Below are 57,671 nucleotides of genomic sequence, written 5' to 3'. Positions count from 1 at the left end.
TCTCCGCCTCCACCTGGTCCCGGGCCACGCCGTGCCGGGGGCAGTCGCTCCAGAGCGGACATCCGGCGGAGGTGCCGAGGAGGGCCGTCTCGGGCCGGTCGTCCGGCGGGGACTCGTTCCGCCCGCGGCGACCGGCCGGGTGGTACGAGGGCGCTCGGCCGGGATCCTTCCCGGACCCGCCGGGTTCACCGCCCCCGTCGTCCGCGCCCGGGTCCGGCGCCTTCGGATAGAGCCCGGTACACGGTCCGTCCGCGTAACGGAGCGGCTGCGCCTGCTCCTCGCGCAGGGCGTCCACGACACAGACGGTGCTGAGGAAGTCGAAGCCCGCGGCATCGTGCAGCAGCAGCCGGTGCTCACCCTGGGAGGCCAGCCGCCGGTGCAGCCGCTGGACGTGCGCCTCCCGAGTGGTCGGCCCGAGGAGCGGTACGGCGCGCAGTCCGAGGGCCCGGAAGGTGTCGACCAGCCGGAGCTGCTCGGCCACGTCACCGACGACCAGGGTGGTCCGCAGGGTCGGCGCACCGGGATTCCACCGGTCCCGGGTGGCGGCCCAGACGGCGATGAGGATCATCAGGGTCGATTTGCCGGCCCCCACCATGCCCACGAGGTGCACCAGCTCGTCCAGGCAGAGTTCGCCGCCGTCGCGGAATCCGTCCCCGTCCCGGACCGCCAGCTCCAGCTCGGCCAGCCGGTCGGACCAGTCGCCCTCGACGAGCCCGTCCATCCAGAGCGCCGCGGCGGCCAGCTCCTGACGGGGTACGGGCAACGCACCCGAGGCCCGCCGGTCGCCGCCGGACAGCGGATGGCCGGGAACCGGTCCGCCGATCAGCTCGGGGGGCAGGGTCACCGACCCCACCCGGCCACGGTCGACGAAGGAGTGCCGGCCTGCCCCGGCGAGCTTCAACGACCGGGTCGCGAAGCCCGGGACGCCGTCCAGCGCGGCGTCGTAGTGCTGGAACCGCCAGGGCGCGACTGCCGGAACGACCTGGCGGAACGCACCGTTCCCATCCGTCACCCGATAGCCGCGCAGCCGCTGCGGGAGCTGCCGGTAGATCTCCAGATACTGCTCCCACAGGCGGTGCCGGCGCAGTGTCCAGAGCCGATGCCGGGCCGCCGTGAGCATGATCTCCTCCTGCTCCCGTACCGGGATCCCGGCAGCGCGGGCGAAAGGGTAGCCGCCGAGCAGGACCCAGGCGTCCCGGGCAGGCCGGGAGGGATCCAGCCGCTGGAGGAGTCTGAGGGCCAGTTCCACCTGGGCCAGTTGCACCGGTTTCACATCGGGCTGCTCGGCCAGTACCTCGCTCCAGCCCGTGAGGTTCTTGGTGACCTCCCGGTGCCAGGCATCACGGTCACGCATCGGCCGGCCCTCCTCCGGATTCCCTGATGTGCCGCTCCGCACGGAGCAGTAGTTCGCCCTCCGGCAGCAGGCAGAACCCGCTCGCCGGACGGGGATGGTTGCGGTGGAAGACAGCGAGATAGTCCGGCCGGGCCAGAACCCGGTGCTCGGGCACCATCCAGAGCGTCTCGTGGTGCGAAGGCCCCGCCGGAGCCGGTGCGGGGGTACGGCCCAGCAGCGCGGGATGGGCCCGGTCCTTGATGTCGACGGCCCAGATACGGCCGTCGGGGAGTCCCACCCTCATGAGGTACGCCTCCGTGGTCGGCCACATCGTCACCGTTGCGCCGAGTCGGGTGAGGTGCTTCCGCAGTCCGCGCGCGATCCGGCCGGGCCAGGTCACGAACTGGCGCAGCGGCCGGTCCAGCTGCACCAGACCCGTGCACTGTTCGGGCGGGATGATCCGGTCGATCGGGGGTTCCCTGCTCTCACTGCGGCAGTAGTCGCGTTCGCACCACCAGTCGGCGTCGCCCACGGGTGTCAGGAGGGTGCCGCAGCGCCGGCACTGCGCACACCCCCGCCCGGGGCGCACAAAGCAGGAGGGAACGGGCTGGTAGATGCTTTCGAGCAGCTCCGGCAGCCCCACCAGCGCAGGGTTGCTGATCACCTTGAACCACTCCGTATGGGTGAGTACGGGGTGTTCGACCAGGAGTCTGCGGAATGCGCCGTACGACTCGGGCCCGAGGCTCCGGCACCTCTGCAGCGCCCAGCGCAGGACGTCCTGGTGATGCAGGTGTCCTGGGGCGTCGGTCCGGTGCGCCCACCACTCGCGTACGAGTTCCGTCGGCAGTCCGGTGTGTTCGTCCAGCAACCGGTCGGCAGGCCCCGCAGCGTCCGCCGGGAGGTCCAGAAGCCAGCCGGACAGCGGACGGTCCCGGCACCAGCTGAGCAGTTCAGGGACGGAGCGCGGCGGCTCGGCCCGGCGCAGCAGACAGACGAGAGCCGTGCGGTTCAGCGCCTGATGGACGACGGGCGGATAGGGGAGGCGGAAGGACGACAGTTCGGTGATGTCCTCCAGGGCCACGACGGCACGGGCCAGGAGCCGTACCAGCTCCGCACCGGGCTCGTTCTCCCAGTCGGTCGTTGTTTCCGAGGGGTGCAAGGACGAACACCTATTCCGAGGCCGGGCGCGCTGTCCCGCGTGCGGCGGAAGCTGCCCCCGGCGGCGGCACCGGGATACCGCCGGGCTGCCGTGGATCCGCCGCCGAATGCTCCCGTCCCGCCCGGCACCAGTCCAGCGCCTCGCAGTCCCGGCACGCCCGGCCCGGCACCGCCCGGTACTCCGTCTCCTCCAGCCAGGGGCCGGCCGCCCTGCGGACGATGTCTCGCGCGGAAGCGTGCACCGAGGGTTGCCAGGGGTCGATTTCCAGACGGCGAGCGAATGCGGAGCCAAGTAGCTCCAGTTCGATGCGGGACCGGCGGCGATCCCCGTCGGCCAACTCGCCTGTACGCATGAGCAGGACGGCCAGCGCGAGCTGTGGGTGGCGCTCCAGCACCGAACTTCCCTCGTAGGGGCGGCCGCCCACGGTCTTCGTCTCCCGCCAGACCCACCCGCCGCGCCGGGTGTGCAGCAGATCGGGTTGGGCGATGAGCACCAGGTCGAGTACCGGGTCGTAGGCGGTGACCTGCGCCTGGACCCGAACCTCCTCCTCCGGGGCCAGCCGGTCGAGAGGGCAAAGGGCCGCATGGCGTGCCAGCATCGCGGCCGCGGCGAGAGCGGTCTCCGGCGGCAGCCCGGACCACGCGGAATCATCCGGCGCCACCAGACCGCGGCAGCCGCGCGGCCGTCGTATCCCGTGCCGAGCGTTGAGTACGGCGTCGACGGCGCGCCCCCGTCCGATCGCGGGATTCTCCGGCCGGGCCGAGCGGAGTTTGAGTTCCCTGGTCAGGTGGTACTTCGCCGGACAGTCCGCATAGGCGCGCAGATCACTGGCCGACAGGCTGCGCCGGGTCCGGGGGCGGACCGGAGCCGGAAGCCCGATGAGACCCGGTGGCTCCCCGTGGCCCGTGGACGGCGGCAGTGCACCACAGCGCCCGGCCCCGGAGCACTCGACGCAGGACCGGCCCGGCCGTCGCTCGGATCCGTCGAGCATCCTCGTCAGGACGGGTTCCGTGTACCGCGCGAAGTCGCGCGCCGCTTCGGCGGGAGTGCAGTCCGCGATCGTTCGCGCGGTACCGTCGCCACAGCCGAAGTCGATGACGCGGATCCGCTGCGGTCCGGGGTCGGACCGGTGCTGATCGACCACGGTGTACGGCCCCGGACGATGCCGCTCCCGGTCGTATCCGGGGCGGGAGGCCCGGCCGAAGGCGGTCACGGAAGCGGCGGCCGCCACCTCGGCGTCGGACCGGCCCTTTTTCGCCGATCCGAAGGAGAGCAGCCACAGTTCCCGCCGGGTTCCGTCGGCGGAGGCGTAGCGTCGTCCCCACGCGGTGCGCTCGTACACACGAGCACCGCGTGCATCGGGCCGGGCATGCGCGGGCGGCACATCCCGGACCACCCACTCGTACGCCACCGGCTCGGTGGGCGGCTCGCCGGGGCCACGGTCGTCCAGCCGGATCCGTCGACGGCTCAGAAAGCGGTCGACGGCCTCGACGGTCCACTCCACCAGCCCGTCGTGCGCAGGGCGCCCCCGTCCGAACCGCCCCCGGGTACGGCGCAGTTCACCGATGGCCTCCGCCGGAGAACTGCCGTGGAACTCGATCAGGTCGAGGGCCGTCATCAAGGGCTTGAGGGTGAACGTCAGAAACGGATCGTAGGCGGGCAGCCGCCGCGCCGCCGTCAGCCAGGGCCTGGCCTTCACCGCCAGATGCGCCGGACAGTCGGCGGGATCCTCGCGGGAGAGCGGGAGGCCCGCGCGGACCAGGCCGAGTTCATCGGAAGCAGCCAGTGGACGAGGCCAGTCGGACATGGGCGGGCGAACCTCCTGGAACCGGGACGACGATGTCCGGTGCGGAATCAGGGAACCATGCGTTTGTGTACAGAGTCAACGAACGTAGTTCCTCGTAGCGTTGGGATCTGTACAGTAGTGGGCCACGCGGACAGGCGACCGATGTGCGCGCGGTGACGGGTTCCCGGGTGCGGACGGAACGCGGACCGCGGTAGTGGGAAGGCGCGAAGCACGCAGTGAAAAAAGAGCATCTGACGCTGAACGGGCGCTACCGGCTCGAAGAGAGCTTCTCGGGCGGCATGGCCATGCTGTGGAAGGCGTGGGACACCTACCGTGACACCTGGGTGGCCGTCAAAGTCCTTCATGAGCGCAATGAGCTGGTCCGGCTCCACGAAACCACCGACGGTCAGGCGCTGGAGAGCGACCTGGCGACCCGATTCCGTCGTGAGTGCGCCATCCTGCGGGAGATCCGGCACCCCGCCATCCCCGCCTGGCTGGACGAGGGGTTCCACGACGGCCGGCCCTATCTGGTGATGGGCTGGGTCGAGGGCATGACGCTGCATCAGTTCATCGAGAACTACGGGCAGTGCGAGACGTCGGTGGTCGCCTCCCTGGTGGTCCAGATGGCGGCGGCGCTCGACTACGCGCACCGTTGCGGGTTCATCCACCGCGACCTCAACCCCAAGAACGTGATGATCACGCGTGAAGGCGTCGTGCATCTCGTCGACTTCGGCATCGCCATGCCGCTGGACCCCACGGTGACGCGGTACACCGCCTACGGCACCCGAAGTCCGGGCACCCCCGGATACACCTCGCCCGAGCAGCACAACGGAGGCGCCGTCGGTGTTCCCTCCGACATCTACTCCCTCGGCTGTGTCGCCTTTGAACTGCACACGGGTCGATGGCCCTTCCACCCGGACTCGGAACGGGATCTGGAGCGCCAGCACGAATCGGACAAGCCCGCACCCCCGGTCGCCTGGTTCGCCCCCGGTCTGCCACCGGAGCTGGCGGAGACCGTCGACCGGATGCTGATCAAACCGATCCGCCACCGGCTCGACAGTGTCCCGAAGATCCTGGCCGTCTACCGCGCCTTTCTGCCCTCCACCGGCGATCCGGAGCCGAGCCCCCGGATGACCCACGACCCCACCCGGCCGTTCCGCAGGCCCGAGCCCGAGGCCCGGACACCCCGCGGCCGTTCGGCCGCTCCCCGGCGGGTCCGCCCCGCGCACCGGGACTCCTCCTGGCTCCAGCCGGCCGCCGCGGCGGCCGCACTGGAAGCCGCCCGCAACGAACTGCGCGACGGACACGCGGCCCCGGGGCCGCACTGCGAGGCCCTGGAGCGGATACGGAAGGACGCCCTGCGCTCCTGGGGGATCCGTGCGGAGGCCACCGCACGTATCCAACTCGTCTGCGCCGACGCACGGTTCGCGGGCGCCGAATCCTCGGCCGATACGGAGACCGCCCTCCGGCTCTACCGCGAACTCGTCGTCGAGTTGGCCCAGCACGCGGCGCCCGGCATCCGGGAGGTGTTCCTCAGCGCCCGAGCCGGGGCATCGAGCTGTCTGCTGGCTCTGGCGCGGGACCCGGCGCCGGCCTTCGACGGATGGGTGGCGGTCACCTCGGAAACGGCGGAACTGCCGGAGCCGCCCGAGGACACCCTGCGCCGCTGCCGGGTCCTCGGGGAGGAGTTCCTGCACCTCGGCTTCCGTGCCGACCGGGTCCGGGCACTGCTCGCGGGGCTGTCCACGACCTAGCCGCCCGGGGCGGCCCTGACGCCTAACGCAGTCTGCCCTCCGCCAGGGCGTCGCTCAGCGCCCCGGTCAGCTCCCGGCCCAGCCCGGTCGCCTGCCGGAGCATCCGCTCCAGCTCCACGATGCGGCGGAAGGCCTCCCCGTAGCGCCGCTGCTCGGCCAGGGGCAGCCGCGGGACCCTGAGTCTGCGCACATCCACCCGGGAGGCATGGGTGGAGTGGGAGCCGGCCTGGCGCGCGTTGCCCGGAGAGCGCAGACAGCCCGCGAGAAACCAGGGATCGATGAGTCCGGGATCGGACCGCAGGGCCAGTATCTGCGGTACGAGCGCCGTCGGCGCGCTCTGTTCGACCCATGCGTCGAACACCTGCGAGGCGCCCACCACGACGACGTCGAGCGGCGCCGTCAGCGTGATGTGTTCCTCGAAGGCGGTCACCTGATGGGGCCCCAGCCAGCCCGTGGGCTCCGTGTGACGGAGCAGGTCATGGACCGTGAGCACGGGTACGGCCCCTCTGGGGCGCGGGCCCTGGTGCACCGCGTCCCGGGGCAGGGTCTGACCACCGTGCAGTTCCACCGCTCCGGCACGGAGCAGTTCGTCGATGCTCGTGGTCGGCGGCTGGACACCGGACTCCTCCAGTTCCCGCAGCGCGGCCAGAGCGGACGAGACCTCCCCGAGCCGGGAGAGCGCGGAGGAGAATTCCTCCCACGAACGCCGCGCGCGCCGTGCCGCGGAGCCACGGACCGCCGGAACGTGACGTGCGGGGGTGAGGTCCACCTGCTCGTCCAGGAGGCCGACAACCGGAACCGCGGCGCTCCGGACCGGGCTCGCGTCCCGGCTCCCGTCTGCTTCGTGTGCTCGTACCACAGCAGGCAGCGAGTGCATCAAGGCATCCCAGTCCACCGGGTCGCGCCCGTCCTTCGTGCCCGTTCCCCCCTCGGCTTCGGCGGCATCGACCAGCAGCAGGGTCTTGGGCGGAGGGGCGCCGCCCAGGGGCTTCCGCAGGAGCCACAGGTGCAGCCCGACGGCATGGGGCGGCGCGGAGCCCGCGGGGAGCGCGATCACCGCCCGCAGCGCGCCGGTGCGCAGCAGACCGGCCCGGATCCTCCGGCCGGCCCGTCTCTTCGCCACCCCCGGAGGAAGCAGCAGGACGGCCGCCCCGCCGTCCGCCAGCCCGGCCAGCGCATGCTGCACCCAGGCCAGCTCCGATTCCGTACGCGGCGGAAGACCGAAGGTCCAGCGGGCGTCGGTGGCGAGTTCCCCGTGGCCCCAGTCCCGGGCGTTGTACGGCGGGTTGCACAGCACCACGTCAACCGGTTCGGCAGCCCAGGCGTTGTCACGGAGGGTGTCGGTCGTGGCAATGCGGGTACGAACGCTCCCCGGCAGACCCGATGTGGCGATCCGGCCCTTGGCCAACCGTGCCAGCACCGGGCTGATGTCCGAACCCATCAGCTCCAGCGCCCGCTCCGGCGACCAGCGATGCCCGGCCGCGAGCAGCAGCCCGCCTGTCCCGCAGGCGGGATCCAGCACCACGCGGGGCCGGTCGCCGAGTACCGCGGCCAAGGTGACCATCAGTTCCGCGAGCGGGGAGGGCGTCGTGGAAATCTGCCGTACGTGGGTACGGGACCAGCGCTCCAGCAGAAAGTCGTAGGTGGCTCCCACCCCACGGCTACGGGCAACCTTCAGCGCCTCGTCGACAGCCGCCAGTTGGGCACTTCCCAGCTTCCCCGCCGCTTCCGTCGCCCCCGCCGCCTCGGCTACCGCCGCAATGGCCTCACCGGCCGCGGCCCGCCCGGCCAGAGCGTCGAACTGCGGCCAGAGCCACCGGAGCAGGTCCTCCTCGCGCCGCAGCTTCCCGTTGTCACGGAGCCAGGACTCGACCTCCGCGAGATCGAACTGTGGCGTGGTGTCCGTTCCGCCGACGGGCGCGGGGAAAGTGCCGTACCGCCGCCGCCAGTTGCTCACTGCCGCCCGCCCCACTCCGGCCAGCCGGGCGATCTCCGCGAGTGCCACGGTGACGGGTGGGGTGGGGGGCATGGCGTGCTCCGGATCCTGGCAGGTGGGACCGCGCTAACGTACAACTTGCGGAAGCCGAGCACCATGATCCCGTGAACTGTTGATTGACTCAGTACACACACTGCCAGGTTCCGTATGCGGGGCGTTCGGCCGGTGTTGCGGGCGTGGCGCCTCGGGCCGGAATCCAGGTCGCTTTGCCCGGCTTCTTCCGCGTTCCTGGCTGGGCAGGCTGATCCCGGCCCGTCGGCGGTTGCACACGGCGAAGCGGGAAGGGCGGGCACAACAGAAAGATCCCGCTCGACGTATCCGTCGAACGGGATCTCTTGACGAAAGTGCCCCCGGCAGGATTCGAACCTGCGCACACGGCTCCGGAGGCCGTTGCTCTATCCCCTGAGCTACGGGGGCGCACTGTCTGCCTCGGTGTTGTTGCCGTCGGCGTGACGGGTAGAACACTACCAGCTCTTCGAGGGTGCCCGTGAACAGGTATTTCGACGGATCGGACGGGCCGCGGGAGCGGACCCGAGTCGCCCGGAGGGGGTGGAAGTGGGGAAAACCCGGACGCAGCCCCGGCCGCGGACCTACTCTCAAGTTGTGTCAGGTGCGTCCGGGCGGGTGCTCGTTGTCGATGACAACCGGGTCATCCGGCAGTTGATCAGGGTCAACCTTGAGCTTGAGGGCTTCGAGGTCGTGACCGCGGCCGATGGTGCCGAGTGCCTGGAGGTCGTGCAGGAGGTGCGGCCCGACGTGGTGACGCTCGATGTCGTCATGCCGCGGCTGGACGGGCTGCGGACCGCCGCGCGGCTGCGCGAGGATCCCGCGACGCGGCATCTGCCGGTGGCGATCATCAGTGCGTGCACGCAGTACGAGGTCGAGAGCGGCATGGAGGCGGGGGTGGACGCCTTTCTGGCGAAACCCTTCGAGCCGGTCGATCTGGTGAGACTCGTGCGGCGGTTGGTGGTCCGGGAAGGACCGCCGGCACCCGACGGGCGGTACGGGATCGGACAGCCCGGCACCGCGCACGGGATCGGACTCCCCGGCACCCCGCACGGGGCCGGACTCCCCGGCACCCCGCACGGCACCGGTCGGCCCGGTACCGCCCATGGAGTCGGGCAGCCCGGCACCGCGCGCGGCTGAGCCGTGGGTCGTCGGCCCGCCCCGTGGGGCGTCCCGCGGCCGAGGTGTGACCGCATCGCGAAACCGTTCGCATTCCGGGGGGCCTCCTCCCCTACGCTGGTCCCGTGACCCCCGCCGAGCTCTCCCGTACCGTCCGGCACGCCGTGTGCCGTGCGGTGGCGGACGGTGCGCTCGTGGTGGAGGTGCCCGAGAGCGTACGGATCGAGAGGCCCCGGCCCGGCGGCTGCGGGGACTGGGCGACCAGTGTCGCGCTGCGGCTGGCCGGACCCTCCGGGCGGCCCACGCGGGCGGTGGCCGAGGAACTGCGGGCGCGGATCGCGGCGGAGCCCGGGGTCCGCGGGGTGGAGATCACCGGGGCCGGGTTCCTCAACATCACCGTCGACGAGGATCCGCTGGAGCGGCAGCGGGCGGTGGTCGTACGGGCCCTCCGGCAGCCCCGCCGGCACGGGAATCCGGTCGGCGGGGACCGCGGAACCGTCTGGGCCGAGACCGTCGGCCTGCTGCGCGACGCACGGGGGTACGGGCCCGCAGCCGTACCCGTGCGCGAGTGCCGGGACCTGAGCGCGGAGCTGGGGACCGACGCGGTGCGGTGGGCGTTCCTGGCCGTCGCCGCGGGCGACCGGGCCCGGCCCGATGCCCGGCTGCTGCGGCAGCACGAGAGCAATCCCCTCTTCACCGTCCGGTACGCGTACTCCCGGTCCCGGGCCCTGGCCCGGGAAGCCGCCCGGCTCGGGTTCACCGGGGACACCGGGCAGTTCGTGGAGACGGAGCTGGAGCGGTGGCTCGCGGACTGGCCCGAGGCGCTCGACTCCGCCGCCCGGCTCTGCGCACCCGACCGGATCGCCCGGCATCTCGAAGGGACCGCCGACGCGCTGCTCGGTTTCCAGCACACGGTCCTCCCCGTCGGCGGGGAGAAACCCTCGGCCGCCCACCGCTCCCGGCTCGTGCTCGCCGAAGCCGCCGGGGCGGTGCTCTCCGGCGGCCTGTCCCTGCTCGGCATCAGCGCACCCGAACACCTGTGAGAGAGAACCGATCATGAGCCGTTCCGCACATCCCGCCGGGCCCCGCCACGCCGACGTCCTGCCCGAGGGGCACTACGCCGCCCCGCCCGCCGACCTCAACGCCCTCGACCGGAAGATCTGGTCCCGGACCGTGACCCGGGCGGCGGACGGGACCGTCGCCGTCGGCGGCATCCCGGTGACCCGGCTGGCCGAGGAGTTCGGCACCCCCGCGTACTTCCTCGACGAGGAGGACTTCCGGGCCCGCTGCCGCGCCTGGGCCGAGGCCTTCGGGCCCGGGGCCGACGTCTTCTATGCCGGGAAGGCCTTCCTCAGCCGCGCCGTCGTCCGCTGGCTGTACGAGGAGGGGCTCAACCTCGACGTCTGCTCCGGCGGTGAGCTGCGTACCGCACTGGACGCGGGCATGCCCGCCGAACGCATCGCCTTCCACGGCAACAACAAGTCCGCCGAGGAGATCGAACGGGCCGTCGAGGCCGGTGTCGGGCGGATCGTGCTCGACTCCTTCCAGGAGATCGTCAAGGTCGCGCACACCGCCCAGCGGCTCGGCCGGCGGCAGAAGGTCCTGATCCGGGTCACCGTCGGGGTCGAAGCCCACACCCACGAGTTCATCGCCACCGCGCACGAGGACCAGAAGTTCGGCATCCCGCTCGCCGGTGACCAGGCCGCCGAGGCGGTCCGCAGGGCCCTCGCCCTCGACGGTCTGGAACTGGTCGGCATCCACTCCCACATCGGTTCGCAGATCTTCGACACCTCCGGCTTCGAGGTCGCCGCCCACCGGGTCGTCGGGCTCCTCAAGCGGGTCCGCGACGAGCACGGCGTCGAACTGCCCGAGATCGACCTCGGCGGCGGGCTCGGTATCGCGTACGTCCCCGGCGACCACCCGCGTGAACCGCATCACATCGCCAAGGCCCTCCATGAGATCGTCGGCCGCGAGTGCGAGGCCGCCGGACTGCGCAGCCCCCGGATCTCGGTCGAGCCCGGCCGGGCCATCGTCGGCCCGACGGCGTTCACGCTGTACGAGGTCGGCACCGTCAAGCCGCTGGAAGGACTGCGTACCTATGTGAGCGTCGACGGCGGTATGTCGGACAACATCCGCACCGCGCTGTACGACGCCGAGTACAGCGTCGTGCTGGTCTCCCGTGCCTCCGACGCGGCCCCGATGCTCAGCCGGGTCGTCGGCAAGCACTGCGAGAGTGGTGACATCGTGGTGAAGGACGCCTTCCTCCCGGCCGACCTGGCGCCCGGCGATCTGATCGCGGTACCCGCCACCGGCGCCTACTGCCGTTCGATGGCCAGCAACTACAACCATGCGCTGCGACCGCCCGTGGTGGCGGTCTCCGCGGGGGCGGCGCGAGTGATCGTCCGGCGCGAGACGGAGGAAGATCTGCTGCGTCTCGATGTCGGTTAGTGGAGATAGATGTCTCGGATGCCGGACGGAGCATAGAAAATGCTGTCCGGTGAGTGAGACTGGACCAATCCCTGAATGTTGAGAAACGAGGTCGGATGATGCGTACGCGTCCGCTGAAGGTGGCGCTGCTGGGCTGTGGAGTGGTCGGCTCAGAGGTGGCGCGCATCATGACGACGCACGCCGACGACCTCGCGGCCCGGATCGGTGCCCCCGTGGAACTCGCGGGGGTCGCCGTGCGGCGGCCCTCCAAGGTCCGCGAGGGCATCGACCCGGCGCTGGTCACCACCGACGCCACGGCCCTGGTCAAACGCGGCGACATCGACGTCGCCATCGAGGTCATCGGCGGTATCGAGCCGGCCCGCACCCTGATCACCACCGCCTTCGAACACGGCGCCTCGGTGGTCTCGGCCAATAAGGCGCTGCTGGCCGAGGACGGTGCCACCCTCTACGCCGCCGCCGAGCGGCACGGCCGCGACCTCTACTTCGAGGCCGCCGTCGCCGGGGCGATCCCGCTGATCCGGCCGCTGCGCGAATCGCTGGCGGGCGACAAGGTCAACCGGGTCCTCGGCATCGTCAACGGCACCACGAACTTCATCCTCGACAAGATGGACACCTCCGGCGCCGGGTACACCGAGGCACTGGACGAGGCCACCGCCCTCGGCTACGCGGAGGCCGACCCGACCGCCGATGTCGAGGGCTTCGACGCCGCCGCCAAGGCCGCGATCCTCGCCTCCATCGCCTTCCACACCCGGGTCCGCCTCGACGACGTCCACCGCGAGGGCCTCACCGAGGTCACCGCCGCCGATATCGCCTCCGCCAAGCGCATGGGCTGCACGGTCAAGCTGCTGGCGATCTGCGAGCGGGCCGCCGACGGCCGGTCGGTCACCGCCCGGGTCCACCCCGCGATGATCCCGCTCAGCCACCCCCTCGCCTCCGTCCGCGAGGCGTACAACGCGGTCTTCGTCGAATCCGAGGCCGCCGGGCAGCTGATGTTCTACGGCCCCGGCGCGGGCGGCGCGCCCACCGCGTCCGCGGTCCTCGGCGATCTGGTCGCCGTCTGCCGCAACAAGCTCGCCGGGGCCACGGGCCCGGGGGAGTCCGCGTACACTCAGCTGCCCGTGAGCCCCATGGGCGAGGTCGTGACGCGGTACCACATCAGTCTCGACGTGGCCGACAAGCCGGGCGTCCTCGCCCAGGTCGCGACGGTCTTCGCCGAGCACGGGGTGTCGATCGACACCGTCCGCCAGCAGGGTAAGGACGGAGAGGCCTCCCTCGTCGTCGTCACCCACCGCGCGCCCGACGCCGCCCTCTCGGGGACCGTCGAGGCGCTGCGCAAGCTCGACACCGTGCGCGGTGTCGCCAGCATCATGCGTGTTGAAGGGGAGTAACCAGCAATGACCCACCAGTGGCGCGGCATCATCGAGGAGTACCGGGACCGTCTCCCGGTCACCGAAACCACTCCGATCGTCACGCTCCGTGAGGGTGGTACGCCGCTCGTACCCGCGCAGGTGCTCTCCGAGCGCACCGGCTGCGAGGTCCACCTCAAGGTCGAGGGCGCCAACCCCACCGGGTCCTTCAAGGACCGCGGGATGACGATGGCCATCACCCGCGCCAAGGAGGAGGGGGCCAAGGCCGTCATCTGCGCCTCCACCGGCAACACCTCCGCCTCGGCCGCCGCCTACGCGGTACGGGCCGGGATGGTCTGCGCGGTCCTGGTGCCCCAGGGGAAGATCGCGCTCGGCAAGATGGGCCAGGCGCTGGTCTACGGCTCGAAGATCCTCCAGGTCGACGGCAACTTCGACGACTGCCTGGATCTGGCCAGGAATCTGTCCGAGAACTATCCGGTGGCCCTGGTCAACTCGGTCAACCCCTACCGGATCGAAGGCCAGAAGACCGCCTCCTTCGAGATCGTCGACGCACTCGGCGACGCCCCCGACATCCATGTGCTGCCGGTCGGCAACGCGGGCAACATCACGGCCTACTGGAAGGGGTACCGGGAGTACGCGGCCGACGGCCCGGCCACCCGTACCCCCCGGATGTGGGGCTTCCAGGCGTCCGGCTCCGCGCCGATCGTCCGCGGTGAGGTCGTCAAGGACCCCTCGACCATCGCCACCGCCATCCGGATCGGCAACCCGGCGTCCTGGCAGCAGGCACTGGCCGCCCGTGACGAGTCCGGTGGCGCCATCGACGAGGTGACGGACCGTGAGATCCTGCGGGCCTACCGCCTGTTGGCCTCGCAGGAGGGCGTCTTCGTGGAGCCCGCGTCCGCCGCGTCCGTGGCCGGTCTGCTCAAGGCCGCCGAGGCGGGCAAGGTCGACCCCGGCCAGCGGATCGTCTGCACGGTCACCGGCAACGGCCTGAAGGACCCCGACTGGGCCGTGGCCGGCGCTCCGCAGCCCGTCACCGTCCCGGTCGACGCGCCGACCGCGGCCGCCAGGCTCGGTCTCGCCTAGAGAACGCAGCAGGGGGTTTCCGGCCGCCCGATCCGTGGACGCCGCTGCGTCCGCGGTACGGCGGCCGGAGGCCCGTACGGCAGGCCCGGGGGTGGGCTCGGGGCCGTAATACCCCGGTGGAAAGCATCCCAAGCCGGGCGGCCGCGGAGGCCGGGGCACAGGCGGCTCGCGACACGCATCGTGCGCCTCCTGTGCGCCCTATGTCGCCACAGAACCTTCCTTCGATAGGCTGTACCGAACCCACCCACCCCGAATGCCGGCCGGTGCGGTGGTGCGGCCGCCGTTCGCGGCCCCGGGAGCTGACCCCTCCCGATCGCGAATGCCGCCCTACCCCCAGCAATCCCCCCGCCTGATCCCCATCAGCAGAACCCGACACCACCGATCCCACTGACATCAATGTCACCGCCCGTCCCTTACGTAACAAGGGGCAGAGCCAAGGAGAGTCATCGAGCGATGGCCGGTCCAGCGTTCCGCGCCGCCGCCGTCCGGGTGCGCACCCCCGCCACCAGCGCCAATCTCGGTCCGGGCTTCGACGCCTTCGGGCTGTCGCTGGGGCTCTACGACGATGTCGTCGTCCGGGTCGCGGACTCCGGTCTGCACATCGACATCGCGGGTGAAGGCGCGTCGACGCTGCCCCGCGACGAGAGCCATCTGCTCGTACGCTCCCTGCGTACGGCCTTCGACCTGCTCGGCGGTCAGCCGCGCGGCCTCGAAATCGTCTGCGCCAACCGGATTCCGCACGGCCGCGGGCTCGGCTCCTCCTCCGCCGCCATCTGCGCCGGGATCGTCGCCGCCCGCGCGGTGACCATAGGGGGCGAATCCCGTCTCGACGACACCGCCCTGCTGGAGCTGGCGACCGAGATCGAGGGTCACCCGGACAATGTCGCCGCCTGTCTGCTCGGTGGTTTCACCCTTGCCTGGACCGAGTCCGGAGCCGCCCGGGCCATCAGGATGGATCCCGCAGATTCCGTCGTTCCGGTGGTTTTCGTCCCGGGGAAGCCGGTGCTCACGGAGACCGCGCGCGGACTGCTGCCGCGTTCCGTCCCCCATGTGGACGCCGCCGCGAACGCCGGCCGCGCCGCCCTGCTCGTCGAGGCGCTGACCAGGCGCCCCGAACTGCTGCTGCCCGCCACCGAGGACCGGCTCCACCAGGAGTACCGGGCCCCGGCGATGCCGCAGAGCGTCGACCTTGTCAACCGACTGCGCGCCGACGGCGTCCCTGCAGTCATCTCCGGTGCGGGCCCCACGGTGCTCGCGCTGGCCGAGGACAGTGCGGCCGACAAGGTCGCACAGCTCGCGGGCGAGGACTGGGCGGCCAACCGCCTGGCCTTCGACACCGCGGGTGCGAGTGTGCTGCCGCTCGTCGCCCCCGAGACCGCCGGTGATCCGTCGCGGGACGGATCCGGGCAGGTGTACGGGGTCGGCGGCGTACGGGAGCCCGGTGACGCGCCCCTCGGGTGAGCCGCCACGGCGGGGGCCCGCCCGGGAACGGGCCGGGCGCCGCGGCGAGCGCGCGGCGGGGCATTTCCGGGAAACCCCCCCGGGAAATGCCGCGGGAAATGTCCGGGCGCGCGCCCGGGGGCAGCCACGCGGTGATTCCCGGAGACACGAGATTGCCGGTGACGGAGAGGGGGAATGTTTGTTGGAGCCGGTAGTGTTAACCTCAAGTCAGCACCGAAAGCCTTCACGGCTCGGAGCTTCGTGTCCCGCATCGGGACCGCCAATTCTTCCGGGAGCCTCCCCGACTGCCTGAGCAGCCTGCCTGAGCAGTATCGAGCACGCTCCGGAACCGGCACGACACCTCCCGCTCCGCCGAGAAGTGGCCGAGCAGGGGGACCTCGGGCCGGATCGCAAGTACCTGCTTCTCCGCCGTATTCAGAACCGGCGGGGACCACCGCCCCGACACGGTCGCATCGCGACCGCGTTCGGACAGCACAACCGGTCGCCGAGCCAGATGGCCGACGTCCGCTCCAGGGAAGGACCCTTCGTGAGCGACACCACCGATCTGATGGGCGTGACTGCCGACACCAGCGTCGACACTTCCGCGCCCGCCGCAGGTGCTGCCTCCGGCACCACCTCCCGGCGCCGCCGCTCCGGCACCGGCCTTGAGGGCATGGTTCTGGCCGAGTTGCAGCAGGTCGCGTCCGGCCTCGGGATCAGGGGCACCGCGCGGATGCGCAAAAGCCAGTTGATCGAGGTCATCAAGGAGGCGCAGGCCGGCGGCGGAGCCGCGGCCAAGAAGGCCGCCGAGCCGGCGGCCAAGAGCGCCGAGGCCAAGCCGAAGCGCCGCGCCACCTCGAAGGCGCGCACGAGCGACGCCTCCGCCGAGGCCGCCCCGGCCGCCGAGGAGAAGGCCGCGCCCGCCGCTGCCAAGGCCGAGAAGGCCGTCGCCCAGCAGCAGATCGACATTCCGGGACAGCCGGTCAGCGACGACCAGCCGGTCGTCGAGCGCCGCCGCCGCCGTGCCACCGCGCAGGCGGGCAGCCCCGAGGTCCAGGCCGAGGGCGGCGTCGCGGTCAAGGAGGCCAAGGAGGTCTCCCGTACCGACCGTGCCGAATCGCAGGACGGCTCCGCCGGTGCGGCCGGGCAGGACGGCGACGGCCGCAAGGACCGCGGCGAGCGCGGTCAGCGCGGTGACCGCCGCGACCGTCAGCGCGGCCGCGGCAAGAGCGACGAGCAGCAGCAGGGCGGCCAGAGCCGGCAGCAGGGCGGCCAGCGCCAGCAGCAGCAGAGCACCGGCCCGCAGGACGACTTCGACGACGACGGCAGCCGCCGGGGCCGCCGGGGCCGCTACCGCGACCGCCGTGGCCGCCGCGGCCGTGAGGACTTCGCGGGCGAGCCGCAGGTCTCCGACGACGATGTGCTGATCCCCGTCGCGGGCATCCTCGACATCCTCGACAACTACGCCTTCATCCGCACCTCGGGCTATCTGCCCGGCCCGAACGACGTGTACGTCTCCCTGGCCCAGGTCCGCAAGAACGGCCTGCGCAAGGGCGACCACGTCACGGGCGCGGTCCGGCAGCCCAAGGACGGCGAGCGCCGCGAGAAGTTCAACGCGCTGGTCCGGCTGGACTCCGTCAACGGCATGGCCCCCGAATCGGGGCGCGGACGGCCGGAGTTCACCAAGCTGACCCCGCTCTACCCCCAGGACCGGCTCCGGCTGGAGACCGACCCGGGTGTGCTGACGACCCGGATCATCGACCTGGTGTCGCCGATCGGCAAGGGCCAGCGCGGTCTGATCGTGGCCCCGCCGAAGACCGGCAAGACCATGATCCTCCAGGCGATCGCCAACGCCATCACGGTCAACAGCCCCGAGTGCCATCTGATGGTCGTCCTCGTCGACGAGCGTCCCGAAGAGGTCACCGACATGCAGCGGTCGGTCAAGGGCGAGGTCATCTCCTCGACCTTCGACCGTCCCGCCGAGGACCACACCACCGTCGCCGAACTCGCCATCGAGCGCGCCAAGCGACTGGTGGAGCTGGGCCACGACGTGGTCGTCCTGCTGGACTCCATCACCCGTCTGGGCCGCGCCTACAACCTGGCCGCGCCCGCCTCCGGCCGCATCCTGTCCGGTGGTGTCGACTCGACCGCGCTCTACCCGCCGAAGCGCTTCTTCGGTGCCGCGCGCAATATCGAGGACGGCGGCTCGCTGACCATCCTGGCCACCGCGCTGGTCGACACCGGCTCCCGGATGGACGAGGTGATCTTCGAGGAGTTCAAGGGCACCGGCAATATGGAGCTGAAGCTCGACCGGAAGCTCTCCGACAAGCGCATCTTCCCGGCGGTGGACGTGGACGCGTCCAGCACCCGCAAGGAGGAGATCCTGCTCGGCAGCGAGGAGCTGGCCATCGTCTGGAAGCTGCGCCGGGTGCTGCACGCGCTCGACCAGCAGCAGGCGATCGAACTCCTGCTGGACAAGATGAAGCAGACGAAGTCGAACGCCGAGTTCCTGCTCCAGATCCAGAAGACGACGCCGTCGTCGTCCAACAACGACTGACGGTTCCGCCGGTTTGTCCGGTCCGCCGTGGGCCCCGCCGTCCGTAGGGACGGCGGGGCCCACGGCTGTGTGGAGCGGACCCGCGAAGGGGGCCTTCTCACGCGGTTTTCATCACCGCATGCAACCCTTTTGCTGAGGGACGCGTCCTACCAATGGCGGAACAAAGCTGGACAGAGTGAGAGTTTTCGCCTCGTTCGGTGGCCCGGGGGTCACGGAGCGCGACGACGGTACGGAGGGGGCCGAAGCGCCGGTAGGCGCGCAGAGCGGGAGAGAACATGAGCGAGCAGAGCAGCGGCGAAGGCGGTAAGGGCGCCACCGGGAGCGGCCGGAAGCCGCACCCCCGGCGTCGTCGCAGGGCCACCGTGGTGGCCGCCTGGGCCGCGGCGGGCCTGATCGCCGTCGGCGGCGGCGGACTCGGCTACGCCTATCTGAGCCTCAACGGCAATCTGCGCGGGATCGACATCAACGCCCAGCTCAACGGCAAGGACCGGCCCCCGGACATCGGCAACGGCTCGATGGACGTCCTGGTCCTCGGCTCGGACTCGCGTTCCGGGGCCAACCGCGAGTACGGCCACGACGGGGGCGGGGCCCGCTCCGACACCGCGATGGTCGTCCACGTCTACAAGGACCACCGCGAGGCCAGCGTGGTCTCCATACCCCGGGACACCCTCGTCGACCGGCCCGCCTGTACGGCCCCCGACGGCAAGCGAATACCCGCCGCCGACGGCGTGATGTTCAACAGCGCCTACGAGGTCGGCGGCCCCGCCTGCGCCGTCGACACCGTCGAGCAGCTCTCCGGTATCCGCATGGACCACTACGTCGAGGTCGACTTCTCCGGCTTCAAGAAGCTCGTCGACGAACTCGGCGGGGTGAAGATCACCACCACCGAACCGATCCGGGACACCGACAGCCGCCTCGACCTGCCGGCCGGCACCCACACCCTCGACGGCGAACAGGCCCTCGGCCTGGTCCGCACCCGCAAGAGCGTCGGCGACGGCAGCGATCTGGGGCGGATACAGCTCCAGCAGGCCTTTATGAAGGCGTTCCTGGCCCAGGTCAAGGACGCCGGACTGCTCACCGACCCGGGCAAGCTGTACGGCGTCGCCGACACCGCGACCCGGGCCGTGACCACGGACTCCGGCCTCGCCTCCGTACCGAAGCTCACCGGCTTCGTCCGGACCCTCGCGGCACTCGACCCCGCCGATGTCCGGATGGTCACCATGCCGGTCGTCTACGACCCGCAGAACCCCAACCGCGTACTGCCCCTCGAAGGCGCCTCCCAGCAGGTGTGGACGGCGCTGCGGCACGACCGGCCGGTCCCGTCGAGCGCACTGACGGACTCCGCGGGCGGCAAGGGCAGCGCCGGAGCGGTCGTCCGCAGCACCCCCGCCCCCGTCTCCGGGACCGGTGCGGGCGCCGGCTGACGGACCTCGCCCGCGGCCGCACACAGAGTCGCCGGTACGGCCCCGAGGGCGTACGCGCCCGCGTACGCGCGGCCTCTCCGCCCGCGTACGCGCGGCCTCTCCGCCCGCGGCCGCCCGGCCCGGAAGCCGCCGGGAATAGTTCCGGACCCACCCCGGTTTTGGGAGATACGGCCGGTCCTGGCAGACTGGTTCGTCGGCCCCGGTTCACGTGCGTGCATTCCGCCCGTGCGACCCGGCGCCCTCCCGAAACTAGGAGACACCTTGAAGCGCGACATTCACCCCGAGTACGTCGAGACGCAGGTCAGCTGCACCTGTGGCGCGTCGTTCACGACTCGCAGCACCCTCTCCTCCGGCACCATCCGTGCCGAGGTCTGCTCCGAGTGCCACCCGTTCTACACGGGCAAGCAGAAGATCCTCGACACCGGTGGCCGCGTGGCCCGCTTCGAGGCCCGCTTCGGCAAGGCTGCCGGCTCCGCCAAGAAGTAGCGAGCCAACTGCGCCGGTCACCGGCCGTCCCCGCGCCGGGGCGGCCGGGACCGGCGCTTTGACGTCCCGCAGCACCTTCGTACGTAAGCAGAGCAGGAGCCCCCGATGTTCGAGGCGGTCGAGGAACTCGTCGGCGAGCACGCCGACCTTGAGCAGCGGCTGGCAGACCCCTCCGTCCACGCCGACCAGGCGAACGCGCGCAAGCTGAACAAGCGCTACGCCGAGCTGACCCCGATCGTCGGCACCTTCCGCTCCTGGAAGCGGACCGGGGACGATATCCAGACGGCCCGCGAGCTGGCCGCCGACGATCCGGACTTCGCCGCCGAGGTCAAGGAGCTGGAGAAGCAGCGCGAGGAGCTGACGGAGAAGCTCCGGCTGCTGCTGGTGCCCCGCGACCCCAGCGACGACAAGGACGTCCTGCTGGAGGTCAAGGCGGGCGCGGGCGGCGACGAGTCCGCCCTCTTCGCCGGTGATCTGCTGCGGATGTATCTGCGCTACGCGGAGCGCGTCGGCTGGAAGACCGAGATCATCGACGCCACCGAGTCCGAGCTGGGCGGCTACAAGGACGTCCAGGTCGCGGTGAAGACCAAGGGCGGCCAGGGCGCCACCGAGCCCGGCCAGGGCGTCTGGGCCCGGCTGAAGTACGAGGGCGGGGTGCACCGCGTCCAGCGGGTGCCCGCCACCGAGTCCCAGGGCCGGATCCACACCTCCGCCGCCGGTGTCCTCGTGACCCCCGAGGCCGAGGAGATCGACGTCGAGGTCAACCCCAACGATCTGCGGATCGACGTCTACCGCTCGTCCGGACCCGGCGGCCAGTCCGTGAACACCACCGACTCCGCCGTGCGCATCACCCATCTCCCCACCGGTGTAGTCGCCTCCTGCCAGAACGAGAAGAGCCAGCTCCAGAACAAGGAGCAGGCCATGCGCATCCTGCGGTCGCGGCTGCTCGCCGCCGCCCAGGAGGAGGCCGAGCGGGAGGCCGCGGACCAGCGCCGCAGCCAGGTCCGCACGGTCGACCGCTCCGAGAAGATCCGGACCTACAACTTCCCGGAGAACCGCATCTCGGACCATCGCGTCGGCTTCAAGGCGTACAACCTCGACCAGGTGCTCGACGGCGATCTCGACGCCGTCATCCAGGCCTGCGTCGACGCCGACTCCGCCGCCAAGCTCGCGGCCGCCCAATAAGCCCGGCTGCCGGACCCGTCCGTACGAACCAGGTGGAGGACCACCAGTGAACCTGCTGCTCGCCGAGGTGGCCCAGGCTACCCAGCGGCTGGCCGACGCCGGCGTACCGTCGCCGCGCTTCGACGCGGAGGAGCTGGCCGCGTACGTGCACGGGGTGAAGCGGGGCGAGCTGCACCTGGTCAAGGACGGCGACTTCGACGCCCGCTACTGGGAGGCCGTCGCCCGCCGCGAGGCCCGCGAACCCCTCCAGCACATCACCGGCCGCGCCTTCTTCCGCTATCTGGAGCTCCAGGTCGGCCCCGGCGTCTTCGTGCCCCGCCCCGAGACCGAATCGGTCGTCGGCTGGGCCATAGACGCCGTCCGCGCCATGGACGTCGTCGAACCGCTGATCGTCGACCTCTGTACGGGGTCGGGCGCGATCGCGCTGGCCATGGCGCAGGAGGTGCCCCGCTCCCGGGTGCACGCCGTCGAACTCTCCGACGACGCCCTCCACTGGGCCCGGAAGAACGCCGAGGGCTCCCGGATCAGCCTCCACCAGGGCAACGCCCTGACCGCCCTGCCCGAACTGGACGGCCAGGTCGATCTGGTGATCTCCAACCCGCCGTACATCCCGCTCACCGAATGGGAGTACGTGGCGCCCGAGGCCCGCGACCACGACCCGGAGATGGCCCTCTTCTCCGGCGAGGACGGCCTCGACACCATCCGCGGTATCGAACGCACCGCCCACCGGCTGCTGCGGCCCGGCGGGCTCGTCGTCATCGAGCACGCGGACACCCAGGGCGGCCAGGTGCCGTGGATCTTCGCCGAGGAGTCCGGCTGGACGGACGCGGCGGACCACCCCGATCTGAACAACCGCCCCCGGTTCGCGACCGCCCGCAAGGCGACGCCGTGACGACGATCCCGTACGCCCCCGCCGCGTACCTGCCCGAGGAGGTTCTCTGATGGCCCGGCGATACGACTGCAACGACGCCACCGACCGGACGACCGGGCTGCGCGAGGCCTCGTCCGCCGTACGCCGCGGTGAACTGGTCGTGCTGCCCACCGACACCGTGTACGGACTGGGTGCCGACGCCTTCAGCCGCGAGGCCGTCGCCGATCTGCTGGCCGCGAAGGGCCGCGGGCGCAGTATGCCCACCCCGGTCCTCATCGGCTCACCGAACACCCTCCACGGGCTGGTCACCGACTTCTCCGAGGGCGCCTGGGAACTGGTCGACGCCTTCTGGCCCGGTGCGCTCACCCTGGTCGCCCGGCACCAGCCGTCCCTCCAGTGGGACCTGGGCGACACCCGGGGCACCGTCGCCGTCCGGATGCCGCTGCACCCCGTCGCCATCGAACTGCTCACCGAGGTCGGCCCGATGGCCGTCTCCTCGGCCAATCTGACCGGCCACCCGGCGCCGGAGGACTGCGACGCCGCGCAGGGCATGCTCGGCGACTCCGTCTCCGTCTACCTCGACGGCGGCCCGACGCCCGGAATCGTCCCGTCGTCGATCGTCGACGTCACCGGTGATGTGCCGGTACTGCTGCGCGCCGGGGCGCTGACCGCGGACGAGCTGCGCAAGGTCGTACCCGATCTCGAGGTGGCACCTTGATCGCCCCTGACCAGGGGCGTGGCACCGCATCGGACGACTGCTTCCGGATACTCCACGTCAGCACCGGCAATGTCTGCCGCTCGCCGATCACCGAGCGGCTGACCCGGCACGCCCTCAGCGACCGCCTCGGCGATCTGATGGCGAGCGGACTGATCGTGGAGAGCGCCGGCACCTGGGGGCACGAGGGCGCGCCCATGGAGGCCAACGCCGAGATCGTGCTCGCCGACTTCGGCGCGGACGCCACCGGCTTCACCGGCCGGGAGCTTCTCGACGAGCACGTCATCCGCGCCGATCTGGTGCTGACCGCGACCCGGGACCACCGGGCGCAGGTCATCTCCATGGGCCACTCCGCGGGACTGCGGACGTTCACCCTGAAGGAGTTCACCCGGCTGGTGCGGGCCATAGACCCGGCGACCCTGCCCGACCCGCGCGACGAGGGTGTCGTCGAGCGCGCCCGGGCGCTGGTACGGGCCGCGGCGGCGCTGCGCGGCTGGCTGCTGGCCCCCAGTCCGGACGCCGACGAGGTGTACGACCCCTACGGCGCGCCGATCACGTTCTTCCGCTCCATCGGCGACGAGATCAACCAGGCGCTGGACCCCGTGGTCACGGCCCTGACCGGCATTCCGGCCCGGCACTGACCGCCCCCGGGCGGACGGCCCGGGACCCGTCCCGCGGGGCCGGGCCCCAGCCCCGTACCCCCCTTCCGCGTCCGCTGCCGGCCCTCCCGCGCCGACGGACCGCAGCCGCTCTCCGTCCCGCCGCGACGACCGCCCCGTGCCCCGCCCCCGGTACCGCCGCTCGCGCGCGCCGCGGGCGGCCGCGGCCTAGAGTGAAAGCGCACCGACACGCGAGGACCGGAGCACGCCATGCCCGTCCGCACCGCACGCGCGAGCGCCGCGAAAGGCGCCGTCCGCTATACCGCCGACCCGGAGCTGCTACAACGGCAGGACCCGGAGATCGCCGAGGTCATCGCGGGGGAGACGGCCCGGCAGACCGGGACGGTCCAGCTGATCGCCGCGGAGAACTTCACCTCGCCCGCGGTGCTGGCCGCCCTCGGCTCCCCGCTGGTCAACAAGTACGCGGAGGGCTATCCGGGGGCCCGCCACCACGGCGGCTGCGAGATCGTCGACGCGGCCGAGCGGATCGCCGTGGACCGGGCCAGGGCGCTGTTCGGCGCCGGGCATGCCAATGTCCAGCCGCATTCGGGCTCCTCGGCGGTGCTGGCGGCGTACGCGGCGCTGCTGCGGCCCGGTGACACGGTGCTGGCGATGGGGCTGTCGTACGGCGGCCATCTCACCCACGGCTCGCCGGCGAACTTCTCCGGGCGGTGGTTCGACTTCGTCGGCTACGGGCTCGACCCGGACACCGGGCTGATCGACTACGGCGAAGTCCGCAGGCTGGCCCGGGCGCGCGGACCGAAGGCGATCGTCTGCGGTTCGATCTCGTACCCCCGCCATCCCGACTACGCGCTCTTCCGGGAGATCGCGGACGAGGCGGGCGCGGTGCTGATCGCGGACGCCGGGCATCCGATGGGGCTGATCGCGGGCGGGGCGGCGCCGAGTCCGGTGCCGTACGCGGACGTCGTCTGCGCCACCACGCACAAGGTGCTGCGGGGGCCGCGCGGCGGGATGATCCTCTGCGGCGAGGAGACGGCGGGCCGGATCGACCGGGCGGTGTTCCCGTTCACCCAGGGCGGGGCGCAGATGAACACCGTCGCGGCGAAGGCGGTGGCGTTCGGCGAGGCGGCGGCTCCCGCCTTCGCCGCGTACGCCCATCGGGTGGTGGCCAATGCCCGGGTGCTCGCCGCCGGTCTGGAGGCGGAGGGCTTCACGGTCCTGACGGGCGGTACGGACACCCATCTGATCGTGGTGGACCCGGAACCCCTCGGGGTGGACGGGAGGACGGCACGCGGCCGTCTGGCGGCCTGCGGGCTGGTCCCGGACACCTGCGCCCTCCCGTACGGAGAGGGGCGCGGGCTGCGGCTGGGCACGGCCGCCGTGACCACGCAGGGCATGGGGGAGGCGGAAATGGCCCGGATCGCGGTGCTCTGTGCCGCCGCCCTCTACGCCGAGGGTGACGCGGTGCGGACCTTGCGTGCGGAGGCCGCCGAGCTGGCCGGTAGATTTCCGCCGTATCCGGGGTAGCCGAGACCGAGTGCAACCGTCCGCGGCGCCCGTCAGTCCTCCACCATGCGGCCGCCGCGGTTAGGGTGTGTGGCTGAGATGGCCGGCGATTCCTGTGGGGCAGCCCGTGCGTGATTATCTGCTGACGCTCTGTGTCACAGCCGCAGTGACCTATCTGCTGACCGGTCCGGTGCGGAAGTTCGCCATCGCGACCGGAGCGATGCCGGAGGTCCGCGCGCGCGACGTGCACCGAGAACCGACGCCGCGGCTCGGCGGCATCGCCATGTTCTTCGGGCTCTGCGCGGGGCTGCTGGTCGCGGACCATCTGCAGAATCTCGGCAGCGTCTTCGAGCTGTCGAACGAACCGCGGGCGCTGCTCTCCGGCGCCGCGCTGATCTGGATCATCGGGGTCCTCGACGACAAGTTCGAGATCGACGCGCTGATCAAACTCGGCGGGCAGATGATCGCCGCCGGTGTGATGGTGATGCAGGGTCTGACGATCCTGTGGATCCCGGTCCCCGGCGTCGGCACGGTCTCGCTGACTTCCTGGCAGGGCACCCTGCTGACGGTGGCGATCGTGGTGATCACCATCAACGCGGTCAACTTCGTCGACGGTCTCGACGGTCTCGCGGCCGGTATGGTCTGCATCGCCGCCGCCGCGTTCTTCCTCTACTCGTACCGCCTGTGGGTCGGCAACATGATCGAGGCCGCCGCCCCCGCCGCCCTGTTCACGGCGATCCTGATGGGTATGTGCCTCGGCTTCCTGCCGCACAATATGCATCCGGCGCGGATCTTCATGGGCGATTCGGGGTCGATGCTGATCGGTCTGGTGCTGGCCGGCTCCGCGATCTCGGTCACCGGCCAGGTGGATCCGGACACCCTGCGGATCTTCGTCTACGACGGCAGTGCCCGCGACACCACCCACGCGATGCTGCCCGTCTTCATCCCGCTGCTGCTGCCGCTGACGATCATCGCCATCCCGGTCGCCGACCTGGTGCTGGCCATCGTCCGCCGGACCTGGAAGGGCCAGTCGCCGTTCGCCGCCGACCGGGGGCATCTGCACCACCGGCTGCTGGAGATCGGGCACTCGCACAGCCGCGCCGTGCTGATCATGTACTTCTGGTCGGCGGTGTTCGCCTTCGGGGTGGTCGGCTACTCGGTGCACTCGGCGTCCCTGTGGATCGTCATGGTGATCGTCGGGCTGAGCGCGGTCGGGCTGGTGCTGCTCCTGCTGCCGCGGTTCACGCCGCGGGCGCCGCGCTGGATGGAGTCGTTCGTCCCGCCGCGCTACCGCCGCCGCAAGCGGCCGGCCGCCGCACCGGAGCCGGAGCCCGCGCATGCGTACGCCGCCGGGGGCTCCGAGACGTCCGTTGCGGGTGGGGAGAGCGGGGCGGAGGGGGCTCGGACCAAGCTGCCGGAGGGGGTCAACGGGGCGACCGCGCTCAGCGCGCACGCGGGGCTCCCGGAGCGGCGGAAGGCCGGTACCCCGGGGTGACTTTTGCCATGTTCAGCCGCATTAGCAGACAACTTGCCCCCAAGTCCCTGCACACACGGGCGGATTCACTCTCATGTGTGAGAGTGGGCACACGAACGGGTAAAGGTCTTCTCAAATAGCTTGTGATACGATTCACGAGAACCGGCGACAGTGCCGAAGGACCGTAGTGCGACGGTCTTCCGGCCCCCGAGGACCAATCTCGGACCCGGCTTACGCTCGTCCATGACGACACCACTGCCACCACCAGCAAGCGGAGATGCCGCCATGCCGTCAACTGACGCACGCACCCTTCTGCACACCGCCGTACCGACCGCTGTCGCCGGTTTGATCGCCGTGGCCGTCAGCGCCGTTGTCGCGGGCGGCAAGGGTGCGCTCGGCGCTGCCATCGGCACGCTGGTGGTCGTCCTCTTCATGGGGGCGGGGCTCGTGGTGCTCCAGCGCACGGCCAAGCAGTATCCGCATCTCTTCCAGGCCATGGGCTTCCTGCTCTACACCACGCAGTTGCTGCTGCTCTTCGTCTTCCTGATGGCGTTCAAGGACACGACCCTCTTCGATTCGAAGGTCTTTGCCCTGACGCTGCTGGTGGCGACCATTGTCTGGGTCGCGGCACAGGCCCGCGCCTATCTCAAGGCCAAGATCCTCTACGTCGAACCCGAGGAAACCACGGCCTCCGCGGCCGCGAAGACCGGGTCCGCGACGTGAAGAGTAGGGCCGCGATAAAGAGCGTTTCGGGTTCCTGCTATCGTCCGGTGCCAACTGCGGCACTGCGGGCGCGGGCATCCGAGCTGACGCCCGCTCATCCGCGAGGCTCATGGCCCGCCCGCCGCCCCACCATCCGATACACCAGTCCCGTGCCGAACCGCGGCTGCGCGCCGCGCCGACACAACGAGGTTGCCGTACCTATGCGCCACGCTGAAGGAGCCCGCGGTGAGTGCTGACCCCCAGATGCTCGCCTTTGAGGCGGACTGTCAACTCTTCACCGGGTGTGGATTCAACGCCCCTGGGCTCCACACGTTCATGTACGAGCCTCTGTTCACGGTCGGTGGCTTCGAGTTCAACAAGCCCATGCTGCTCGCCTTCGTGAGCACGCTGGTCGTCGTCGGCTTCTTCTGGGCGGCCTTCAACAAGCCGAAGCTGGTGCCCGGCAAGGTCCAGATGATCGGTGAAGCCGGCTACGACTTCGTCCGCAAGGGCGTCGTCTACGAGATCATCGGCAAGAAGGAGGGCGAGAAGTACGTCCCCTTGATGGTCTCGCTGTTCTTCTTCATCTGGATCATGAACCTCTGGTCGATCATCCCGGTCGCCCAGTTCCCGGTGACCTCGCTCATCGCGTATCCGGTGGTGCTCGCCCTCCTCGTCTACTTCCTGTGGGTCGGGCTGACCTTCAAGAAGCACGGCTTCGTCGGTGGCTGGAAGAACATCCTCGGCTACAACAAGGACCTCGGGCCGATCCTCCCGCTGATCATGGTGCTGGAGTTCTTCTCGAACCTGATCATCCGCCCGTTCACGCACGCCGTCCGGCTCTTTGCCAATATGTTCGCGGGCCACCTCCTGATCGTGATGTTCACCGTCGCGACGTGGTACCTGCTGAACGGCATCGGCGTCCTCTACGCGGGCACCTCGTTCATCCTCGTCATGGTGATGATCGTCTTCGAGCTGTTCATCCAGGCCGTCCAGGCGTACGTCTTCGTCCTCCTGGCCTCCAACTACATTCAGGGCGCGCTCTCCGAGCACCACTGATCGCCTCGGACCCTCCCTCCAGCGCAACCCTCCAGATCGTCCGGTGGCCAACCCCCACCGGGTCCTTGAAAGAGAAGGAAGAACCGGCATGTCCGCTCTCCAGACCCTCGCCGCCGTCGAAGGCAACGTCGCCGCCATCGGTTACGGCCTCGCCGCCATCGGCCCCGGCGTCGGCGTCGGCATCATCTTCGGTAACGGCACCCAGGCCCTGGCCCGTCAGCCCGAGGCGGCCGGCCTGATCCGCACCAACCAGATCATGGGTTTCGCCTTCTGTGAGGCGCTCGCCCTGATCGGCATCGTCATGGGCTTCGTCTACTAGGACGAGTCCGGACAGCCCACCTCTTTTTCACGGAAGGCACTGATGTGAGCGCCCTGATCAACATCGCGGCCGCGGGGGAGCCGATGCCGCCGCTGCTCCCGCACCCCGATGAGCTCATCATCGGCACCATCGCCTTCGCGATCGTCTTCTTCTTCCTCGCCAAGAAGCTCCTCCCGAATATCAACAAGACTCTGGAAGAGCGTCGCGAGGCCATCGAAGGCGGCATCGAGAAGGCCGATGCGGCCAAGATCGAAGCCGAGAGCGTGCTGGAGCAGTACAAGGCCCAGCTCGCCGAGGCTCGTCATGAAGCCGCCCGGCTCCGCCAGGAGGCGACCGAGCAGGGTGCCACGATCGTGCAGGAGATGCGGTCCGAGGGCCGGCGCCAGCGCGAAGAGATCATCGCCGCGGGGCACAGCCAGATCGAGGCCGACCGCAAGGCCGCGGCCGCCGCGCTCCGCCAGGACGTGGGCAAGCTCGCGACCGATCTGGCGAGCAGGCTCGTCGGCGAGTCCCTTGAGGACTCCGCCCGGCAGAGCCGGACGATCGACCGCTTCCTCGACGAACTCGAGGCAGGCGCCACGACCACGGTGAAGGCGGAGGTCTCCCGGTGAACGGAGCGAGCCGAGAGGCACTGTCCGCTGCTCGCGAGTCCCTCGACGCGCTGACCGACAACACGTCGGCCGACGCGGCGAAGCTCGCCGGCGAACTGGCTGCCGTCACCGCTCTGCTCGACCGCGAGGTGTCGCTGCGTCGGGTCCTCACCGACCCGGCGCAGAGCGGCGACGCCAAGGCCGAGCTGGCAGGACGGCTCTTCAACGGCCAGGTGGGCGGCGAAGCCGTCGAGCTGGTCTGCGGAGCGGTCCGCTCCCGCTGGTCGCGTTCGCGCGATCTGGTGGACGCCCTGGAGGAGCTGGCGAACACCGCCGACCTCACCGCGGCCCAGCGGGCGGGCGTTCTCGACGATGTCGAGGACGAGCTGTTCCGCTTCGGCCGGATCGTGGACTCGAACCCGCAGCTGCGGTCCGCGCTGACCGACAAGTCCGCGAACCCGGCCGCTCGGGCCGAACTGCTGAAGAGTCTTCTCGAGGGCCGGGCGAACCCCGCCACCGAGCGACTCGTCGGCCGTCTCGTGTCCGCGCCCCGGGGACGTAGCCTGGAACAGGGAATCGACTCCCTGTCCAAGCTGGCTGCGGCTCGCCGGGACCGCATGGTGGCCGTGGTCACCTCCGCGGTACCGCTCAGCGACGCGCAGAAGCAGCGACTGGGCACCGGGCTGGCCCGGCTGTACGGCCGTGAGATGCACCTCAACCTGGAGGTGGACCCCACGGTCATCGGCGGGATCTCGGTCCGGGTCGGTGATGAGGTCATCAACGGCACCATCGCCGACCGCCTCGACGAGGCGAAGCGCAGGCTGGCCGGCTGACGCGCCCCGCGCGTCGGCCGCCGAGCGGCGGCACAACTGAATTGGCAAGAAAGCGGCCCGGTTGGGCCGTGCAGAGATTGCAGAAGATTCCTGGGGGTCGCCCCCAGACCCCAAAGAAACTTCGGGCCCAACAAGGAGAGCAGGGAACCTGATGGCGGAGCTCACGATCCGGCCGGAGGAGATCCGGGACGCACTGGAGAACTTCGTCCAGTCGTACAAGCCGGACGCGGCCTCGCGCGAGGAGGTCGGTACGGTCAGCGTGGCCGGCGACGGTATCGCCAAGGTCGAGGGTCTTCCCTCGGCCATGGCGAACGAGCTGCTGAAGTTCGAGGACGGCACCCTTGGTCTCGCCCTCAACCTTGAGGAGCGCGAGATCGGTGCGGTCGTCCTCGGCGAGTTCAGTGGTATCGAGGAGGGTCAGTCGGTCACCCGTACCGGCGAGGTGCTGTCGGTGGCCGTGGGCGAGGGCTACCTCGGCCGCGTCGTCGACCCGCTGGGCAACCCGATCGACGGCCTCGGCGAGATCGAGACCTCGGGCCGCCGCGCCCTTGAGCTGCAGGCCCCCACGGTCATGCAGCGCAAGTCGGTGCACGAGCCCATGGAGACCGGCTACAAGGCCGTCGACGCCATGACGCCGATCGGCCGCGGCCAGCGCCAGCTGATCATCGGCGACCGCCAGACCGGCAAGACCGCCCTGGCCGTCGACACCATCATCAACCAGCGCGACAACTGGCGCTCGGGCGACGTGAACAAGCAGGTCCGCTGCATCTACGTCGCCATCGGCCAGAAGGGCTCCACCATCGCGTCCGTGCGCGGCGCGCTGGAGGAGGCCGGCGCCCTGGAGTACACCACCATCGTCGCCGCCCCGGCGTCCGACCCGGCGGGCTTCAAGTACCTCGCGCCCTACACCGGCTCGGCCATCGGCCAGCAGTGGATGTACGAGGGCAAGCACGTCCTGATCATCTTCGACGACCTGTCGAAGCAGGCCGACGCCTACCGCGCCGTATCGCTGCTGCTGCGCCGCCCGCCGGGCCGTGAGGCCTACCCGGGCGACGTCTTCTACCTGCACTCGCGTCTGCTGGAGCGCTGCGCCAAGCTCTCCGACGGCATGGGCGCCGGTTCGATGACGGGTCTGCCGATCGTCGAGACCAAGGCCAACGACGTCTCCGCGTTCATTCCGACCAACGTCATCTCCATCACCGACGGCCAGTGCTTCCTGGAGTCCGACCTGTTCAACGCCGGTCAGCGCCCGGCCCTGAACGTCGGTATCTCGGTCTCCCGAGTCGGTGGCTCCGCCCAGCACAAGGCCATGCGCCAGGTCTCCGGCCGGCTCCGCGTGGACCTCGCCCAGTTCCGTGAGCTGGAGGCGTTCGCCGCCTTCGGTTCCGACCTGGACGCCGCCTCCAAGGCCTCCCTGGAGCGCGGTAAGCGCATGGTCGAGCTGCTGAAGCAGCCGCAGTACGAGCCGATGCGCACCGAGGACCAGGTCGTCTCCGTGTGGGCCGGTACCAACGGCAAGATGGACGACGTCCCGGTTCAGGACATCCGCCGCTTCGAGCGTGAGCTGCTGGAGTACCTGCACCGCGAGGAGTCCGGTCTGATGCTCTCCATCCGCGAGGGCGGCAAGATGTCGGACGACACCCTGACCGCGGTCGCGGATGCCATCGCCGCGTTCAAGAAGCAGTTCGAGACCCACGACGGCAAGCTGCTCGGCGAGGACGCCCCGGCCGCCGTCAACGTCTCGAAGTGACGACGGAAGGGACCTGACTCATGGGAGCGCAGCTCCGGGTCTACAAGCGTCGCATCCGGTCCGTCTCGGCGACGAAGAAGATCACCAAGGCGATGGAGATGATCGCCGCCTCGCGCATCGTCAAGGCGCAGCGCAAGGTGGCGGCCTCCACGCCGTATGCGACCGAGCTGACCCGCGCGGTCACCGCGGTGGCGACCGGATCGAACACCAAGCACCCCCTGACCACGGAGGTGGAGAACCCCACCCGCGCCGCGGTACTGCTCATCACGAGCGACCGCGGCCTGGCGGGAGGCTACTCCTCCAACGCCATCAAGGCGGCCGACCGGCTTACCCAGCGGCTCCGCGGCGAGGGCAAGGAGGTCGACACGTTCATCGTCGGCCGCAAGGGTGTCGCCTACTACGGGTTCCGTGAGCGCAAGGTCGCGGACTCGTGGACCGGCTTCACGGACAGCCCGGAGTACGCGGACGCCAAGAGGGTTTCCGCGGCGCTTATCGAGGCCGTCCAGAAGGACACCGCCGAAGGCGGCGCCGACGAGCTGTACATCGTCTTCACGGAGTTCGTGTCGATGATGACGCAGTCGCCGGTGGAGAACCGGATGCTGCCGCTCAGCCTCACCGAGGCGGCGGAGGAGACGGGCGGTAAGGCCGAAATCCTTCCGCTGTTCGACTTCGAGCCGTCGGCGGAGGACGTACTCGACGCACTGCTGCCGCGGTACGTCGAGAGCCGGGTCTACAACGCCCTGCTGCAGTCCGCCGCCTCCGAGCACGCGGCCCGCCGCCGTGCGATGAAGTCGGCGACCGACAACGCGGGTGAGCTGATCAACACGCTCTCCCGACTTGCCAACGCGGCCCGACAGGCCGAAATCACCCAGGAAATCAGCGAGATCGTCGGTGGCTCCAGCGCCCTGGCCGACGCGACCGCGGGGAGTGACAAGTAATGACGACCTCTGTTGAGACGGCCGCTGCCACGGGCCGCGTCGCCCGGGTCATCGGCCCGGTCGTCGACGTGGAGTTCCCCGTCGACGCGATGCCCGAGATCTACAACGCGCTGCACGTCGAGGTGGCCGACCCCGCCGAGGACGGCGCGGTCAAGACGCTGACCCTCGAAGTCGCGCAGCACCTCGGTGAGGGTGTGGTCCGCACCATCTCCATGCAGCCCACCGACGGTCTGGTCCGCCAGGCCCCGGTGTCCGACACGGGCAAGGGCATCACGGTCCCGGTCGGCGACTTCACCAAGGGCAAGGTGTTCAACACCCTCGGCGAGGTGCTGAACCACCCCGAGGAGAACGCCAACGTCGGTGAGCGCTGGGCGATCCACCGCAAGGCCCCCGCCTTCGACCAGCTCGAGTCCAAGACCGAGATGTTCGAGACCGGCCTGAAGGTCGTCGACCTGCTGACCCCGTACGTCAAGGGCGGCAAGATCGGTCTGTTCGGTGGTGCCGGTGTCGGCAAGACCGTGCTGATCCAGGAAATGATCATGCGTGTCGCCAACCTCCACGAAGGCGTCTCCGTCTTCGCGGGCGTCGGCGAGCGCACCCGTGAGGGCAACGACCTCATCGACGAGATGGAGGAGTCCGGCGTCCTCGACAAGACGGCGCTGGTCTTCGGCCAGATGGACGAGCCCCCGGGGACGCGTCTGCGCGTCGCCCTGGCCGGTCTGACCATGGCGGAGTACTTCCGCGATGTGCAGAAGCAGGACGTGCTCTTCTTCATCGACAACATCTTCCGGTTCACCCAGGCCGGTTCCGAGGTGTCCACCCTGCTCGGCCGTATGCCGTCCGCGGTGGGTTACCAGCCGAACCTGGCGGACGAGATGGGCCTCCTCCAGGAGCGCATCACCTCGACCCGTGGTCACTCGATCACCTCGATGCAGGCGATCTACGTCCCCGCGGACGACCTGACCGACCCGGCCCCGGCGACCACCTTCGCCCACCTCGACGCGACGACGGTGCTCTCCCGTCCGATCTCCGAGAAGGGCATCTACCCGGCCGTGGACCCGCTGGACTCCACGTCCCGGATCCTGGACCCGCGGTACATCGCCGCGGACCACTACGAGGCCGCGATGCGCGTCAAGGGGATCCTCCAGAAGTACAAGGACCTCCAGGACATCATCGCCATCCTCGGCATCGACGAGCTGGGCGAAGAGGACAAGCTGGTCGTCCACCGTGCCCGCCGGGTCGAGCGGTTCCTGTCCCAGAACACCCACGCCGCCAAGCAGTTCACCGGTGTGGACGGTTCGGACGTTCCGCTCGACGAGTCGATCGCCGCGTTCAACGCGATCTGCGACGGCGAGTACGACCACTTCCCCGAGCAGGCCTTCTTCATGTGCGGTGGTCTTGAGGACCTCAAGAAGAACGCCAAGGAGCTGGGCGTCTCCTGACGCCGGCGATCCGGTGAGGAAGCGGCGGGCGGGGTGCCCCCGCCCGCCGCTTCCCCCGAACCCCCGCACCTTCGGCCTCCGGGCCGGAGCGGGCCCCGGCGCGATCGTGTCCGGTGCCCTACTAGACTGATGAACCGACACCCGGCGAAGCCGCCGGGTGGTGACCCGAGGAGCCACCCTTGGCTGCTGAGCTGCATGTCGAGCTGGTCGCCGCCGACCGTCAGGTCTGGTCCGGTGAGGCCACCCTGGTCGTCGCGCGCACCACGTCCGGCGACATCGGCGTCATGCCCGGTCACCAGCCGCTGCTCGGTGTGCTGGAGTCGGGCCCGGTGACCATCCGTACCAGCACCCCCGAGGGTGCCGGCACGGTCGTCGCCGCCGTACACGGCGGATTCATTTCCTTCGCCGACAACAAGCTGTCGCTGCTGGCGGAGATCGCCGAGCTGGCGGACGAGATCGATGCCCAGCGTGCCGAGCGTGCGCTGGAGCGTGCCAAGTCGGATTCGGACGCGGCGGCCGAGCGCCGTGCGGACGTCCGGCTGCGCGCGGTGGCGGTGGGCTGAGCGCCCCGCCGTACGGACAAGACCTCAGCCGCGGCTCGGACTGGAACCTCCAGACCGGGCCGCGGCTGAGGCGATGCAGGTGCGAAGGGGACCCCTTCTCCGCACGGGGCGGAGACCGGGTTTGGGTACGACGACGAAGCGAGGAGGTCGGTGGCGATGTTCCTCGTGGTGCTGGTGAGCGTGCTGGCGGTCGTCGCACTGGTGGGGATCGGGCTGTTCGTCTTCGGACTGCGCCGCCGGCTGATCCAGCGCTCCGGAGGGACCTTCGACTGCTCCCTGCGGTGGGACGTCCCCGACGATGACGCGGAGTCCGGCCTGCCGCCCGGCAAGGGCTGGGTGTACGGGGTCGCCCGCTACAGCGGTGACCGCATCATGTGGTTCCGGGTCTTCTCGTACGCGCCGCGGCCCCGCCGGGTGCTGGAGCGGTCCGCGATCGAGGTCGTCGGCCGGCGTACGCCCGAGGGCGAGGAGGAGCTGGCACTGCTCTCCGACGCCGTGGTGCTGGGCTGTCTGCACGAGGGGACCAGGCTGGAGCTGGCGATGAGCGAGGACGCGCTGACGGGCTTCCTGGCCTGGCTGGAGGCGGCGCCTCCCGGCCAGCGGGTCAACGTCGCGTAGCCGCCTCCCGCTGCGCGGTGCGTGTTCCGGGCCCCGGTCCGTAACGGGTGCGCCGGTCGCCCGTCCCCGGACCGTGGGTGGTTTCTCGCGCAATTCTCCCCCTACGCCTGGCGGCGTGGGAGGTGCCCCCACCCCTACGCCCAGAGGCGTGGGGAGGTGCCCCCACCTACGCCTTCGGCACGGGGGACCCCCAGGTGCTCTCGCCTCGGGCCCTCCGGAAGGGCGGCTTCGCGGGGTCACCGGCATCGTCGAAGGGCCTGGGGAACAGGTACCCAGGGGCGCGAGGAACTGCGCGACAAGCCGCAACCGGCCCGCGGGCGGCGAACCACCCCACCGGACTTCGACCCCACCGGACTTCGACCGCACCGGTCGTCCGCTGGGCCCGCGCATGCGAAAGGGGCCGGGGAGAGATCTTTCTCCCCGGCCCCCTTGCGTCGGCTCACGGGCTCACGGGCGCATCAGGCACGCCCCCCGTGCCGTGTCACTGCAGGCCGTTGTGGACCGCCGTGACCATTTCGCCGTTGCTGGTGTCACCGCTGAACTCCCACCAGAACGCGCCGCCGAGTTCCTGGTTCTTCGCCCAGGTCATCTTGGTGGCGATGTTCGCCGGGGTGTCGTAGCCCCACCAGTTGCTGCCGCACTTGGCGTACCCGGTGCCACCGAGGGTGCCGCTGGACGGGCAGGTGTTCTTGAGGACCTTGTAGTCCTCGAAGCCGGGCTCATAGGTGCCCGGGGCCGGTCCGGTGGCCGTGCCGCCCGGGAGCGTCTGGGTGACGCCGGTCCAGCCGCGGCCGTAGAAGCCGACGCCCAGGAGCAGCTTGTTCGCGGGCACGCTCTTCGCCTTGAGCTTGGCGATGGCGGTGGCCGAGGTCCAGGCCGGCTCGGGGATCGGGGTGTACCCGGTGAGCGGGGAGTGCATGGCGGTCGGGCCCTGGGCGCTCCAGGCGCCGAAGAAGTCGTACGCCATGACGTTGTACCAGTCGAGGTACTGGGCCGCCCCGCCGTAGTCGGCGGCGTCGATCTTGCCACCGGTCTTGCCGTCCGCGGTGATCGCGGCCGTGACCAGGTAGTTCGGGCCGAACTTGGTGCGGAACGCCTGCGCCATGTTCTTCATCACGGCGGGGCCGCTGGTGTCGCAGGTCAGACCGCAGGCGTTGGGGTACTCCCAGTCCAGGTCGATACCGTCGAAGACGTCGGCCCAGCGCGGGTCCTCCACCAGGTCGTAGCAGGACTGGGCGAAGGCCGCCGGGTTCTGCATGGCCTGGCCGAAGCCGCCGGACCAGGTCCAGCCGCCGAAGGAGTAGAGGATCTTGATGTGCGGGAACTGCTGCTTCAGCTTCCGGAGCTGGTTGAAGCTGCCGCGCAGGGGCTGGTCCCAGGTGTCGGCGACGCCGTCGACGGAGAGGTCGGCGGTGTAGGCGCGCTCGTAGTCGGAGTAGGAGTCACCGATGGTGCAGCGGCCGTTCTGGACGTTGCCGAAGGCGTAGTTGATGTGGGTGATCTTGGCCGCGGAGCCGGAGGTCACCAGGTTCTTCACATGGTAGTTGCGGCCGTAGACGCCCCAGTTGGTGAAGTACCCCATCTTGATCTTGTTGCCGCCGGGGCCGCCGCCGCCCGGGGTGGTGAAGCTGTGGACGCCGCTGAGCGGGCCCAGCTGGTCGATGGTGTCCCGGGCCTGGACCGAGTAGCTGTACTGCGTGCCCTTGGTCAGGGCGTTGTCGGTGTACGTCAGCCCGGTGACGGTGGCGATCTTCAGACCGTCACGGAGGAGGTCGTAGTTCTTGATGCCCGTGTTGTCGGTCGCCGCGGTCCAGGAGATGACGGCCGAGGTCTCCGTGACATTGCTGGAGGCCGGGGTGCCCGGGGCGGTGGGCAGCGGGTCCGTGGGACCGCCCTCGCAATTGGCGCCGTTGATCTTACAGTTGGACGGCGCGCCCGGACCGGTGCCGTTGAAGCTGAAGGTGGTGCTCGCGCCGGGAGCCAGCGCGGCGGCCCAGGACTTGCTCTTCGCGGTCCAGCGGTTGCCGACGTTGGTCACGTCGACGTCCCAGGCGGAGGTGACCCGCGTGCCGGTGGGGAAGTCCCACTCGACGGTATAGCTGCTGATGGTGGTGGTGCCGGTGTTCTTGACCGTCCACTTGCCCTCGAAGCCGCTGCCCCAGTCGGAGCCCTTGGCGTAGGTGGCAGTGGCCGAGGTCGCGGCCTGGGCGGGTGATGCGAGGCCGACCATCGCGGCCATCGGGACCACCAGTGCGGCCAGGACCGCGGTCACCTTCGATCTGAGCGACCATCGGGCTCTGGGGACGTGCAGAGGTGGGGGTTGAGTGCTCACGGGTGCTCCTTGAGGAGGTCCGGACAGTGGGGGTGGGACCAGGGTGGAACCGTGCACTGCGCACTCTGCGAGGCTCACCGCAGCGTGTGTTCCGGTGAGAGTAAGAAGGTCTGGACCAATCGTCAATAGGTCCAGACCATAGTGAGGTGCCCCCGGACAGCCCCGTCCAACCGCCGGGTTCCGGCCACAGCGGGACGCTCCGTCAGATGCCGAACTCCTGCGCGAGGACGGCCGCCTGGACCCGGCTGCGCAGCTCCAGTTTCCCGAGCAGCCTGCTCACATGGGTCTTGACCGTGGCTTCCGCCATCCGGAGCCGCTCGGCGATCTCGGCGTTCGACAGGCCTTCGCCCAGACACGACAGCACCTCCCGCTCACGGCGCGTGAGGGTGTCGAGGAGGGCCGGATCGGGTCCGCCAGAGGCGCGAACCGGCCGCGGAGTGGCGAATTCCGCGATCAGTCTCCGGGTTACCGCGGGGGCGATGAGCCCCTCCCCGCGGGCCACCGTCCGGACCGCCTCCAGCAGACCGAGGGCTTCGGTGTCCTTCAGCAGAAAGCCGGACGCGCCCGCCCGCAGCGAGCCGAATACGTACTCGTCGAGGTCGAAGGTGGTCAGCACAAGGACGTCCGCCAGTCCCTCGGCGACCACTTGACGCGTCGCCGACACCCCGTCGAGCCTGGGCATCTGGACATCCATCAGCACCAGATCGGGGCGCAGCTCGCGGGCGAGCCGTACCGCCTCCTCGCCGTCGGCGGCCTCGCCGACCACCTGGATGTCCGGTGCGCTGCCCAGGATGAGCACCAGGCCGGCCCGGACCGCGCTCTGGTCCTCGGCGACCAGGACCCGGACGGGTGCCGTCGTGGTGCCGTCGTCTGCCGGGATCATGCTTCGGGCTCCTTGTCGTCGGGTACGGGCAGGGCCGCCCGTACTCGCCAGATCTTCTCCGGACCGCCGTCGGGGCCTGGTTCCGGGCCCGCTTCGAACTCCCCGCCGAGGAGTACGGCCCGCTCCCGCATCCCCACCAGCCCGGCTCCGGACCCCGGTGCCCGGGGGCCGGAGCGGGCGCCGTACGGGCTGGTCACGACCACGGTCAGCCGTCGGCCCGAGGTGTGTTCGAGGACGATGCTCACCAGGCCCGGGGCGGCGTGCTTCAACGCGTTCGTCAGCGATTCCTGCACGATGCGGTACGCCGCCTGCTCGACCGGCGCGGGCAGGGCGACCGCCCCCGGCCCCTCCCCGCCTCCGCCGGGCCGCCGGTCGTCGATGACCACGTCGATCCCGCTGGCCGCGCCGTTGGTCCTGGCCTGGGCCACCAGGGAGTCGATCCCGGCCAGCGACGGGCGGGCGGCGGGCTCCCGGTCGTCGCTGTTGTCCCGGAGCAGCCCGATCAGCCGCCGCATCTCGGCCAGCCCCTCGACGCTGTTCTCGCGGATGACCTCCAGCGCGCCGCGGGTGGTCTTCGGATCGTCGAGGGAGAGCGCGGCCGTGGAGTGGATCGCGATCGCCGACAGGTGGTTGGCGACCAGGTCGTGGAGTTCCCGGGCCATCCGGGAGCGTTCGGCGGTCACCGCCTGGGCCCGGTCCATCTCGGCCAGCAGGGCGGTCTGCTCGGCCCGGAGCCTGGCCGCGTCCGCCGCCTCGCGGTGGTTGCGGACGATCGCGCCGGTGGCCGCCGGAGCGAAGGTGATCAGCCCGAAGACGATGCCCAGCAGCAGGGACTCCGCCACCCGGAGCACCGCGAGCAGTACACCCGTCACGACGACGGTCAGCACTCCGGTGATCTTCGGGAGATGGCGGGTGAACCTGGCCGGGCCGTAGACCACGGCCGAGTACACCGCGTCCGTGAAGACGACGATCGTGATCAGCGAGCCGACCGTGAACAGGTCCCCGATCAGCGCCAGGCAGCCGACCAGCAGGGTGGTCAGCGGCCGGGTGCGGCGGAAGGCGGCCTGGCAGCAGATGACCACGAGCGGCACCAGGGCGGCCCACGGCGGCGTCGGGCTGGTGTCCGGGCGCTGCATATAGAGCCCGAGCGACCAGACCAGTACACCGCCGACGAGGGCGGCCGCGGCGATGAGGACATCGTCGCGATGGGGGCGGGGGAGGCTCACATTCCCATCAAACACGGCCCGGTCGCCGCGGGCGTCGTGAGCGCGGGGGAACGGCTGCTACATCGAAGGATGCACTTCCGCGGCCCGCCATCTCCTCTCCCGCGACGACGTCCGGCGGCCCGGGGCGGGGGAGCCTGGACGGAGGAGAGAGGGGTGCAGTCGTGATCGTCACGCTGATCGTGATCTGTGAGGTCGGTTTCTGGGTGCTGCTGGCAGCCGGGCTCGGGGCCCGCTACGTCCTGCGCAAGCCGCGTCTGGGCGCGGCGCTGCTGCTGTGCGAGCCGGTGCTGGAGGTCGTCCTGCTGATCGCGACGGCCGTCGACCTCAGGAACGGGGCCGAGCCGAACTGGACCCATGGACTGGCGGCGCTGTACATCGGCTACACGGTCGGGCACGGCCGTCGCACGGTGAAGTGGCTGGACGGGCTCGCCGCCCGGCGCTTCGACGGCGTCGAGCCGCCGCGGGCACCGAAGTACGGCCGGGAGCGCGCCGCCCACGAGGGCAAGGTGTGGCTGGGTACGGTCACGGGCGCGGCGACCGCCACCGTACTGCTGCTGCTCGCGATCGCCTACGTCGGCGACGGCGCCCGGGACAACAGCCTCTGGGCCTGGATCGCCCAGGCCTGGAAGATCACCGGGATCCACGGGCTGGTCGCGCTCTGGTACACCCTGGCCCCGCCGAAGGCGCCCGAGGGCCGGGACGCCTGGGGCAACGACCTCGCCGCCGGGCCCCGTGAGCACCAGCGCACCGGCAAGCGCCTCTAGTGCTGTGGCCGGAAGGGTTTGTCGCGGGCCGGCAACCCTTCCGGCCACAGCACTACTAGGTGTCCTCACGCGTCGTCGACTGCGGCGCGGGAGGCGCTGAACCGGCGGAGGGTCCACGGCAGCGCGCCGAGCATCGCCGCCGAGCCGATGGCGGCGAACGCGCAGGCCGGTGAGCCGTGGTCGAGGGCAAGTCCGGAAAGCGGTGCCCCCATTGCGTTACCCAGCGTCATCGCGGCGCTGTGGTACCCCAGGGACCTTCCGAGATCGGCTGCGGGGACGTGCCGGGTGAGGACGTCGAGGGTGGAAGTCACGGTCGGCGCGTACACCAGGCCGGCAGGAATCAGGAGCAGTGCGAGCGTGTACCACTGGCCTCCTGCGCCGGCGAGTACGGTCAAGGCCCCCAGGCTTGCGGCGAGTGCTGTCAGCGGGGGAGGGGTGGGCAGGATTCCGTAGAGGAAGCCTCCGGCCAGGGAGGCACAGCACCACAGGGCGATGACTACCGCCGCGAGGGGCGCCTGGCCGTGAGTGCGCAGCAGGGCCACGATGGCGATCTCGGTGCCGGTGGCGACCATGGCCGTGGCCCCTGCCAGCACGAGCAAGCTCCACAGGTGCGGCCAGCGTTGTGGCAGGGGCGGTTGCGAGGTATTGGTGCGGCTGGTGGTGTTCGGGAGGCTGAGGAGGAGTGCGCCCGCTGCCACGGCCGTCGCTGCGCCTACTCCGCGCAGGGTCGTGCTGGTGCCGAGGGGGCCGGTGGCCAGGGTGATCGCCAGCGCTGGTCCGGCCATGAAGCTGATCTCGACGCCCATGGAGTCCAGGGCGAAGCCGGGACGGCGCAGGTGCGGGGGGATGGTTGTGGAGAGGTGGCGGCGGACCACGGTGGTGACGGGCACCTGTGCTGCGCCTGCGCCCGCGGCTGCGGCCAGAAGCTGGTGCCAGGTCAGCAGGGGCGCGGTCGTCCAGAAGGCCAGCGATGCGGCTGCGGTCACCGCCACTACGATCCTCGGTCCGTTGCGGTCGGCCTGCCGTCCGAGGAGTGGTGAAGCAGTCGCCACCCCCAGGACATAGGCGCCGACTACTGCCCCGGCTGCGCCGTAGCCCCGGTGCAGGCCGAGCACGACGTGCAGTGTCAGCGCGGTCGCGGCTGCGGCTACCGGGATCCGGGCTGTGAGACCTGTGAGCAGCAGCCGTTTGGCGCCGGGACAGCGTAGGACGGCCCGGTACCCGCAGTCGTGCCCGCCGGTGGGGGCGGTGGCGGCCGGCGGGCTCAGAACAGGACCTCCACCGCTTGGTCGAAGGAGCGCACATGGTCCCAGAGCGGTGGGGTTCCGGGGCCGGGTCGGTAGCGTGCGACGACGGAGCAGAAGTACTGCGGGTCCATGTCGCTGTGGGGGTACAGGACGTCACCGGGCCGCTTGTAGCACAGGCTCAGTTCGACGTCGGGCCGCTCGGCCAGGGCTTCGAGGCCCCGGATCTCGCGGATGGTTCCGTGACCCTGGTAGGGGAGCTGGTACCAGAAGTAGTGAGCGCCGTCGTCCGGGTGCTCGGTTACGGGGGTCGGTGCCGGGCTGCGGTCGAGTTGGGCGCGGTCGGTGCAGATCTGGCTGAGGTAGAAGGCACGGGTGAAGTCGGTGCCGGTGGCGCTGCGCAGCAGGTGGTGGAAGACCGCGTTGGCTCCGGGGCGTGCCGCGCACTCCAGCACGTGGGGTTGTCCGCGGTGGAAGCGGACTTCGGTGTGGGTGGGGCCGAAACGCAGGCCGAGTGCGCGTACGGCGCGATGGGTCAGCTGGACGACCGATGCGCGCAGTGCGGGGTCCATCCACGGTTCGCTGACGTAGAGCCGGTCGGGGAAGGTGTGTGCGGCGTTCGGGTCCTCGTAGCGCGCCAGTACCCCGTCGCACAGCGGATCGCCGTCGAACCACACGGTGTCCACACAGTACTCTCGGCCGTCCAGGTAGGGCTCGGCCAGGAAGTCGGCAGAGCCCTGAGCCAGTGTGGCGGTGTTCAGGTCCGCGATCCGGTCCAGTTGGCGGGCCAGGTCGGCGCTGTTGTCGACGCGCCGGACACCCACACTGGCGTAGCCGTGGGTGGGCTTGACCACCAGCGGGAACAGGGACGCTTCGGGTGGTGGTCCCTGCGGGTCCACGGGCACCGAGCGCGGTGTGGGGATGCCGTTGGCCTGCCAGATCTCTTTTATCCGGGCTTTGTCGCGGGCCGCTTCCACGACGCTCAGCGGATTGCGGGCGACCCCGAGATCCCGGGCCAGGCGCGCCGCGGCGACGGTGTGCACCTCCTTGGTGGCGATCACCGCCGCGACCGGTGCGGAGGAGCACCGCGCGCTGACGGCCCGCGCCAGTTGCGGCAGCGTGAGTCCGCCGTCGGCCAGTACACCGACCCCCGGAACCGGTGGCGGGTCCGAGGCCACCGCCAGGAGGCGGTCGCCGTGTTCGCGCGCGACCTCGCGCAGTGCGCGCAGGAAGAACGCGGGGGTCTCCACGCATACGACGGTTCGCTGCACCGATGGGCCTTTCAGGTTCGCAGGGCCGGATCAGCCGGTGAAGGCGGTGATCAACCGCGCGGACTTGCGCGTGCCGCCTCCGGGCACGGTGCAGGCGCTGCTCATGGTGGCCCCGGCCTCGGCAGACCGCGACCTGGTGGCTGTTCCGGCCAGGGGGACCGGGCCCGGACCGTCGGCCCGGGGCGCGGTCCGGACCAGGGGGGTGACGTCGGTGCGGCTGGGGGCCGGCGGCGCGGTGGAGGAGCCGGTGTCCCCGTCGATGCAGTCGGCGACGAGCGGCGAGGCGGGCAGCACGAGCGCGGACACCCGGGCACCGGCCGGCGCTGCCACGAGGCGCCACCTGCGGGCGGAGGCGGCGGCAGGGAAGCGGAATCGCACGGAACACCTCTGCTCAGGGGCACACCGGACAAGAACTGGTCACATACCCGGCAAAGTTGGTGGTTGTTCACATCTGAGCAGCCCGTCGGGGGCGAAGCAAGGCGCCGGGCCTCGGGGGTCTCGCGGAACTTCGGCAGATCCCGTAGCAGTCGTTCCGCTTGTCCGTGCCGCTTGGATCACCTGGTCGCTCGGCGGACACCCGCCCGTCACCCGGGTAAACAAGCCCGCGGGTCGATACACCGAGCGGGTCAGCGTTCGCCGCCGGGGACCCACAGCACGTCCCCGCGCTCCTTGTTGGCCGTCCTGGCCAGGATGAACAGCAGATCCGACAGCCGGTTGAGATAGGTCGCCGTCAGCGGGTTCATCGTCTCGCCGTGGACCTCCAGCGCCGCCCAGGTGGACCGCTCGGCGCGGCGTACGACCGTACAGGCCTGGTGCAGCAGGGCGGCGCCCGCAGTGCCGCCGGGCAGGATGAAGCTGCGCAGCTTGTCGAGGGAGGCGAGGAAGTGGTCGCACTCCTTCTCCAGCCGGTCGACGTAGAACTGCTCCACGCGCAGCGGCGGATACTGCGGGTTCTCGGTGACCGGCGTCGACAGATCGGCGCCGACGTCGAAGAGGTCGTTCTGGATCCGGACGAGGACCGTGACGACCTCCTCCGGCAGCCCGCCCAGGGCGACCGCGGTGCCCAGGACGGCATTCGCCTCGTTGGCGTCGGCATAGGCGGCGATCCGCAGATCCGTCTTGGGCGCCCGGCTCATATCGCCGAGCGCGGTGGTGCCGTCGTCGCCGGTCCGGGTGTAGATACGCGTCAGATTCACCATGGGTCCAGCGTAGTGACGTCGCCGGGGGCCGGGCGCGGGGCCGCCCGGGCGGTGGCGGCCGGCGAAGGTCCGGCTCAGCGCGGACATGCTGATGACGGGCATGACAGCAGCGAAGCAGAACCGATAAAAATTTGCAATGGACTTAAAAAATTCATTGAAGTCAAAAATGGACTCCACTGCGGCAGCGGGTAGGGTTGCCGTATGACCGAAGGGCTGAGGGAGCGCAAGAAGGCGCGAACGCGACGGCATATCTCCGATACGGCCACGGGCCTCTTCCTCGACCGCGGCTTCGACGCGGTCACGATCGCCGAGATCGCCGACGCCGCCGAGGTCTCCGTCAATACGGTCTACAACTACTTCGCCACCAAAGAGGACCTCTTCCTCGACCGCGGCGACGAACTCGTCGCCCGGCTCTCCCGCTGGGTGCGCGGCCGGGACATCGGGGAGTCGGCGGCCGCCGCCGTACTGCGCGAACTGCGCGCCGAGGCCGAGGCCGTCTCGCCCCGGATCGGCCTGACCCGCGGTCATGAACGCTATCTGCTGGTGGTCCAGGAAGCCGCCACGCTGCGCGCCGGTCTCGCCCGCCTCCAGCAGCGCGGTATGGAACAGCTCGAACTGACCCTGCGCGAGGAGACCGCCGCCGCCGCGGGGGATCCGCTGCCCGCCCTCGTCGCCGGGCAGATCGACTGGATCCACCGGTCCGTCCTGGACGCGGTGCGCGGCGGGATGGCGGCAGGCTGCGCCCCCGAGGACGTCGCCGCCGCCACGCTCCTCTTCGTCGACGAGGTCGAATCCCTCCTCGGCGAACGGGTCCTCGGCTACGCCGTGCGCACCGACTGACCCTCCCCGGTGAACCACGGCCGAACCGCCGCTCCCCATCCCGCGGTGTGATGTACGCCCGCCGGAGCGTGACGCGCATCTCTTCGGCGCCACAGCACCGGCCGTGGGCGCTAACCTCCGCCGAGAGGCGAAAAGTGAACGACTGTTAAGGGGTGTCGCGTGGCCGGGAAGCTCGCCGTCATCGGGGCCGGACTCATGGGGTCCGGTATCGCACAGGTCTCCGCCCTGGCCGGCTGGGACGTCGTCCTGCGCGATATCACCGACGAGGCCCTGACCCGCGGCACCGACGGCATCGAGGCGTCCCTCGACCGGTTCGTCGGCAAGGGCAAGCTGGCGGCGGCGGACGCCGAGGCCGCCCTCGGCCGGATCACCACCACGACCGATCTCGACGCGGCCGCCGACGCGGACGTCGTCGTCGAGGCCGTTTTCGAGAAGCTGGAGGTCAAGCACGAGATCTTCCGGGCCCTCGACCGGATCGTCCGGGCCGACGCGGTGCTCGCCTCCAACACCTCCGCCATTCCCATCACCAAGATCGCGGCGGCCACCTCCCGCCCCGAACGGGTGGTCGGCGTCCACTTCTTCTCGCCCGTGCCGATGATGCAGCTCGTCGAGCTGGTCCGCGGCTACAAGACCAGCGACGAAGCCCTCGCCACCGCACGGGCGTTCGCCGAGTCCGTCGGCAAGACCTGCATCGTCGTCAACCGGGACGTCGCCGGATTCGTGACGACCCGCCTGATCTCGGCGCTGGTCGTGGAAGCCGTCAAGCTGTACGAGAACGGTGTCGCCTCCGCCGAGGACATCGACCTCGCCTGCAAGCTGGGCTTCGGCCATGCGATGGGGCCGCTGGCCACCACCGACCTCACGGGCGTGGACATCCTCATGCACGCCACCGGCAATATCTACACCGAGTCCCAGGACGAGAAGTTCGCCCCGCCGGAGCTGATGCGCCGGATGGTGGACGCGGGTGACATCGGGCGCAAGAGCGGGCAGGGCTTCTACACGTACTGACGCGTCAGGTCCCGCACAGGGCGGGTGCGGACGCGGGCGGCACGCCGCGACGGCCGCCGGTCCCGGTCCTGTCCGGGTTCCTGCCGGCTTCCGGGGCCGGACGGCGGTCGGTGCGTACGGATCCACCTCGCCGACACCGTGGTACGGGCCGTTCCGGACAGCCCGTACCGACGGGGCTTCCGGGCCCCGTCGATCACCCTTCGGAGTGATTTCGGTATCGGTTCGCTTACAACCAGCAACCGAGCGGCCCGTAATGCAGTCAGTTGATGGAGAACCGCAGTGGACTGACGGAACCGCCCGGACGGGACGGGCCGCCGGAACCGGACGGGACCGGCAGACCGGCCCGGACGGACCCGGCGCACCGGATGCATCGAAACATCTCAGTGCGCCGTGACGGGGCATCACCGCCCGCGCCCGGCGGCGCGGGGTGTCCCCAACAGCCGGACGAACGACAGCCGAAGCACTCTCGGGAGCGCATATGCACATCAGGGGCGACCACACCGAGCTGGTCGTCGGGGGCCGCCTCGACGTCCGGAGCGCGGCGGACGCCCGTACGGTCCTGCACACGGCCGTCGACGACGGGGACGGGGATCTGGTGCTCGACCTCACCGCCCTCGACTCCTGGGACGCCACCGGGCTCGGGGTCATCATGGGTGCCCACCGCCGGGCCGGCCGCTGCGGCCGGCGGCTCGTCCTGCGCGGAGTGCCGCCGCAGATGCAGCGGTTGCTGGTCGCCACCCGGCTGCACCGGATTCTCGCCATCGAGGGCGGCCTCGCCGCGGAATCCCTGCCCCGCGTCTGACTCCCCGTCCGGTCCGGGGCCGCCCCGGCCCCGGCGCCGTGCCGCGGACCGCGCCGGCGCCCCCGCCCGCTACCGGTTCCGGCCACCGCCGCCGCGCACCACGGCCCGGCCGGTCACCGGACGTCCGTACGGCCCGCACACCATCCGCCGATTTCTCATGGGATCGTGACCTCGCGGACCGCACGGCACCCCCCGGGCGGGGGGATACCCTGCCACCGTCAAGGGTTCGGTTCCGGCCGGAGCCGCGGAACGGCCGGACGGATACGTACGGGCAGGCACGGGAACGGACGGGAACCCGCGCCAACCCCCTGTCCGGGGCCAGGGAACAAGGGAGCCAATGAAGCCGAGGGAGCCGATGAACAGGGCCAGTTCCGGCGGGAGCGGCGGTATGCCGCGCGCCCCGCGCGACCCCGCCGTGGAGAACTTCGCCCACCCCGCGCCCGCCCCCGTCCGTATCACCCCGGTCGTCGCGGGCGACTTCCTGCTCACCGTCAACCCCGTCGACGGCAGCGAGATCGCCCTCCGCCCGCCCGGCGGCGCCCCCGCGGACCAGAACTGGCCGGACCGGCCCGAGCGGCGGACCGCCGCCGAACGCGCCGCCCACGAACGGGCCGGAGCCCCGCCCGTACCCTCGGGATCGGCCCGGCCCCGCCCCGGGCTCGTCGAACGCGACGAGGTACGCGAACGCCTCGGCCGACTCCTCGGCCGCGGCCGCTCCGTCCGGCTCACCGGCCCCCCGGGATCCGGCCGCACCGCCCTGCTCGACCTCGTCGCCCAGGACTGCGCCGGTCTCGCCCCGGACGGCGTGATCCGGCTCAACGGACTCCACCGCACCGCCGGTGATCTCCTCCACGCCCTGTTCGCCGCCGTGCACCGCAGCGAGCGCCACCGGCCCGACCGTGCCGAACTCCTCGCCGGGATCGCCGCGATCGGTGCCGTCGTCGTCCTCGACGATTTCGAAGGACCGGCCTCCGCACTGACGGAACTCCTCGACGCGGCGCCCGAATGCGCCTTTCTGATCGCCTCCCTCCCGGCCGGACCCGACTCCGGCGACGGCCCCCACGGCCCCCGGATCGACGAGGCCGAACTCGAAGGACTCAGCCGCGCCGGCTCCCTCGCCCTCGTCGCCCGGCTCGTCGACCGCGACCTCACCGAGGACGAGCGCAACTGGGCGGGCGACCTGTGGTTCGAATCCGAGGGGCTGCCGCTCCGCTTCGTCCAGGCCGGGGCCCTGCTGCGGCAGAGCGACGCACTGCGCGCCGACGCCGACGCCGCGGAGGACGCCTCCCCCTTCGAAGGCGCCCGTACCACCGGCGTACGGCTCCCGACACTCGGTCAGGGAGCGGCCCCCGCAGCGCTGCTCGCGTCCCGGCTCAGCGAGAGCGCGCGCGAGACCCTGCGGCTCGCCGTCGCCCTCGGCGGCGAAGTGCCGCACCAGGCGCATCTGCCCGCCCTCATCGGCGACACCCATGCCGACAGCGCCCTCGGAGAGCTGACGGCCTGCGGGCTGCTCTCGCCCGCCGGACCGCGCCGGCGGCTCGCCCCGGGCGCGCTCGACCAGTTGAAGGAGAAGGGGTACGGCCCCGATCCCGGCCCCGATTCCGGCACTGCCGCCTCCGGCGGCCGCCCGGACGACGGTACGGACCGCGCCCACACCGCCGCCCGCCACTACGCCTGGTGGACCGCGCACCCCTCGGTGACCGCGGAACGCGTCGTCGTCGAGGCCGACGCCGTACTCGCCGCCCTGACCGCCCTGCTCGCGGGCCGGGTGCCGGGACGGCTCAGCACCGCCGTACGGCTCGCCCGCGCCGCGGCCCCCGTCTTCGCCGCCGGACTGCACTGGACGGCCTGGGAGAGCACCCTGCGGATGGGCTCGGAGGCCGCGCGAATAGCGGGAGAGGTCGCCGAGGAGGCCTACTTCCACCATGAACTGGGCGTCCTCGCGCTCTGCACCGACAACCTCGGCCGGGCCCGCGCCGAACTCGAAGCCTCCATCGGGCTCCGCGGGGCACTCGCCGACAAGAACGGAACCGTCGCGGGGCGCCGCGCCCTGGCCCTGGTCACCGACCGCGAGAAGCAGCCGGCCGGCGAGGGCGGCGCCGTCGTGCCCGCGCCCCGGGCGATAGCGCCCGGCGGTCCGGCCGCGCCCCGGCTGCTGCCGGTACCCGTGCCCGTACCGCCCCCGCTGCCCGTGCCCGCGCCCCGGACCCTCCGCAAGCCGGACGACGACGAGGTGGCGTCCCGGCTCGGACCGCGCCCGGTCGAACTCGGCAGGCCCCCGGTGCGCCCCGCGCTCCCCACGGGCGCCGCGGCGGCCATCTCGGAGCCGCTGACGGTCCCGGAGGCCCTCGCCGCCCCGTACCCGCAGAAGGAACCGCGCCGCCGCCGGGGCGGTCTGCTGCTCGGCAGCGCCCGGCGCAATCTGGTGGCGGCGGGCGCCGGAGCGGTGCTCGTCGCGGTCCTGGGCACCGTCCTCACCTTCGCCCCGGCGTCCGACGACGTCGAGCCCGGCACCCGGGTCGACCCCGGCGACTCCGTACCCGACGAGGACCTCCACGAGGACGGGGCGGCAACCGGGGAACCCGCCCCGCCGCAGGACCCGGTGATCGGCGACCCGACCCGGGAGCCGTCCCGTACCGCACCGTCCGAACGCTCCCCCTCGCCGTCGCCCGCCGCATCCCGGGAGACGGCACGCGCGACGGCAGGCCCGTCGGACTCCCCGTCACCGGCGGACCCGTCGCCGACCCGGTCGACGCCGCCGACCCCGAAACCGTCGGACAGCGGGCCGACGACGGAGCCGCCCACCACGCCGCCCACCGGACCGCCGCAGTCACCGACCCCCGGGCCGACGGGCAGCGCGACCTCCGAACCGCCGCCGACCGGGGAGTCGGCACCCGAAGGGGCCGTGTCCGGCACCTCGGCACCGGCCCCGGACCCGGCTTCCCCGGTCCCGGACTCCGGCTCCCCGTCGGCCGGCTGACACCCGGCGGACGGGCCGGAGGCGGTACGGATGCGCGTACCCCCGCCGGGTTCCGGACACGGCACCGCCCCGGCCCGGATTCCGGGGCGGGGCGGTGGTGACGGGCGCGCGGCCCGGCGTCGAAAACAGCCGCAACAGCCGCAACAGCCGGAACTGTCAGAACAACCGAAGTTTGTCGTCCTCGATACCGCGCAGCGCCTCGTAGTCCAGGACGACGCAGTGCATACCCCGGTCCGTCGCCAGCACCCGGGCCTGCGGCTTGATCTCCTGGGCCGCGAACACCCCGCGGACCGGCGCCAGATGCGGATCCCGGTTCAGCAGCTCCAGATAGCGGGTGAGCTGCTCCACCCCGTCGATCTCGCCGCGCCGCTTGATCTCCACGGCGACCGTGGCCCCGTCGGCGTCCCGGCAGAGGATGTCCACCGGCCCGATCGCGGTGGGGTACTCACGGCGGATCAGCGTATAGCCGTCGCCGAGCGTCTCGATCCGGTCGGCCAGCAGCTCCTGGAGGTGCGCCTCGACACCGTCCTTGATCAGCCCGGGGTCGACCCCCAGCTCGTGCGAGGAGTCATGGAGAACCTCCTCCATGGTGATGATCAGTTTTTCGCCCGCCTTGTTGATGACCGTCCAGACACTTCCGTCGCCCTCCTTGAGGGTGCACGGAGGGGACATCCAGTTGAGCGGTTTGTACGCCCGGTCGTCCGCGTGGACGGAGACGCTGCCGTCCGCCTTCACCAGGATCAGACGGGGAGCGGACGGGAGGTGGGCGGTGAGCCGGCCCGCGTAGTCCACGGAGCAACGGGCGATGACGAGGCGCATGGTCGGCAACGCTACTCGACGGGCACCGCCGCGCGCGATTCCGCCTGCGCTCGACCGTCCGCACCCGCTACTGAGCCTGGCTGAGCCCCTTCGGGTCGCCCCACTTGTCCCTGTTCGCTTCTGGCTGGTTGTCGGCCCAATCTTCTGGTGCCACCGGGACACCGCACTTACCGTGGATGCAGGAGGTTGCCGGACGCGTACTGTGCGTCGTCATTTTTCCGCGCATGCCGGTGCCACCGGGGGACCGGCGGACCTCCTTCCCTGCCCGTAAGACCCCGGAATCCGGGGTCGCGAGAGGAGAACCCATGTCGCTCGACGTCTCACCGGCGCTGTTGGAACAGGCCGAGCGAGGCGAGGTCGACGAAGCCGCCTTCGTCGACTGCGTCCGGACCTCCCTGCCCTATGCATGGGAGATGATCAGCTCTCTGGTGGCCAGGCTGAAGGTGGACGGCGGGGATTTCGCCGACAACCAGACGCCCCCGCCGGACGAGCAGGCACGTGGTCAACTGCTGCGCGCGCTCGCGAGTGACGCGATACGCGGTGCGCTCCAGCGGCACTTCGGAGTACGTCTCGCTTTCCAGAACTGCCACCGCGTCGCGGTGTTCCCGCTGGACCCGTCGGTGGACGAGCGGCTCGGCCGTTTCACCTCCTCCCGGGCGCAGCTGCTCAACCAGTCGCCGGAGTTCCGCGACTGCTGATCCGAGCGGGCGGCAGCGGAAACGGCCTCGCGCTACGGGAAGTGCGGGGCACCCGGCCGCCGCCGGGGGTCCCCCACGCCGCCCGGGGCGAGGGGGAGGGCGGCCCCCGTGAGCCCCCCGCACGGGACGCTTCCCGCGGCGGGGGGAACTCCCGGCAGCCGGGCTCGGGGCGCCGAGGCGCCCGGCAGGGCGCGCGGGGCCGGTGCCCGGCGTGCCCGGCCCGTGCCCCGGTCCGGAGCCGCCGCTGCTCAGCGCAGCAGGGGAAGGACTTCCTCGCCGAGGCGGCGCACGGTGGTCTCCGTGGCGACGAGATCGCCGGAGCCCTCGGCGAGGAGCGCGAAGCGGGTGATGCCGGTACGTTCCGCGGTGGCCGCCAGCCGGTCGGCCGCCGCCCGGGGCGGGCCCACCGGATGCAGCGAACAGAGCAGTTCGGTATAGGCGACGGGGTCCCGCATCGTCCGTACCCGGTCGTCGACCGTCCGATGGGCGCCGAGTCCCAGCCTCAGCCAGCCCGGCATGGCCTTGAGCAGGGCCCCACGGGCCTCCCCGGCCTCGTCGGCTATCTGGACCACTCCGGCGGATACGTGTCCCGCGGCGGCGACGGCATCGGGGCAGTGTCCCGCGGCCAGGGCGTGCCGCCGCCAGAGGGCGATCATCTCGGCCTTCTCCTCGTCGCCGCAGTGCATGCCCAGAAGCATCGGCAGTCCGCGTTCGGCGGCGATCCGCACCCCGTCCGGAGAGGTGCAGGCGACGACGACCTCGGGGTGCGCGCCGGGGGCGCCGGCGAACTCCGCCGTACCGCCGCCGGCTGCTCCCGTACCGGCTCCGACTGCCGCGGTCGTATCTGCTGCCGTGCCGTCGTGCGGCTCGGCGGGACCATCCGCGGTGGACCGCGGTGCGCCGTCGAGCAGATCGGCGGGGCGCGGTACGACGGCGACCTCGCGGAAGCGGTACCGGTCGCCGGCCGCGCCCACCGAGGGCTCCCGCAGCCAGCGCAGCAGCAGATCGAGGGATTCGGGGAAGCCGCTTTCGTACGCCGCGAGTCCGGAGCCGAAGACCTCCAGGTCGATCCAGGGCCCGCCGCGGCCCACTCCCAGCGAGAACCGCCCCCCGCTGGTGATGTGCAGCAGGGCCGCCTGCTCGCCGAGGGCCACCGGATGGACGTTCGGCAGCACACTCACCGCCGTGCCGACCCGGATCCGGCGGGTCCGGCCCAGCAGCACCGCCGCCAGGGTGACCGCCGACGGGCAGACCCCGTACGGGACGAAGTGGTGCTCCGCCAGCCAGACCCCGTCCAGCCCGGACTCCTCGGCCACCTCCGCCGTCCGCACCGCCCGGTGCAGTGCCTCCCCCCGTCCCTGGCCCGGGAACTGAGCGGCCAGGACGAACGTACCCACGCGCATGCCTGCTGCCTCCTCGTGGCCGATGGCCCGACCCCCCTGACCGCACTAACGCCTGACACGTGCCAAAGGCACGGGCGGCGGCGAAAATCATGCGATTGTCCGGTAACTGGGCCCGGTGGCGGGCGGGCTGTCACTCTCCCGGGTGCGTCTACCCGGGGCCCCGGCCCGTAGGCTGGACTCGTAAGGAAACGTCCCCACTTGCCCCGCGAGGTGCCGCGTGTCTCCCCGCCACAACCGCCCCAAGGGCGGCGACAAATCCTCCGCTCCGGCCGGTGGGACCGGCGACCGGTACGGCGGTTTCGGCCGTACCGAGTCCTGGCAGGGCGAGGACTGGTCGGTCCGGCATGTCGCCGGTGCCGCCGCCGACGGAAAGCGCTACCGCTGCCCCGGCTGCGACCAGGAGATCCCTTCCGGCGTACCGCATGTGGTGGCCTGGCCGGACCACGGCGGGGTGGACGACCGGCGGCACTGGCACAAGGCCTGCTGGAACGCCAAGGACCGCCGCACCAGCCGGGTGCAGCGGTCCCGTAACGCGCCCCGGCACTGACCGGGCGGCCGGCGGCCGCGGGGCCGGGGGTCTCCCCTCCGGCCCGGTCCACCGGGATGCACCTCGCGACTACACGTCGCGCGATTCCAGCATCGCGTAGGCGCCTGCCAGCGATACGGCGGCGAGCCCGATGATGATCGCCAGCGGCTCCCAGGCCATTGGCCCGCCGTCCATCAGGGAACCCTCGTAGAGGACCCCGAGCTGGCCGGGGATGGAGTACTGGATCAGCCATTCGCTGAGCCCGCGGAGCGCATCGAAGGTGACCATCAGGACGGTCATCACGAGCGGCAGCAGGACGACACCGAACATGATGGTGATCGCGCCCGCGGAGTGCCGGACCATCGAGCCGACGCCCAGCGCCAGCAGCCCCAGGAAGGCCAGGTAGAGGCTGACACCGAGGGTGGCGCGCAGCCACCGGCCGCCGTCCGGCTCGCCGCCGAGGATGCCGACCTGTACGACACCGAGCAGCAGCGTGGTGACCGAGGTCGCGACGAACACCAGGACGAAGTAGACGATGGCCTTCGCGGTGAGGATCCGGGCCCGCGACGGGCAGGCGGTCATGGTCATACGGATCATCCCGGTGCTGTACTCCGAGGTGATCGTCAGCACCCCCAGGGTGATCACGCAGATACCGCTGAGCACGGCGCCGAAGAAGCCCAGCGTCAGCACCTCGTCCCGGACGAAGGTCCCGTCGTCGCTGGACTTCACGATGAGGGCGACGAGGGTGCCGGCCCCGAAGAACAGGCCGACCATCCCGCCGAGCGTCCACATCGTGGAGCGCAGTGAACGGATCTTGGTCCACTCGGAGGCGATGGCGTCGGAGAGCCGGGCCGGACGGACCGGGATGGGCGAGACGTATCCGGTGACGGGGGCGCCCGACGGCTGGCGGGAGGTGGTCATCGGGGGTCCTCGGACGTGGTCGGGGCGGCGGGCTCGGACTTCGGCATCCCGGACGTTGTTACGGCCGCCGGGGGCGGTCCGGCGGAGAGGTTCCCGCCGGGGCGCGGCGGGGCGTACCAGCCGCCGCCCGTCGGGGCGTCGGGCATCCGGAACTCCCCGTACGGCTGCTGCTCCATCAGCCCCGCCTTCTCGTCCTGCGTCGAGCGGAAGTCGACGGCGCTCTGCGTCATCCGCATATACGCCTCCTCCAGCGACGCACGGTGCGGTGACAGCTCCCACAGCCGGACACCGGCGCCGTGCGCCAGGTCGCTGATCCTCGGCAGCGGCAGGCCCATCACCCGCAGCGCGCCGTCCGGCTCGGGCATCACCCGCGCCCCCGCCTCGGCCAGCACCCCGGACAGCTTCTCGCGCCGCCCCGGCTCGTCCTCGGGGATCCGGACCCGGGCGAACCCGGCCGAGTTGGCCGCGATGAAGTCCCGTACCCCCATATCGGCCAGCAGCTGCCCCCGGCCGATCACGATCAGATGGTCGGCGGTCAGTGCCATCTCGCTCATCAGATGCGAGGAGACGAAGATCGTCCGGCCCTCGGCGGCCAGCGACTTCATCAGATTCCGGACCCAGTGGACGCCCTCCGGGTCGAGCCCGTTGACCGGCTCGTCGAAGAGCAGCACCTTGGGGTCGCCCAGCAGGGCCGCCGCGATGCCCAGCCGCTGGCCCATGCCCAGCGAGAAGCCCTTGGAGCGGCGCTTGGCCACGTCCTGGAGGCCGACGACGCCGAGGACCTCGTCGACCCGGCGGGCCGGGATGCCGGAGAGCTGGGCCAGGGCCAGCAGATGGTTGCGGGCGGTGCGCCCGCCGTGGACGGCGTTGGCGTCCAGCAGCGCGCCGACCTCCCGGGCCGCGTTCGTCGCCGTACGGAACGGACGGCCACCGACGGTGACTGTCCCGGACGTCGGATTGTCCAGGCCGAGGATCATGCGCATCGTGGTGGACTTCCCGGCACCGTTCGGGCCGAGGAAACCGGTCACCACGCCGGGACGGACCTGGAAGGTGAGGTCGTACACGGCCGTCGTGGTGCCGTAGCGCTTGGTCAGGCCGACTGCCTCGATCATGCTCCCGCCCTATCGGCGTCAGATGTTCCGGGCCTCGGGCATCGTCGCCGCCGGCCCCCCGTAAGGCTTACGAGGATATCCGGAGGCCGGCGGTTCCCGTGAGAACGGGATTCCGAACCGATGGTGACGGAGAGTGATATCTGCGGTTCAGGCGTCCCGCTTCTTGATGACCAGAAAAGCGCCGATCAGAGCCGCCACCACCCACAGCACCATGATTCCCAGGCCCTCCCAGGGCCCGTACGGCACCCGATCGCTGCCCATGGCGCCCGGCACCACCTGCATGATCTTGGAACCGGCCTGGTCGGGGAAGTAGTGGGCCACGTCCTTGGCCTTCGGGACCAGGATCAGGATCCGCGAGACCAGGAAGAAGAACGGCATCAGAATGCCGAGCGACAGCATCGAGGAGCGCAGCATCGTCGCCACACCCATCGAGAACAGCGCGATCAGGCCCATGTACAGACCCGCCCCGACGACCGCGCGCAGTACGTTGTCCGCGCCGATCGTGGTGCCGTGCTCACCGAGCAGCGCCTGGCCGAGGAAGAAGCTGGCGAAGCTGGTGATCCAGCCGACGAGCAGCGCCAGCGCGGTCGCCACCGCGATCTTGCTGAAGAGGAAGGTGCCCCGCTGGGGCACCGCGGCCAGCGAGGTACGGATCATGCCGGAGCTGTACTCCGTGCCCACGACCAGCACCCCGAAGACCACCATCGCGAGCTGCCCCAGCACGATCCCGGAGAAACCGGCGAGCACCGGATCGAAGGTCAGCTGCTGCTCGACGGGCAGATCGCCGAAGGTGGCGTTGTAGACGGCGCAGAGCGCGCCGCTGATCGCCACCGTGGCGACGAAGGCCGCCAGCAGCGTCCAGACCGTCGACGACACCGTACGGATCTTGGTCCACTCCGACTGGAGGGCCGCGGGCACCGAGGCCATCCGTCAGACTCCCTTGCTGCGGCCGCCGCCGCCGTTGTGGTGGCCTTCGCCGTCCCGGGTCCCCCAGCCCGCGCCCCAGTCCGGACCGGTCGGCCCGCCGGCCGGTTGGGCACCGGAGGCCCCGGCCGCCGGAGTGCCGTGCGCGTGGTATTCCACGGAGCCCGCCGTCATCTGCATGAACGCCTCCTCCAGCGAGGCCTGCTGCCCGCTCAGCTCGTGCAGCACCACCCGGTGGGCGGCCGCCAGCTCGCCCAGCGCCTCCGTCGTCGCACCGTCGACCTCCAGCGCCCCGGCCGATTCCCGTACGGTGAAACCGGCCCCGTGCAGTACGTCCCGGAGCCGCTCCTGCTCGGCCGAGCGCAGCCGTACATAGCTCCGCGAGTTCTGCCGGATGAAGTCCGTCATCGACGTGTCCGCCAGCAGCCTCCCCTGCCCGATCACGATCAGATGGTCGGCGGTCAGCGCCATCTCGCTCATCAGATGCGAGGAGACGAAGATCGTCCGGCCCTCGGCGGCCAGCGACTTCATCAGATTCCGGATCCAGTGGATGCCCTCGGGGTCGAGCCCGTTGACCGGCTCGTCGAACATCAGGATCTCGGGATCCCCCAGCAGCGCCGACGCGATGCCGAGCCGCTGCCCCATCCCCAGCGAGAACCCCTTCGACTTCTTGTCCGCCACCGGCGACAGCCCGACGATGTCCAGCACCTCGGAGACCCTCGACGCCGGAATCCGGTTCGCCTGGGCCAGACAGAGCAGATTGTTGTACGCGCTCCGCCCGCCGTGCATCGCCTTGGCGTCCAGCAGCGCCCCGACGTACTTCAGCGGCTCCGACAGCTCGTGGTAGTGCCGCCCGTCGATCCGGACCGTCCCCGCCGTCGGCAGGTCCAGGTCCAGCATCATCCGCATCGTGGTGGACTTGCCCGCGCCGTTCGGTCCCAGAAAACCGGTGATCATGCCCGGCCGGACCCGGAACGACAAATGGTCGACGGCGACCTTCGGACCGAAGTGTTTGGTGAGATCCTCCAGCTCGATCATGCCGCCACGCTAAGCGCGCGCAAAGCCCCCCGCCACTTGAGCGACAGGGGGCTTGATGCCGTTCCGATCAGCCGTACGGGGGGTCGGGCCCACCGCCGGCCGGCGGGTCAGCGGGACTGCTGCGCCGGGACACCGCGCGAGATCGGCTCGTCGTCGACGGGCGCGCCCGCCGCCGCCACCGCGGCGCCGGTCAGCGTCGCCAGCATCTCGCGGACATTGGTGAGCTGCGCGTTGATGGAGTCGCGGCGGTTGGTGAGCGCCGCCAGCTCGCGCTCCGATTCGCTGCGGATCCGGTCGGCCTTGGCGTTGGCGTCGGCGACGATGTCCTCGGCCTGGCGCTGCGCCGTCTCCACGGTCTGCCGGGCCCGGCGCTCCGCGTCCGTCCGCAGCTTCTCCGCCTCCAGACGGAGCTGCTCCGCCCGGTGCTCGATCTCCGCGAGCCGCTTCTCCGCCTTCGCCTGACGCGACGCCAGATCCCGCTCGGACTGCTCACGGCGCTTGGCGAGGTTCGTCTCGAAGTCCGCGGCGGCCTGGG

General features: G+C 71.1%; 51 protein-coding genes and 1 tRNA gene (2 of these 52 running past the window's edge). 33 read left to right on the top strand and 19 right to left on the bottom strand.

Annotated elements, in window-relative coordinates; genetic code table 11:
- The 3 genes in view from ACIQ9E_RS04490 to ACIQ9E_RS04480 are tightly spaced (at most 10 nt apart) and all read right to left on the bottom strand, a layout consistent with a single transcriptional unit that may run on beyond the window.
- On the bottom strand, positions 1-1,354 hold the beginning of the coding sequence (locus ACIQ9E_RS04490) for a signal recognition particle (protein WP_403701830.1). 2,339 nt of this gene lie to the left of the window's left edge; only the first 1,354 of its 3,693 coding nucleotides appear in the window; the start codon lies at positions 1,352-1,354; the stop codon falls past the left edge of the window.
- Entirely contained in the window at positions 1,347-2,492 is a 1,146-nt protein-coding gene (locus ACIQ9E_RS04485) for a Fis family transcriptional regulator (RefSeq protein ID WP_403701827.1), read from the bottom strand. Before ACIQ9E_RS04485 ends, ACIQ9E_RS04490 begins: the two co-directional genes overlap by 8 nt.
- Positions 2,493-2,502: 10 nt before the next feature.
- Positions 2,503-4,299 carry a PD-(D/E)XK nuclease family protein gene (locus ACIQ9E_RS04480; RefSeq protein WP_403701824.1) on the bottom strand — a complete coding sequence of 599 codons (1,797 nt, stop codon included), beginning with the start codon at positions 4,297-4,299 and terminating at the stop codon, positions 2,503-2,505.
- Between the two features lie 215 nt (positions 4,300-4,514).
- On the opposite strand from ACIQ9E_RS04480, the gene ACIQ9E_RS04475 reads away from it, so the two are divergent.
- On the top strand, positions 4,515-6,032 hold the full coding sequence (locus ACIQ9E_RS04475; protein WP_403701821.1) for a serine/threonine protein kinase: 1,518 nt from the start codon (positions 4,515-4,517) through the stop codon (positions 6,030-6,032).
- A gap of 22 nt (positions 6,033-6,054) precedes the next feature.
- On the opposite strand, the gene ACIQ9E_RS04470 is transcribed toward ACIQ9E_RS04475, so the two are convergent.
- Entirely contained in the window at positions 6,055-8,061 is a 2,007-nt protein-coding gene (locus tag ACIQ9E_RS04470) for an N-6 DNA methylase (RefSeq protein ID WP_403701818.1), read from the bottom strand.
- A gap of 312 nt (positions 8,062-8,373) precedes the next feature.
- Positions 8,374-8,445 (bottom strand) — tRNA-Arg (locus ACIQ9E_RS04465).
- A 138-nt stretch (positions 8,446-8,583) separates the two neighbouring features.
- Here ACIQ9E_RS04465 and ACIQ9E_RS04460 point away from each other — a divergent pair.
- The 25 genes from ACIQ9E_RS04460 to ACIQ9E_RS04340 all read left to right on the top strand — a co-directional run bounded on the left by ACIQ9E_RS04460 (position 8,584) and on the right by ACIQ9E_RS04340 (position 35,146).
- Positions 8,584-9,174, top strand: a complete 591-nt coding sequence (locus tag ACIQ9E_RS04460) for a PleD family two-component system response regulator (protein ID WP_403701815.1) — start codon at positions 8,584-8,586, stop codon at positions 9,172-9,174.
- Between the two features lie 104 nt (positions 9,175-9,278).
- On the top strand, positions 9,279-10,196 hold the full coding sequence (nrtL, locus tag ACIQ9E_RS04455; RefSeq protein WP_403701812.1) for an ArgS-related anticodon-binding protein NrtL: 918 nt from the start codon (positions 9,279-9,281) through the stop codon (positions 10,194-10,196).
- Between the two features lie 13 nt (positions 10,197-10,209).
- Positions 10,210-11,601 (top strand): diaminopimelate decarboxylase, encoded by a 1,392-nt coding sequence (gene lysA, locus ACIQ9E_RS04450; protein ID WP_403701809.1) that lies wholly within the window; start codon positions 10,210-10,212, stop codon positions 11,599-11,601.
- Between the two features lie 98 nt (positions 11,602-11,699).
- Positions 11,700-12,989, top strand: a complete 1,290-nt coding sequence (locus ACIQ9E_RS04445) for a homoserine dehydrogenase (RefSeq protein WP_403702892.1) — start codon at positions 11,700-11,702, stop codon at positions 12,987-12,989.
- Positions 12,990-12,995: 6 nt separating this feature from the next.
- On the top strand, positions 12,996-14,054 hold the full coding sequence (gene thrC, locus ACIQ9E_RS04440) for a threonine synthase (protein WP_403701806.1): 1,059 nt from the start codon (positions 12,996-12,998) through the stop codon (positions 14,052-14,054).
- 453 nt (positions 14,055-14,507) lie between these two features.
- Entirely contained in the window at positions 14,508-15,515 is a 1,008-nt protein-coding gene (gene thrB / locus ACIQ9E_RS04435; protein ID WP_403701803.1) for a homoserine kinase, read from the top strand.
- Between the two features lie 526 nt (positions 15,516-16,041).
- Entirely contained in the window at positions 16,042-18,051 is a 2,010-nt protein-coding gene (gene rho / locus ACIQ9E_RS04430; protein WP_403701801.1) for a transcription termination factor Rho, read from the top strand.
- Positions 18,052-18,326: 275 nt separating this feature from the next.
- Positions 18,327-19,475 (top strand): LCP family protein, encoded by a 1,149-nt coding sequence (locus ACIQ9E_RS04425; RefSeq protein ID WP_403701798.1) that lies wholly within the window; start codon positions 18,327-18,329, stop codon positions 19,473-19,475.
- A 261-nt stretch (positions 19,476-19,736) separates the two neighbouring features.
- Positions 19,737-19,961: a 50S ribosomal protein L31 gene (rpmE, locus tag ACIQ9E_RS04420; protein ID WP_006346606.1), complete on the top strand. Its 225-nt coding sequence runs from the start codon at positions 19,737-19,739 to the stop codon at positions 19,959-19,961.
- Positions 19,962-20,066: 105 nt separating this feature from the next.
- Positions 20,067-21,146 (top strand): peptide chain release factor 1, encoded by a 1,080-nt coding sequence (gene prfA / locus ACIQ9E_RS04415; protein ID WP_403701794.1) that lies wholly within the window; start codon positions 20,067-20,069, stop codon positions 21,144-21,146.
- Positions 21,147-21,192: 46 nt separating this feature from the next.
- A complete protein-coding gene (prmC, locus tag ACIQ9E_RS04410) occupies positions 21,193-22,038 on the top strand; it encodes a peptide chain release factor N(5)-glutamine methyltransferase (RefSeq protein WP_006346604.1) in 846 nt (281 codons plus the stop codon).
- A 49-nt stretch (positions 22,039-22,087) separates the two neighbouring features.
- Entirely contained in the window at positions 22,088-22,735 is a 648-nt protein-coding gene (locus ACIQ9E_RS04405; RefSeq protein ID WP_403701791.1) for an L-threonylcarbamoyladenylate synthase, read from the top strand.
- Positions 22,732-23,373, top strand: coding sequence for a low molecular weight phosphatase family protein (locus tag ACIQ9E_RS04400; RefSeq protein WP_006346602.1), 642 nt, complete (start codon positions 22,732-22,734; stop codon positions 23,371-23,373). The genes ACIQ9E_RS04405 and ACIQ9E_RS04400 overlap by 4 nt, the downstream gene beginning before the upstream one ends.
- Before the next feature lie 228 nt (positions 23,374-23,601).
- Positions 23,602-24,879: a serine hydroxymethyltransferase gene (gene glyA / locus ACIQ9E_RS04395; RefSeq protein WP_403701787.1), complete on the top strand. Its 1,278-nt coding sequence runs from the start codon at positions 23,602-23,604 to the stop codon at positions 24,877-24,879.
- Between the two features lie 106 nt (positions 24,880-24,985).
- Positions 24,986-26,353, top strand: coding sequence for an MraY family glycosyltransferase (locus ACIQ9E_RS04390; RefSeq protein WP_403701784.1), 1,368 nt, complete (start codon positions 24,986-24,988; stop codon positions 26,351-26,353).
- 264 nt (positions 26,354-26,617) lie between these two features.
- Positions 26,618-27,055 (top strand): hypothetical protein, encoded by a 438-nt coding sequence (locus ACIQ9E_RS04385; RefSeq protein WP_403701781.1) that lies wholly within the window; start codon positions 26,618-26,620, stop codon positions 27,053-27,055.
- A gap of 225 nt (positions 27,056-27,280) precedes the next feature.
- Positions 27,281-28,093, top strand: a complete 813-nt coding sequence (gene atpB / locus ACIQ9E_RS04380; protein ID WP_366255173.1) for a F0F1 ATP synthase subunit A — start codon at positions 27,281-27,283, stop codon at positions 28,091-28,093.
- Positions 28,094-28,181: 88 nt separating this feature from the next.
- On the top strand, positions 28,182-28,412 hold the full coding sequence (gene atpE / locus ACIQ9E_RS04375) for an ATP synthase F0 subunit C (protein ID WP_006346597.1): 231 nt from the start codon (positions 28,182-28,184) through the stop codon (positions 28,410-28,412).
- 44 nt (positions 28,413-28,456) lie between these two features.
- Complete coding sequence (locus tag ACIQ9E_RS04370; RefSeq protein WP_403701777.1) at positions 28,457-29,023, top strand: F0F1 ATP synthase subunit B; 567 nt, start codon at positions 28,457-28,459, stop codon at positions 29,021-29,023.
- Positions 29,020-29,835 carry a F0F1 ATP synthase subunit delta gene (locus tag ACIQ9E_RS04365; RefSeq protein ID WP_403701774.1) on the top strand — a complete coding sequence of 272 codons (816 nt, stop codon included), beginning with the start codon at positions 29,020-29,022 and terminating at the stop codon, positions 29,833-29,835. Before ACIQ9E_RS04370 ends, ACIQ9E_RS04365 begins: the two co-directional genes overlap by 4 nt.
- Before the next feature lie 151 nt (positions 29,836-29,986).
- Positions 29,987-31,585 carry a F0F1 ATP synthase subunit alpha gene (gene atpA / locus ACIQ9E_RS04360; RefSeq protein ID WP_403701771.1) on the top strand — a complete coding sequence of 533 codons (1,599 nt, stop codon included), beginning with the start codon at positions 29,987-29,989 and terminating at the stop codon, positions 31,583-31,585.
- Between the two features lie 20 nt (positions 31,586-31,605).
- Positions 31,606-32,523 (top strand): F0F1 ATP synthase subunit gamma, encoded by a 918-nt coding sequence (locus ACIQ9E_RS04355; RefSeq protein ID WP_403701768.1) that lies wholly within the window; start codon positions 31,606-31,608, stop codon positions 32,521-32,523.
- A complete protein-coding gene (atpD, locus tag ACIQ9E_RS04350) occupies positions 32,523-33,965 on the top strand; it encodes a F0F1 ATP synthase subunit beta (protein ID WP_403701766.1) in 1,443 nt (480 codons plus the stop codon). The genes ACIQ9E_RS04355 and atpD overlap by 1 nt, the downstream gene beginning before the upstream one ends.
- Positions 33,966-34,144: 179 nt before the next feature.
- The gene (locus ACIQ9E_RS04345; RefSeq protein WP_403701763.1) at positions 34,145-34,528 is read left to right on the top strand and encodes a F0F1 ATP synthase subunit epsilon; all 384 of its coding nucleotides are present in this window, start codon (positions 34,145-34,147) and stop codon (positions 34,526-34,528) included.
- 156 nt (positions 34,529-34,684) lie between these two features.
- On the top strand, positions 34,685-35,146 hold the full coding sequence (locus tag ACIQ9E_RS04340; RefSeq protein ID WP_403702889.1) for a DUF2550 domain-containing protein: 462 nt from the start codon (positions 34,685-34,687) through the stop codon (positions 35,144-35,146).
- 481 nt (positions 35,147-35,627) lie between these two features.
- Here ACIQ9E_RS04340 and ACIQ9E_RS04335 read toward each other — a convergent pair whose 3' ends face one another.
- From ACIQ9E_RS04335 to ACIQ9E_RS04325, 3 genes are all read right to left on the bottom strand, one after another.
- Positions 35,628-37,376 carry a glycosyl hydrolase family 18 protein gene (locus ACIQ9E_RS04335; RefSeq protein ID WP_403702886.1) on the bottom strand — a complete coding sequence of 583 codons (1,749 nt, stop codon included), beginning with the start codon at positions 37,374-37,376 and terminating at the stop codon, positions 35,628-35,630.
- A gap of 304 nt (positions 37,377-37,680) precedes the next feature.
- Entirely contained in the window at positions 37,681-38,361 is a 681-nt protein-coding gene (locus ACIQ9E_RS04330) for a response regulator (RefSeq protein WP_403701761.1), read from the bottom strand.
- Positions 38,358-39,587 carry a sensor histidine kinase gene (locus ACIQ9E_RS04325; protein ID WP_403701759.1) on the bottom strand — a complete coding sequence of 410 codons (1,230 nt, stop codon included), beginning with the start codon at positions 39,585-39,587 and terminating at the stop codon, positions 38,358-38,360. The genes ACIQ9E_RS04330 and ACIQ9E_RS04325 overlap by 4 nt, the downstream gene beginning before the upstream one ends.
- A 161-nt stretch (positions 39,588-39,748) precedes the next feature.
- Between ACIQ9E_RS04325 and ACIQ9E_RS04320 the strand changes: the two genes are divergently transcribed.
- Complete coding sequence (locus ACIQ9E_RS04320) at positions 39,749-40,351, top strand: hypothetical protein (protein WP_403701756.1); 603 nt, start codon at positions 39,749-39,751, stop codon at positions 40,349-40,351.
- Between the two features lie 65 nt (positions 40,352-40,416).
- On the opposite strand, the gene ACIQ9E_RS04315 is transcribed toward ACIQ9E_RS04320, so the two are convergent.
- The 4 genes from ACIQ9E_RS04315 to ACIQ9E_RS04300 all read right to left on the bottom strand — a co-directional run bounded on the left by ACIQ9E_RS04315 (position 40,417) and on the right by ACIQ9E_RS04300 (position 44,065).
- Complete coding sequence (locus ACIQ9E_RS04315; protein ID WP_403702882.1) at positions 40,417-41,532, bottom strand: MFS transporter; 1,116 nt, start codon at positions 41,530-41,532, stop codon at positions 40,417-40,419.
- An 83-nt stretch (positions 41,533-41,615) separates the two neighbouring features.
- Entirely contained in the window at positions 41,616-42,845 is a 1,230-nt protein-coding gene (locus tag ACIQ9E_RS04310) for an ATP-grasp domain-containing protein (protein ID WP_403701753.1), read from the bottom strand.
- A gap of 51 nt (positions 42,846-42,896) precedes the next feature.
- On the bottom strand, positions 42,897-43,196 hold the full coding sequence (locus ACIQ9E_RS04305; protein ID WP_403701750.1) for a hypothetical protein: 300 nt from the start codon (positions 43,194-43,196) through the stop codon (positions 42,897-42,899).
- Positions 43,197-43,492: 296 nt separating this feature from the next.
- A complete protein-coding gene (locus ACIQ9E_RS04300; protein WP_403701748.1) occupies positions 43,493-44,065 on the bottom strand; it encodes a cob(I)yrinic acid a,c-diamide adenosyltransferase in 573 nt (190 codons plus the stop codon).
- Positions 44,066-44,266: 201 nt separating this feature from the next.
- On the opposite strand from ACIQ9E_RS04300, the gene ACIQ9E_RS04295 reads away from it, so the two are divergent.
- The 4 genes from ACIQ9E_RS04295 (at position 44,267) to ACIQ9E_RS04280 (ending at position 49,695) form a co-directional block, all read left to right on the top strand.
- Positions 44,267-44,905 (top strand): TetR/AcrR family transcriptional regulator, encoded by a 639-nt coding sequence (locus ACIQ9E_RS04295; protein ID WP_403701745.1) that lies wholly within the window; start codon positions 44,267-44,269, stop codon positions 44,903-44,905.
- A gap of 159 nt (positions 44,906-45,064) precedes the next feature.
- The gene (locus tag ACIQ9E_RS04290; RefSeq protein WP_403701742.1) at positions 45,065-45,913 is read left to right on the top strand and encodes a 3-hydroxyacyl-CoA dehydrogenase family protein; all 849 of its coding nucleotides are present in this window, start codon (positions 45,065-45,067) and stop codon (positions 45,911-45,913) included.
- Positions 45,914-46,391: 478 nt separating this feature from the next.
- Positions 46,392-46,715, top strand: a complete 324-nt coding sequence (locus tag ACIQ9E_RS04285) for an STAS domain-containing protein (protein ID WP_006346582.1) — start codon at positions 46,392-46,394, stop codon at positions 46,713-46,715.
- 355 nt (positions 46,716-47,070) lie between these two features.
- Positions 47,071-49,695: an ATP-binding protein gene (locus tag ACIQ9E_RS04280; protein ID WP_403701738.1), complete on the top strand. Its 2,625-nt coding sequence runs from the start codon at positions 47,071-47,073 to the stop codon at positions 49,693-49,695.
- A 156-nt stretch (positions 49,696-49,851) separates the two neighbouring features.
- Here the strand turns inward: ACIQ9E_RS04280 and nucS are convergent, their stop codons facing one another.
- Positions 49,852-50,514, bottom strand: coding sequence for an endonuclease NucS (nucS, locus tag ACIQ9E_RS04275; RefSeq protein WP_186768160.1), 663 nt, complete (start codon positions 50,512-50,514; stop codon positions 49,852-49,854).
- A 305-nt stretch (positions 50,515-50,819) separates the two neighbouring features.
- Here nucS and ACIQ9E_RS04270 point away from each other — a divergent pair, with 305 nt between their 5' ends.
- A complete protein-coding gene (locus ACIQ9E_RS04270) occupies positions 50,820-51,212 on the top strand; it encodes an SCO5389 family protein (RefSeq protein ID WP_403701735.1) in 393 nt (130 codons plus the stop codon).
- Between the two features lie 248 nt (positions 51,213-51,460).
- Here ACIQ9E_RS04270 and ACIQ9E_RS04265 read toward each other — a convergent pair whose 3' ends face one another.
- A complete protein-coding gene (locus ACIQ9E_RS04265; RefSeq protein ID WP_403701732.1) occupies positions 51,461-52,615 on the bottom strand; it encodes an LLM class flavin-dependent oxidoreductase in 1,155 nt (384 codons plus the stop codon).
- Positions 52,616-52,832: 217 nt separating this feature from the next.
- Here ACIQ9E_RS04265 and ACIQ9E_RS04260 point away from each other — a divergent pair, with 217 nt between their 5' ends.
- Complete coding sequence (locus ACIQ9E_RS04260; RefSeq protein ID WP_403701729.1) at positions 52,833-53,162, top strand: ATP/GTP-binding protein; 330 nt, start codon at positions 52,833-52,835, stop codon at positions 53,160-53,162.
- Between the two features lie 69 nt (positions 53,163-53,231).
- On the opposite strand, the gene ACIQ9E_RS04255 is transcribed toward ACIQ9E_RS04260, so the two are convergent.
- The 5 genes from ACIQ9E_RS04255 to ACIQ9E_RS04235 all read right to left on the bottom strand — a co-directional run.
- The gene (locus ACIQ9E_RS04255) at positions 53,232-54,062 is read right to left on the bottom strand and encodes an ABC transporter permease subunit (RefSeq protein WP_403701726.1); all 831 of its coding nucleotides are present in this window, start codon (positions 54,060-54,062) and stop codon (positions 53,232-53,234) included.
- Positions 54,059-55,174: an ABC transporter ATP-binding protein gene (locus ACIQ9E_RS04250; protein ID WP_403701723.1), complete on the bottom strand. Its 1,116-nt coding sequence runs from the start codon at positions 55,172-55,174 to the stop codon at positions 54,059-54,061. The genes ACIQ9E_RS04255 and ACIQ9E_RS04250 overlap by 4 nt, the downstream gene beginning before the upstream one ends.
- A gap of 147 nt (positions 55,175-55,321) precedes the next feature.
- The gene (locus ACIQ9E_RS04245) at positions 55,322-56,101 is read right to left on the bottom strand and encodes an ABC transporter permease (protein WP_403701720.1); all 780 of its coding nucleotides are present in this window, start codon (positions 56,099-56,101) and stop codon (positions 55,322-55,324) included.
- Between the two features lie 3 nt (positions 56,102-56,104).
- Positions 56,105-57,136, bottom strand: coding sequence for an ABC transporter ATP-binding protein (locus ACIQ9E_RS04240; RefSeq protein ID WP_403701717.1), 1,032 nt, complete (start codon positions 57,134-57,136; stop codon positions 56,105-56,107).
- A gap of 107 nt (positions 57,137-57,243) precedes the next feature.
- Positions 57,244-57,671 carry the final stretch of a hypothetical protein gene (locus tag ACIQ9E_RS04235; protein WP_006346569.1) on the bottom strand. The gene runs 511 nt beyond the window's last position, so the window shows 428 of its 939 coding nt (coding positions 512-939); the start codon falls outside the window, past its right edge — the gene reads right to left on this strand; its stop codon occupies positions 57,244-57,246.

It is taken from the genome of Streptomyces sp. NPDC094448 (assembly GCF_044763775.1).
Taxonomy (GTDB): Bacteria; Actinomycetota; Actinomycetes; order Streptomycetales; family Streptomycetaceae; genus Streptomyces.
Note: the sequence above shows the minus strand (reverse complement) of the source record. Positions and strands in the feature narration are given on the sequence as shown.

Excerpts from the sequence above, each read along its gene's own strand:
- ACIQ9E_RS04480 (WP_403701824.1), bottom strand. The coding sequence starts at position 4,299 with ATGTCCGACTGGCCTCGTCCACTGGCTGCTTCCGATGAACTCGGCCTG.
- ACIQ9E_RS04470 (WP_403701818.1), bottom strand. The coding sequence starts at position 8,061 with ATGCCCCCCACCCCACCCGTCACCGTGGCACTCGCGGAGATCGCCCGG.
- lysA (WP_403701809.1), top strand. The coding sequence starts at position 10,210 with ATGAGCCGTTCCGCACATCCCGCCGGGCCCCGCCACGCCGACGTCCTG.
- ACIQ9E_RS04445 (WP_403702892.1), top strand. The coding sequence starts at position 11,700 with ATGCGTACGCGTCCGCTGAAGGTGGCGCTGCTGGGCTGTGGAGTGGTC.
- thrC (WP_403701806.1), top strand. The coding sequence starts at position 12,996 with ATGACCCACCAGTGGCGCGGCATCATCGAGGAGTACCGGGACCGTCTC.
- thrB (WP_403701803.1), top strand. The coding sequence starts at position 14,508 with ATGGCCGGTCCAGCGTTCCGCGCCGCCGCCGTCCGGGTGCGCACCCCC.
- ACIQ9E_RS04425 (WP_403701798.1), top strand. The coding sequence starts at position 18,327 with ATGAGCGAGCAGAGCAGCGGCGAAGGCGGTAAGGGCGCCACCGGGAGC.
- prfA (WP_403701794.1), top strand. The coding sequence starts at position 20,067 with ATGTTCGAGGCGGTCGAGGAACTCGTCGGCGAGCACGCCGACCTTGAG.
- ACIQ9E_RS04405 (WP_403701791.1), top strand. The coding sequence starts at position 22,088 with ATGGCCCGGCGATACGACTGCAACGACGCCACCGACCGGACGACCGGG.
- glyA (WP_403701787.1), top strand. The coding sequence starts at position 23,602 with ATGCCCGTCCGCACCGCACGCGCGAGCGCCGCGAAAGGCGCCGTCCGC.
- ACIQ9E_RS04385 (WP_403701781.1), top strand. The coding sequence starts at position 26,618 with ATGCCGTCAACTGACGCACGCACCCTTCTGCACACCGCCGTACCGACC.
- atpE (WP_006346597.1), top strand. The coding sequence starts at position 28,182 with ATGTCCGCTCTCCAGACCCTCGCCGCCGTCGAAGGCAACGTCGCCGCC.
- atpA (WP_403701771.1), top strand. The coding sequence starts at position 29,987 with ATGGCGGAGCTCACGATCCGGCCGGAGGAGATCCGGGACGCACTGGAG.
- ACIQ9E_RS04355 (WP_403701768.1), top strand. The coding sequence starts at position 31,606 with ATGGGAGCGCAGCTCCGGGTCTACAAGCGTCGCATCCGGTCCGTCTCG.
- atpD (WP_403701766.1), top strand. The coding sequence starts at position 32,523 with ATGACGACCTCTGTTGAGACGGCCGCTGCCACGGGCCGCGTCGCCCGG.
- ACIQ9E_RS04340 (WP_403702889.1), top strand. The coding sequence starts at position 34,685 with ATGTTCCTCGTGGTGCTGGTGAGCGTGCTGGCGGTCGTCGCACTGGTG.
- ACIQ9E_RS04335 (WP_403702886.1), bottom strand. The coding sequence starts at position 37,376 with ATGGTCGGCCTCGCATCACCCGCCCAGGCCGCGACCTCGGCCACTGCC.
- ACIQ9E_RS04330 (WP_403701761.1), bottom strand. The coding sequence starts at position 38,361 with ATGATCCCGGCAGACGACGGCACCACGACGGCACCCGTCCGGGTCCTG.
- ACIQ9E_RS04300 (WP_403701748.1), bottom strand. The coding sequence starts at position 44,065 with ATGGTGAATCTGACGCGTATCTACACCCGGACCGGCGACGACGGCACC.
- ACIQ9E_RS04295 (WP_403701745.1), top strand. The coding sequence starts at position 44,267 with ATGACCGAAGGGCTGAGGGAGCGCAAGAAGGCGCGAACGCGACGGCAT.
- ACIQ9E_RS04285 (WP_006346582.1), top strand. The coding sequence starts at position 46,392 with ATGCACATCAGGGGCGACCACACCGAGCTGGTCGTCGGGGGCCGCCTC.
- ACIQ9E_RS04280 (WP_403701738.1), top strand. The coding sequence starts at position 47,071 with ATGAACAGGGCCAGTTCCGGCGGGAGCGGCGGTATGCCGCGCGCCCCG.
- nucS (WP_186768160.1), bottom strand. The coding sequence starts at position 50,514 with ATGCGCCTCGTCATCGCCCGTTGCTCCGTGGACTACGCGGGCCGGCTC.
- ACIQ9E_RS04270 (WP_403701735.1), top strand. The coding sequence starts at position 50,820 with ATGTCGCTCGACGTCTCACCGGCGCTGTTGGAACAGGCCGAGCGAGGC.
- ACIQ9E_RS04265 (WP_403701732.1), bottom strand. The coding sequence starts at position 52,615 with ATGCGCGTGGGTACGTTCGTCCTGGCCGCTCAGTTCCCGGGCCAGGGA.
- ACIQ9E_RS04255 (WP_403701726.1), bottom strand. The coding sequence starts at position 54,062 with ATGACCACCTCCCGCCAGCCGTCGGGCGCCCCCGTCACCGGATACGTC.
- ACIQ9E_RS04250 (WP_403701723.1), bottom strand. The coding sequence starts at position 55,174 with ATGATCGAGGCAGTCGGCCTGACCAAGCGCTACGGCACCACGACGGCC.
- ACIQ9E_RS04245 (WP_403701720.1), bottom strand. The coding sequence starts at position 56,101 with ATGGCCTCGGTGCCCGCGGCCCTCCAGTCGGAGTGGACCAAGATCCGT.
- ACIQ9E_RS04240 (WP_403701717.1), bottom strand. The coding sequence starts at position 57,136 with ATGATCGAGCTGGAGGATCTCACCAAACACTTCGGTCCGAAGGTCGCC.